The organism is Bisgaardia hudsonensis, assembly GCF_004345785.1.
Lineage (GTDB): Bacteria > Pseudomonadota > Gammaproteobacteria > Enterobacterales > Pasteurellaceae > Bisgaardia > Bisgaardia hudsonensis.
Map to the genome: position 1 here is coordinate 173,015 of NZ_SLXI01000003.1, position 57,671 is coordinate 230,685.

Below are 57,671 nucleotides of genomic sequence, written 5' to 3' on the forward strand. Positions count from 1 at the left end.
TAAAATCAGTAAATGTTTTTTCATAAAAATACTCAAAATTAAAGTGCGGTATAATTTTACCGCACTTTTTCATTTTATATTAATGTCTAAAATGACGCATTTTTGTTAATACCATTACCATATTGTGTTCATCAGCAGCATCAATCACTTCTTGATCACGCATTGAACCACCTGGATGAATAACACATTCAATACCAACGCTTGCTGCGGCATCAATACCATCACGGAATGGGAAAAACGCATCAGATGCCATCACACAACCTTCTACTTTTAATCCTTCATCTTGTGCTTTAATGCCCGCTATCTTCGCTGAATAAACACGGCTCATTTGTCCTGCTCCGATACCAATAGTTTGATTATCTTTTGCATAAACAATCGCATTTGATTTTACAAATTTCGCTACTTTCCAGCAGAATAATAGATCTTGTAATTCTTTTTCTGTCGGTTTGCGTTTGCTGACCACTTCAAGATCTTCTAAACCAACCATACCTAAATCACATTCTTGAACTAATAACCCACCATTAACTCGTTTGAAGTCTAAGCGTTGTTGCGGTTTATCCCATTCTCCACAAACAAGCACTCGTACATTTTTCTTCGCTTTTAATAGTTCTTGTGCTTCTTCTGCAATGCTTGGTGCGATAATCACTTCGACAAACTGACGATCAATAATTGCTTGTGCCGTTTCTGCATTTAATTGGTGATTAAAGGCAATGATCCCCCCAAATGCTGAAGTAGGATCAGTTTGATAAGCACGGTTATAGGCTTCTAAAATATCTTTACCAATCGCTACGCCACAAGGATTTGCGTGTTTTACAATAACACAAGCAGGTTCATCAAAACTTTTCACGCATTCTAAAGCTGCATCCGTATCAGCGATATTATTATAAGAAAGTGCTTTTCCTTGTAATTGTTTTGCAGTAGAAACAGAGGCTTCTTTAATATTTTTTTCTACATAAAATGCTGCATTTTGATGGCTATTTTCACCGTAACGCATTTGTTGTTTACGAATAAAATTAAGATTTAATGTACGAGGGAATTGACCACATTTAGCCTGTTTATCTTCCTCTTCTGCGGTAAAATAAGGTTTAACTAACTGACCAAAATAATTTGCAATCATACTGTCATATTGTGCAGTATGTTCAAAAGCTTTAATCGCTAAATCAAAACGAGTTTCTAGAGTTAAGCTATTTTGATGTTGATCCATTTCAGCCAAAATCATATCAAAATCAGCATTATTTACCACAATAGCGACATCTTTATGATTTTTCGCCGCAGAACGCACCATTGTCGGTCCACCAATATCAATATTTTCAACGGCATCTTCTAAAGTACAATCCACTTTTGCTACAGTTTGTGCAAATGGATAGAGATTGACAACGACCATATCAATAGGCTCAATAGTATGCTGTTGCATAATCTCATCATCTGTACCACGACGACCTAAAATACCACCGTGAACTTTAGGATGAAGTGTTTTTACACGACCGTCCATCATTTCAGGAAAGCCTGTATAATCGGATACTTCTGTTACAGGTAAGCCACTGTCTGCTAATAATTTTGCAGTACCTCCAGTAGAAAGTAATTTTACACCACGACTGACTAAACCTTGTGCAAATTCTACAATACCTGCTTTATCAGAAACACTTAATAATGCCTGACGAATAGGACGATTTGATTGCATTAATAATTCCTTAATCTTAATTGATAAAAAATAGACGAATGAAAGTTGCGACATTATAACGCAAACGGTTGCTTTTATACACTATAAATCAATTCTCCACATTATAGATGTGGAGAATTTAAACAAGACTTATAAATTTACTTTTTCTTTTAGCCAATTTAAAAATTCATCTGCTGGCATAAAACCATTGATACGAGAATGGGGAATTTCATTGCCTTGTTGATCAAAAAAGATTATTGTCGGCAAACCAATCACCCCTAGCTTTTCGGTTAACTCTTTATTTTTATCACTATTTTTCGTCATATCTACTTGTAAAAGTAGTATTGATTTAAAAGCCTCTGATACCTTAGTATCAGCAAAGGTATATTTCTCAAACTCTTTACAAGCTACGCACCAGTCAGCATATAAATCTAACATTGCCACAGATTTAGGATTAGCCATTAATTTTTCCTGTAATTCGGCATAGCTGGAAACGAGCTGAAAATGAGATGATAAAACTGAAGAATTTTGTACCGCACTTTCTGATGAAATCGACCGATCACTGTGCCAAACTAAATCTTGCAATGGCTTCACAATAATTAATGCGATAACTAATAACCCTATTTTCAGTAATAAACCCCATTTTTCTGAGTTAATTTGGTAAGCAAACCACAAACAGAAAGTAACACCAAGTAAAGACCACAAAGCATTTTCCCAAATTTCAGGTATTAAGCGAGAAACTAAGAAAATAGGTAATGCTAGCATAACAAAGCCAAAAGTAACTTTAACCTTTTCCATCCACATACCTGATTTAGGTAAAACTTTATTTCCAAAAACAGTAATTAAAATCAAAGGAATACCCATTCCTAACGCTAGAAGGTATAAAGTTACCGCCCCTATAAATAAATCGCCTGTTTGTGCCACATAAAGTAATGCCCCTGAAAGTGGTGCTGAAGTACAAGGTGATGCCACTAAACCAGCGACCATTCCCATAACAAAAACCCCAAAAAAAGCACCGCTCTTTTGCTTGCTACTTAGAGCGGTCAGTTTAGTTTGCAATCCGCTCGGAAGCTGCAAGGTAAATAACCCAAACATCGAAAGCGCTAATAAAACAAAAACAATGGATAAACTAATTAATACAGGTGGGCTTTGTAAAGCGACTTGAAATGGTAAGCCAATCGCCGCTACAACTAGACCTAAAAGAGTATAAGTTAACGCCATACCTTGTACATAAGTAAAACTTAATAACAATGCTTTTAAAGTGCTAGGTCGTTGATTACCGCCAATAACCAATGCGGACAATAAAGGAAGCATAGGTAATACACAAGGAGTGAAAGCCAATCCAAGCCCTAATAAGAAAAACCAAAAAACAGCAAATTTACTTTTAAATAATAACTGACTGAGCTGATTTTGATTGTTGCTATTATCAAGTGCGGTTGTTTTTTCATCTGTTTTTATATTCGTCATAATTTCAGTTAAAGGAATCTCTTGAACAACAGGCGGATAGCAAAAACCTTCTGTACAACCTTGATAACTCACCATTAATTTCGCATTTTCATTTGCTTTAACTAAAGGAATATTTAATATTAACGCTTGACGATAGACCTCTGTTTCACCAAAAAACTCATCTTGATGTAGCTCAGCTTTCGGAAATGAAACTGTTGCTAACTGTGCATTTTCAGTATCTATTTTTATTTCTTTCTTATAAAGATAATAATTATCAGCTATTCGCCAATGTAAATTGACATATTGATCTTCTTGAATAGCAGAGAATTGAAAAGCATCCTCCGCTTTTAAAAACCGAGATGTTTTATCAAATAATCCCGCATTAACAAAAAGGCTATTTAAAATAACCACTAACAATAAAATAATTTTTTTCATATTCTCACTAATTACTTTTTTAAAATTAAACTAATATTTAAATTCTAACACAACCATCATTTCAATCATCTATAAATTATAATTAAAAACTCTATTGATAATGATTATCGTTTGTAGTATTGTATGCGTTCTTTTAAATCTAATAACTAAATAAGAAAAGGAAGAATATGAAAAAAGGTATCCATCCAGAAAATTATCGTACAGTTTTATTCTATGACAGTAATGCTAAACAAGGATTTTTAATTAAATCTTGTGCTAGAACAACGAATACAATGAAATGGACTGACGGCAAAGAATATCCTGTTTTTATGTGTGATACTTCATCTGCATCACATCCTTTCTATACAGGTAAAACTAAACAAATTGCTAACGAAGGGCGTGCCAGTGATTTCAACAATCGCTATGGTAACTTTGGTAGTTTAAAACTAAAATAAGGATTATTTTATGCAAGTATTGTCATCATTAAAAAGTGCAAAAACACGCCACCCAAGTTGTAAAGTTGTTAGAAGGCACGGCGTTGTTTATGTGATTTGTAAAGAAAACCCTCGTTTTAAAGCAAGACAAGGTGGAAAGAAAAAAAGATAATCAATAATTTGATTTGTACTAATTCACTATTGAATAAAATTTTCTGATAAAAAGTGCGGTTCTTTTATCCTTTGTTTTAATATCATTTAAGTTACCGCACTTATTTAACAAACAACTTTATTTACAAACTATTATGTTATATTGGTCTTACTGTCGATAATTCTAATTGTGCGTTAAATTCTTTTTGTAGTAATTTCAAGTTCTCATCAGATTGTAAATCTTTTTGTGCTTGCTCCATAAAAGATTGATATACACGTTTTCTATATTCATTCGGAGTAAGTCCCTTATCAATGATATTTTCTTCAATTATCAACTTAATATCTTGATCATAAAAATCAGAAAGTGCCTTTTGTAAATGAGAAGAATATCGCTGTTTTAAATGAGAATACTCTCTCCGTAAACCTAATCTTATACTACCATCAATCTGCTCAATAAAAATACAGTTACTAGCAAGTTCCTTAGTCAATCCGATAATATCAAGGTTTTCAATGAGCTTAGTCCATTCATCTTGTGTTATAACTAGATCTGTAATTCTATTTTCTAACTCTGGACTTGTATCTTCTAAGACTTTTTTCCTAATATCAGATGAGCTAATAATTTTCTCTTCTGTTCTACCCAAATCTGAATATTCCCAATGATAATCATCTGTTATAGCCAGTTCATTTAAATCTTCCCCTACGTCTTTATCAGATAAATCATCTTGTAAAGTGGATTGGAGCTTATTTAGCTTTTCCTCCACTAGATTATGATGAGTAGGGAGTAACTGATTTTTTTCTACAAATGAAAAACTATTTGTAACTTCTAGCTTAGGTTGCTCAGTGTTTTTTTTTTGAATAGCCACTACATCTAACTGTTCTAATGCTTCCAAAGCACTAAATGCTGGTGAGCTATTCAATAAACTTTTCTCTTGAGTAGATACAGAATCGTTTACAGAAAGATTTTTTGTTAACTGAGAATGAATCCCCTCTTCTTTTGGTTTATCAAAAGAATGATGTTGGTTAGTTTCAGAAGAAGATAATGCTAATGTATTACTCGGTGAAACCAATACTTCAGATTCATTTTTTGAACTTAAAGAAACCTCATCAATATTCGTGCCAATAGCTTTAGGATGAAATGCTAACGCACGTAGCAAAATCATTTCAACACCAATCCGAGGATTAGGAGAAAAAGTTAATTCTTTTTTACCGGTAATAATAACTTGATACAAAAATTGAATATCTTCAGGAGAAATCTGCTTTGCTAAAATTGTCAATGCGGAATCTATAATCTCTGAACTCGTAGGTAGTAACTGTAACATCGCTATTTTATGTAATGTTTCAGCGATTTCATCCAATAACTCGTACCAGCCCCCACTTTTTTCTGCTACAGATTGAATATTTCTGATCAAGCCCTCACCATCGCCTAATTGTATTGCATACAAAATATCAATGGCTTGAGAGTCATCTAATAATCCGAGCATATCCTGAACAATAGGGAAAGTTACATTACCATTACTTATCGCAATAGCTTGATCAGTTAAACTTAAACTATCGCGTATACTTCCTTGTGCTGCTTTTGCTAATTTTTCAATAGCCACTTCTTCAAAAGGTATTTCTTCTGCATTTAATACATTCATTAAATGTGATTTTATTTGCGTTGATTCTAAAGCTTTTAAGTGAAATTGCATACAACGAGAAAGAATAGTAATAGGTAACTTATGCGGATCTGTTGTTGCTAGCAAAAATTTTACATATTCTGGTGGTTCTTCTAAGGTCTTCAATAATGCATTAAATGAATGGCGTGAAAGCATATGAACTTCATCAATAAGATAAACTTTATAACGACCTTGAACTGGCTTATATTGGACGTTATCAAGCAATTCTCTTGTATCTTCAACTTTAGTTCTTGAAGCGGCGTCAATTTCGATCAAATCAATAAATCGCCCCTCTTCAATAGCTTTACAATGTTCACAATGCCCACAAGGTTCTGCTGTTACGCCATTGATACAATTAAGCCCTTTAGCAAACAAACGAGCAATAGATGTTTTTCCAACCCCACGAGTGCCAGAAAACAAATAGGAATGATGTAATCTATTTTCTCTTAAACTGTTAGAAAGTGCAGTTAAAACATGACGTTGTCCAACAACATCATTGAAAGTTTTAGGTCGCCATTTTCTTGCTAAGACTTGATAACTCATTCCCTATTCCTAATATTTTTAGTTAATGACCTTCAAAACTCACTAAAGAGAATACATCTACGCCTAGTGCTTTTAGTCGTTCTTCACCACCTAGTTCAGGTAAATTAATAACAAATGCACAAGCTTTAACATTTCCCTCTAAGCATTTTACTAACTTGATTGTAGCTTCTACGGTACCACCAGTTGCCAATAAATCATCAACAATTAATACATTATCATTTTTATCGATCGAATCTGTATGTATCTCCAAAGTATCTTCACCATATTCCAATTGGTAAGATTGACAAACTGTCTCTCTAGGTAATTTTCCAGGCTTTCGAACAAGCTCAAAAGGTAATCCCAAAGCTAATGCAACAGGTGCACCAAAAATAAATCCACGGCTCTCTGTACCCAAAACTTTGGTAATCCCTTTATCTTTATATTCTTTCACAATCAACTCGACTACCGTCTTAAATGCCTCTGGTACTTCAAGCAAACTCGTAATATCACGAAAAATAATCCCTTCTTTAGGATAATTGGGAATGGATTTAATTGATGATTTAATAAGATCTAATTGAGTATTCATTTTACTACCTAATAATATAATTTTTTATTCAAAATGCGGTTGATTTTAACATAATTTTACTTTTCTAACGATAAATATCTTCGCCATTTTTTCGAGTTCGTAAAAATTGTAGAATCCACGCATATTGCTCTGGATATGGCGTAACAAAACGCTCAATTTCTTCATTCATCGCTCTAGCAGATTCTGTCGGATCTTCTGGTAAAACTAATGGTGGGTGTATTTCTACCTCGTATTTTCCTTTTTCTGCGTTATAGCGTGGAAACATTGGAATAACAATTGCTTTCGATAAACGAGCTAATTTATTCAAACCTGGTAATGTAGCCTTATAAGTCGCAAAAAAATCAGTATAAACGCTAAGTTTCTCTCCATAATCCTCATCAGGTAAATAAAACCCTACATTACCACTCTTAACGCTAGTTAAAAATGGCTTAATACCATTTTGACGGGCGTGAATTTTTCCACCAAAACGACTTCGGGTACGATACCAAAGCCAATCTACCAATGGATTGCGATGTGGATTGTATATAGAGGTCATTGGCATACCATAAGAATGCAAAATAATACCCGATGGATCGATTGACCAAGAATGAGGCATCATTAAAATAATATTTTTTTTCTCACTTCTTGCTCGCTGAATATGTTCAAATCCGATCAACTCACCTCGCTTTTGTAAATGTGAAACTGAACGTAATGCCATTTCACCTATTCCCAACATTACTTGTGCAACTGTAATAAACATATCGTCAATAACTTTTTCTCGCTTTTCACTTGACCATTCAGGAAAGCAATAAGATAAATTAACTCGCGCTCGATGGCGTTGTTTTTTAGCTTTATGTCCCACAATAATCCCTAATCTAGCAGCAAGCTTATCTCGCCAACGATAAGGAATAAAAGCAAGTAATAAAAGTGTTATAATGCCTAACCATACCAACCAATATTTAGGTAACAAATATGACCAAGACCAATGAGGCTCGTAACCAACTCGTGCTGTCAAGCGTATATTTTTATTTGTATCTGTCATGAACTATCCCTAATTTACTTTTCAAATTATCCAAACCAACCTTGATCATAAATCATTTTAATCGTCATCATAAAAGACATCATCACAACCATTGGACGTATCAATGTTTGCCCTTTGCTCAATACCACTTTTGCCCCCAAACTTGCCCCTAATATTTGCCCTAACATCATTGCAACTCCAACAGACCAAATAATTTGACCTCCGATGATAAAAAAAATCAGTGAAGCAATATTAGAAGTAAAATTTAGAATTTTTGCGTGAGCCGTCGCTTTTATAAGGTTAAATCCAAGCAAAGTAATCAATACTACACTAAGAATAGAGCCCGTTCCTGGTCCAAAAAAACCATCATAAAACCCGATAGGGAAACTAGCAACAAAAGCAAAAACACCATAAGACACTCTTTTATTACGATCAATATTTCCCAGTTTAGGTGTTAATAAAAAATACATACCAATAATGAAAACCAAAAAAGGAAGTACTTTTCTAATAAAATTAACATCAATGATCTGTATTAAAATTGTACCTAATCCAGCGCCAATAAACGTCATTAGTATCAATAACCAAATTTCTTTTACGTTAATGACCTTCTGACGTAAAAAATACAAGCTAGCAGAAAATGAGCCTCCACAAGCTTGTAATTTATTTGTACCTAAAGCAAGTGCAGGCGGTAAACCAACCATTAATAATGCTGGAATAGTGATTAATCCTCCACCACCTGCAATAGCATCAATAAATCCAGCAACAAAGGCTACAATAAATAAAAAAATAAAAATTTGGTAAGTGAGTTCCATAAACTAATCAAGCCATTCACTTCTATTTGGTGCAGATAAAACTTGCTGACATAATATCGGCGCTTCTGGGATTACTTTTTTCTTAGGCTTTGTTGATGATGGCTTTGCTGGTTCAAACCATGAATAAAGCTCTCGACCACAGCCTTCTCCAACAGGAATTGGTGATTGATTCTGACAATAGCTCGCACCTTTAGGACAAGTTAAACGCACATGAAAATGTGAATCATGTCCAAACCAAGGACGAAGTTTTCTTAACCAACTTCGATCACCTCTTACTGTTTCACATAATTTTACTTTGATAGCGGGATTAACAAAAATTCTTGCCACTCGATAATCTTGAGCAGCTAAATGTAATAAGGTTTCATGATCTCTTGTCCAAAGACTATCAATTACTTTACGGGCTTTTCGATCAACGACTAATAATCCCATACCAGCAGGATCTTGTGCATCTCTAGTAGATAATCGTCCCATTCTTAACCAAATATCCGCATCTAACCCCATTTGATGACTCGCATGACCAGTTAAAAAACGCCCACCACCAGGCATTGCAATATCACCAACTAACATATCTGGCATTGCTCTTGATTTAATTTTTTTACCCAAATCTTGCAAGTAACTAATCATTTCAGGATGTCCATAATAACGATTTTTACTGGTTCGAATAACTTGATACCCATCACCATTAAAAGGTAGCGCTTTTGCTCCAATAATACAGCCATTACTATATGTACCAATAGGTGTCGGTTCACCAGAAATCGGACGCTTTATTTTTTGCCACTCCTGTGGAGAAGCATTCACAGACAAAGATATAAAAAGGCTAAAAAAATACACCGCACTTATTATAATTCGCAAACTTTTTTTCATTCTATATTTTTCCACCTTTTGGTAAAACAATGTATTACTTACATTGCGCTTTAAAACGTAACAAATGATCTAACAATACAATAGCAACCATTGCCTCTGCTATTGGTACTGCTCGAATACCAACACAAGGATCATGACGTCCTTTTGTTACAACTTCAACTTGTTCGTTGTCTAAATTAACAGTTTTACCTGTGACTAAAATACTAGAAGTCGGCTTTAAAGCGATAGTTGCAATAATAGGTTGCCCTGAACTAATACCACCTAAAATCCCCCCAGCATGATTAGAACAAAAACCATTTGGTGTCATTTCATCACGATGTTCGCTTCCTTTTTGTGTAACAACATCAAAACCATCTCCGATTTCAACTGCTTTTACAGCATTAATTCCCATTAAGGCATGAGCAATATCAGCATCTAATCGATCAAATACTGGTTCACCTAGCCCCACTGGGACATTCTCTGCAATAACCGTTAGTCTAGCGCCAATTGAATTCCCTTCTTTCTTCAATTCTCTAATTAAAGTATCAAATTTTTCTACCGCACTTTTATCTGGACAAAAGAAAGGATTACTATTTACTTGTTGCCAATCTATTTTATCAATATTAGCTACTGTCTTAGAATCTATTTTTATATCGCCAATTTGTGATAAATAACCACGTACATTTATCCCAAAATATGTCCACAAATATTTTTTAGCAATTGCACCAGCTGCAACACGCATTGCTGTCTCACGAGCGGAGGAACGCCCACCACCACGATAATCACGAATACCATATTTATTTTGATAGGTAAAATCTGCATGACCTGGTCTAAAGCGATCTTTTATATTACCGTAATCTTGGGAACGCTGATCGGCATTATTAATGATCATACCGATACTTGTACCTGTTGTTTTACCCTCAAATACACCAGACAAGATTTGTACTTTATCCTCTTCTCGTCTTGGCGTAGTATAACGAGAAGTACCTGGCTTACGGCGATCTAAATCAGGTTGAATATCCTCTTCAGATAACGCCATTCCTGGAGGAACGCCATCAACAATACACCCCAAAGCAACACCATGCGACTCACCAAATGTCGTAACCCTAAATAATTGACCTATCGAATTTCCAGCCATAATATTTTTCAATCCTATTAATTTAATTTTTCTGTTAACACTTTGACTTCTTCATTTGTATTTAGATTTTTAATAAACACATCTAATTGATTAAAGGCAATCTCAATATTATTTTCTGCAAATAATTCATCAATTCGGCGATTTAAAAAATCAATTGCTGGATGACGATTCTCTATCTTATCTACATAAAATCTTACTTCATGATCCAATGTACTCGCACCAAATGCTAGAAAATAGGTAACTGGTTCTGGATCTTTCAATGCTAATTGACATTCACTAACTGATTGTAATAAAAGTTTTTTAACTAGATTGAGATCCGAACCATAAGCAACCCCAATATTTACAATTACTCTTATAATTGAGTCCGTTAAAGCCCAGTTAGTAATACGTTCCGTTACAAAATTTTTATTAGGCACAATTACTTCTTTTTTATCAAAATCAACAATAGTTGTTGAACGAATTCGTATTCTAGAAACAGTTCCTGAAATATCACCAATAGTAACAATATCCCCAATTCGTATAGGTCGTTCAAACAAAATAATTAAACCCGATACAAAATTAGCGAAAATTTCTTGTAAACCAAATCCTAATCCGACAGAAAGTGCGGCAAATAACCACTGTAATTTAGACCAAGAAACACCTAATGTAGAGAATGCGATACCAGCCCCAATAGCAATAATAAAATAGATTGATAACGTGGTTATCGTATAAGGCGTCCCTTGAGAGAATTTAACTCTTGAAAAAATAAGAACTTCTAATAAACCAGTTATATTCTTACTTAAAATATAGGTTGCGATCAAGATAAAGATTGCTAGTAGTAAATTCCATAAAGTAATTGTTTCAATCGTTGTACCAGACTCTGTAACAGTTGTTTGAGTCCATAAAGTGACACTCTCTAAATGATAAGCAACCGTAATTAAATCTGACCATACCCAATAAAATAATGCGATTAAGGTAATAAACAAACTAATATCTACTAAATGTAAAACTTGTTCTCTCACCTTAGATACATCAAATGTTTCCTCTTTAATCGCAAATTCATCTGTTGTCTCTTTACTTTCAGCCAATTTTTTTAGTTTTTCACGCTTTTCTAATAATCTACGATGAGATAATCGTTTAGAAGATACAACAAATCCTCGATACACTGTTTTTTCAAGAATAAGCCAAAACATAAAAATAAAATAAGATGAAATAAAATGAGACATTAAATTCAAAGTTGTATAATAATACCCAAACCCAATTAAAATAATTAGGAATAAAGGTGCAACAAAGAAAGTCATTCTCACCAAAGGAAAAAGAAACCTTTTTGAATTAGACTCAGAAGATAAATTATTTTGATATACACCAATTGCATAGTTCATTTTAGGCGCAATAATAAACAATGAAATAGCTAGAATAGAAATAGTTATAGCCTGCCCTATCACATCATTGGTAATACCACCATCTAAATGAGTGAATATAGAGGCATTAATCCAAAGACCTGAAAGCCACACAGATTTTCCCATAATATTAGAGAACAATGTCACACTATTTTTGGGCATATTAAAATGCCTCATAGCTAATCCATTTGGTCTCAACATTGCAATCATAAATGCAAAAAATAGCCAATACCCAGTCATTTCTATCGACCATAGAACACTCTCATAAGAGTCAGATACAACGGAAGTAACTAATATCAATACTGATAGGAACCCTAATGTGGAGGGTAAACATAAAATTAAGGTTAGTAATATTGCTTCAGGAGTATAACTCTGGCGATCTTCTATCATTGAATTTAGTTTGCCATTAATATAGGCTAATCTTCCCTTTATTTTAGATTTCTTCCATAAAATCAAGGCGATAACAAGTAGTAAAAAACAAACTAAGATACTATCAAAGATAATATTATCTTTCCAATTACCAAAACTTAGTTGTTCATAAATACTTTGTAATTGAGTATTTACTGCTGGTATAAATCTTATAAACCAATCTAGATCAAGAGGCGTATTACTTTTTACCCAAAAACTCTGTTGTTGTAACTTTTCTTGTAACGAATCACTAATTGAGGTGACTTGTTTTTGGTTTAATTCTATATTTATCGCTAAATTTAATTGCTTATTTAAATTGGTAATAACATCAGAAATTAAGGTATAACGCTTTTGGAGAATTTGAAATAATTGAGATTTCTCCTCCACTGTGAAAGTTACTGATTCTTTTTTTTCTAATTCTTTAATATAAAGATCACTATCATAGAGATTATCTCTCAACTCTGTTAGATCAAAAATTTTCACTCGTAGTTCAGCAATTCTTTTTGATAACCCCTTAATCATCTCACTTTGCGGCAATGACTGTTTTTGTTTAGTAATTACTCGAGATAAAACCAACGATCCCTGTAATGCGCTAATTTGATCATTTATATTACGTTCTGTCTGCTGTAAATTTTCTAATACTGATTTAATCCGTAAATTATCTTTAGACAAATCATTTAAATGATTTGTTTCCTCAATTAATGTTTGACTAAATTGAATGTTACGTTTTTGTTGAGAAACAACAATTGGGTTCATATTTTTACCTTCTTGTTGCGACATTTCAAATTCTTTAACTTGTTGTTTTGTTTCCTCTAAATTCTTCTGATTAATGATTGTTTGTAATTCATTCTGATCTTTTTGAAGATGTTGTTGTAAAAAGTTTTTTTCTTCCAACTGACTTTTATAAAGTAATGTTAATTCATTATTACCTTTTAATAAGGTTTGATTATATTTTTCTTTTAAATCGATTAATAATAATTCAGATTCTAATTTATTTTTTTCAATATCAGATAAATTAGACGTTGATAAAAGCTGATTAATCTCCTGTATTCGAGATAGATTAGCCGTTAAATCTTTTTGTGTTTTTTCAGGTACTGCTCGTTGCTCAACTAAAGATGTATTAATCTCAGATAAACTATCTTGAACTTGCTGTAAATTTTTCTGTGTTTTTGTTAGTTGTAAAGTTAATTGTTCAATAGAAAGCTGCTCCCATACTTTATGGTTATCTATTTCAAAATCTTTTTTTAATTTTTCTAAATTTTCTTTCACTAACAACAGAGAATTCGGTGCCTCTTTAACTTTTTGTTCTAGTTTTTTATTTGCATCTTTTTGCTGTTCTACTTTCTCTAAAATTTCAACTGTTCTTTCTAGATCTTGTACTAACGTTTTATTGACATCGTCAGTTTGATCTAATGATTTTGCTTCGACTAATTGTTTCTGTGCAGATAATAAAGTCAATACTTCAGCCTGAGCGACAAAAGAAAATAGAAAGATGCCACAAATAATTATTAATTTATTTAAAATTTTATTTTTTTTCATTTAACATTCCCAAGTAATAACGCTAATTCTTTTTGTAATAATACTCTTGAAATTTTTATTTGATTCGAATTCTGGTATTTCACTCTATCTAAATCAACATACTGTATTGGTCGTTTAAATTTTTCTAATTTATCCATTAACCAATATTGTAAATCATCAATACACTTTTGATTAAAACCATTTTTCAACTTTATCATAGCAACAGGACGATTCCCAAATTCTTTATCAGAAATAGGAAAAACAAATACTTGCTCAATATCAGGATATTTTAAAATTACTTGCTCAATTTCTTCAGGATAAATATTTTCACCACCAGAAATGAACATATTATCCATTCTTCCTAAAATAACCAACTCACCATTTCGCCATATTCCTCTATCTTTGGTCGCCAACCAACCTTCTTTATTTAATAGAGAAACGACTTTTCCTGCCTTCCAATAACCTAATGCTAAACCAGCTCCTCGCAACCAAATCTCATTATTTACAAATTTAATTTGTCTTCCTATTAATAAATTACCAACACCACTTAAATGATCACTTTTTTTAGCGGAAATAGTTGAAGCCATTTCAGTCATACCATAGCCAGAATAGCTACAAACACCTAAAGCTAATAATTTTGCTGTTAATTCAGTGGGAATATATGTCCCCCCTAACAAAATATGTTTTGTATTAAACTCAGTAATATTATGTTTTGTTATATAATCTAACAAGCGCTGTAATTGTGTAGGAACTAAAGAACAATGTGTTACTTGTAGAATAGAGGAATAAAAATCATCTTTTGGAAGATGTAATTCTCCAGCAACACTTAACCAACGCCAAATAATTCCCTGACCAGAAACGTGATATAGCGGTAATGATAATAACCAACTATCATTAGAGGTAAAATTAACTAATTTACATACTCCCAAAGCATTATCAAGATGACATTGCATACTGTGTACAATCGCTTTTGGATTACCTGTTGTTCCTGAAGTTAAGGTCATTGTTGCAGGACGATCAGATTTGATATGAAAAGTAATTAAAGGCAATCCTTTATCCAACAGGTAACTATCAATACTCAATTTTAACGGAATTAAATGATGAATATCTATTAATAGATCTTGAGAATAATAAAACTGAATATCATTTTCTCTGCATAATGCTTGCATTTTTTCTATTGGAAAAGCAGGATTAATTCCGATCACTCTTGCACCTAATTGAATACTCGCAAGATACAAAAGAACAACTTCCATAGAATTTTTTGAATAAAATGCAATACCAGAATTCTCGATAACACCTTGATTATGCAAATAATATGCGACATTATCAACTAACTTAGAAAATACTTTCCAAGTAAAAACTTCGCCTTGCTGATTACGCAAGGCGACTTTATCCTGAGATTGAGCAGAAACTGCATGTTTATGCCAAAGAAACATATTAGTTAGTAGTAAAAAAAGGGCGAACTTCCTCAATTAATTCTTGAGGTAACTGCATAGATTGCATCGCATTTTCTAACATCAACATTTTTCTTGCACTATTAGTATTAGTAATAACCCAATAAGGTGTATCTGGTATTTGCTTAGGTTTAGTATGACTACCCGATACCAATAATGATCCTTCATCTCGAGAAAAATAGAGTCTTGTTCTACCCTGTAATGATTCCGTTGCAACCGCAAAACTTTCAGGATTAGTGCGGTATAAAATACGTAAAATATCTAAGAATCTAACGACCGCCTTAGTTTCTTGTAAAAAACTATCTGAAGCTAGAAGCTGCCGAACTTTGTCTACAAGTTGATTAATCACTTCTACTGATTGTTTTTTAATTGAAGGTTGCACTAATGAATTACCAATACTTTCGGTTGATTCATCAATAACTTCTTGTACCTCAACCCGATTCTTTATCTCAAGCTCATTTTTCTCAGATGTTCTATCAAAAGCTAATTTATCTTGAGTATCAAAGGAATATTTATCAGAATATTCAGGAATTCGCTTATGATTCAAACTTGAAAAGTCTAGCAAACGACGCAAAATATCGGAGGCACTTTCACCAATAGATTGCGTTTGACTTGCAATATATTGGTAAAGTTCTTCATCTATCTCTATTATTTTCATATTTTACTCCTTGCTCTATCTGACTTTTTATTACATTATAGCGACTTATTTATAAATTCTCTATTCTAAAATTATGTCTAATAATAAATTACTTAACTTTCATTTTATACCATTAAAACAAGCAGAACAAAAGCCAACATTAGTTTTTATTCACGGACTATTTGGCGATATGAATAATTTAGGTGTCATCGCTCGTGCATTTTCAGATAACTATTCTATTCTAATGATTGATCTCAGAAATCACGGGAAAAGCTTTCACGCTGAAACTATGGATTATACCTTAATGGCTGAAGATCTTATTAAGGTAATAAAACATCTTAATTTAAAAAAAGTTATATTAATAGGTCATTCTATGGGGGGAAAAACAGCAATGATGGCGAGTGCCTTGTATCCCCAAATAATAGAAAAACTGGTAGTAATTGATATTGCGCCTGTTGTTTATAGTAATAATGGTCATGATTCAATTTTTAATGGGCTTTTTGCTGTAAAAAATGCACAACCAGAAAATCGCCAACAAGCAAAGCAAACCTTAGCAAACTATATATCACAAGAAGCAGTACAACAATTTATGCTAAAATCCTTTGATTCCACATCAAATGATAAATTCCGTTTTAATTTAACCGCACTTAAAAATAACTATCCTAATATCATGGGGTGGACAGAGCTCCTATTTGATAAACCAACCTTATTCATTAAAGGGGGAAATTCAAATTATATTTTACCTCAATATAGGAATATTATTTTGAAACAATTTCCGCAAGCAACCGCTTTTACAATAAATGGTACAGGACATTGGATTCACGCTGAAAAGCCCCAGCTTGTCATTAAAACGATACAAAAATTTATCGCATAAACAACTATTCAATAAATCTTATATTATGGGGAGTTACCTCTAAAATCGAAGCTGTAGGTCCCCAATCGCCCAAAACAATACGCGTTAAATTACCAGAAAGGTTATGAATATTTTGGCGATGAGTATGCCCATGTATAATTTGTAACACATTAAATTTATTAAATATTTCTAAAACAAACGCTTCATTGACATCCATTATCTGATCTGATTTGTGTGTTTTATCTTGCTTACTTTTAGAACGAATTTTATCTGCAATTTTTAATCGTATTTTTAAAGGTAAGCGTAGAAATAACCACTGACGCCATTTTTGATGAACTTTTTTACGATATTGTTGGTAAGCAATATCATCAGTACACAAGGTATCGCCGTGACAAATCAAGGTTCTTTTTCCATACAAATTAATGCAATGGTAAGTTGGTAATAACTGTAAATTACAGGACTTTGCAAAAGATTTTCCAATTAAAAAATCACGATTACCACAAATAAAATAACAATCTACTCCCGTCCTTGTTAATTGTAAAATTTCTTGTTTTACTAAATTAACTAGTGATGAATCTTCATCATCACCAATCCAAAAGTCAAATAAATCACCTAAAATATATAATTTTTCAGCATTAGGTGCTTTTTGTCGCATAAAATCAACAAAAAGTGCGGTTAAATTTGGATGACTTTCACTTAAATGTAAATCTGCAATAAAATAAATTTTACTCATAGTATTTCCAAACAAAATTTTCATTTAGATTATCATTTTTTTAGGCAATTTCTACACATATTTTTTGATTTTGTTATACTGATAAAAATTTTATTAAGGTGAAAAATTATGTTGAAGATATTTCGAATTATTGTGATTACACTTTGCTGTATTCTTATCTGTACATTAGGAACAATATACTCACTTATAAACTTAAAAAATCCAAATAATGTTGCTATTGTTGCTCGTTGGTTTGGGCGTTTATATCCCTTATTTGGATTAAAAGTAGAACATCGTTTCCTTGAAACCTTAGATACATCAAAACCTTACATCTATATTGCTAATCATCAAAATAACTATGATATGGTAACAATTTCCTATATGGTAAGACCTAGAACGGTTAGCGTTGGGAAAAAAAATCTACTATGGATTCCATTTTTCGGTATTTTATATTGGGCATCAGGTAATATTCTTTTAGATAGAGATAACCGCTCTAAAGCACATAGCACAATGAAACAACTCTCAGAAAGAATAAATAAAGATGAGATATCTGTCTGGATGTTTCCAGAAGGAACTCGTAGTCGTGGACGCGGTTTATTACCTTTTAAAACAGGCGCATTCCACGCCGCAATTGAAGCGGGTATTTCCATTGTACCTGTTGTTTGCTCGACAACACATAATCAAGTAAATCTTAATCGTAAAAATAATGGTAAAGTCATTTGTGAGATACTTCCACCAATAGATATTCAAGGGTACACAAAAGAAAATGTCCGAGATCTTGCAGAACATTGTCGAAACATAATGCAACAACATATTGCAAAACTTGATGCAGAAATAGCACAAGAAAAATTAGAATAGGTATTCATCAATGTTGGATATTTCTCGTCGTCAACTCATTAAAACAGCAGGTGTTACTACTATACTATCAATGATACCAACACCATTGATAGCAAACAGTAGAATACCACTTAAAATACCACCGCTGATTGATTTACATAGAGGAAAACCCGCTTATCTCAATATTGATGTGGCTCAAGCAATATTGTCAGAAAACACGCCTGTAGAAGTCTGGGGAATTAATGGAAATTATTTAGGACCGACCTTCAAAATTCGCCAAGATGATTTTGCCAAAATAACCTATAAAAATAATTTAAATCAAAATGTTTCAATTAATATTCAAGGTTTGCAAACCAGTGGCGAGCTAATTGGCGGAATGACTAGAGTATTAAAAACTAATGAAACTTGGTCACCAATTATACAAATCAACCAACCTGCATCTACTTGTTGGTATCATTCTTGTAGCTTAGGAAATTCGGCTTATCAAACTTATCGCGGTATAGCAGGTATGTATATTATTGAAGACAAAGAAAGCCGCCATTCGCAATTGCCTCAGAAATACGGTATCAATGATATTCCCCTAATATTGCAAGATTTACAGTTAAACACAAATGGTGTGCAACTATTTCAGCAAAATCGACCGCACTTTTATGGTAATCGTTTATTTGTAAATGGAAAAGAAAATCCTTATATTGTAGTGGAGAAAGAATTAATCCGATTACGTCTTGTAAATGCCTCTCTATCTCGAGTATATGATTTACATTTTGATGATGATAGAGAATTTAAAATAATAGCTCAAGATCAAGGTTTTTTACCTCAAGCAAAAATAGCCACTCAGATAACGCTCTCCCCTAGTGAGCGAGTAGAAATATTAGTGGATATGTCAAACTCAGAAAAAGCAACATTAATAACGGGAAAAAAACAGAACTTTTTTAATCGTATTACTCAAGTCTTTCAATCTAGTGATAACTTTATTGACAATACAGTCCTCGAAATTCAAACCAAAGGACTAGCCTCTGCATTCAATAATAAAAAACACTTTCAATTTAATACCGATTCAGCAACGATTTATGAACATAAAGGAATAAAAGAACGTAGTTTACATATAGATACAAAAACAGGGTTGATTAATGGAAAACTTTTCAACCCAAGACGAGTCGATATAACTGCAAAATTAGGTTCAACAGAAAAATGGACAATAACTAGCTCATCGCCAATAGGATTTAAAATTCAAGGGGCTAAATTTATTATAGAAACAATAAATGATCAACCGCTCCCAGATAATGAAAAATGTTGGAAAGATTCGCTATGGATTGATCAAAAAATAACGATTCTTATTAAATTTGAAAATCGTTCATCTAATAACTATCCCTTTACCTTTGGTTCATCAGATTTAATGCTAGCAGACAAAGGCTGCTTAGGGGTACTCGTCGTCCAATAAAAAAGCACTATTGTACTTCACGTTAATATATCGTGATCCGTATAGTGCTCTTAATAATTATATATAACGAAAATATATTCTCTATAATATGTATATAACGATATTATTTATTATTTTCATCACAGGTATCAATATTATTACATTTACCATAAAGATATAAACTATGTGTTTTTAACTTAATACCACGTTCAGCACTAATCTCTTTTTGACGTTTTTCTATAACCTCATCATTAAATTCAAAAACTTTGCCACAGTCAACGCAAATAATATGATCATGATGTTCTTCTGGAGCAAGTTCAAAAACAGATTTATTACCCTCAAAATTATGACGAATCAAAATATTAGCTTCATCAAATTGGTTCAAGACTCTATACACTGTCGCTAAACCAATTTCTTCGCCTTTTTCTAATAACATTTTATAAATGTCTTCTGCTGAAAAATGAGTAACCTCTTCTTTGTTTTGATTTTGTTGCATCAATGAGAGAATCGTTAAGCGAGGCTCAGTAATTTTTAACCCTGCTTTTTTAAGAAGTTTAATATTTTCTTCAGACATAATCGTTCCTTTATTTTTAGAATTATACTAATTCAGCCAAACACATTTCATCATAGACTTGCTTAACCCACTGCTCTACTCGCTGTGAAGTTAATTCTGGTTGACGATCTTCATCAATACAAAGTCCAACAAAAGTATCATCATCAACTAACGCTTGTGATACTTCAAAATTATAACCTTCTGTTGACCAATGACCCACGATAATCGCGCCCTTAGGTTCGACTATATTTCTCACGGTCCCCATAGCATCACAAAAATATTCAGCGTAGTCTTCTTGATCACCACAACCAAAAATAGCAACTAATTTATCAGTAAAATCAATCTCTTCTAATGTAGGGAAGAAATCATCCCAGTCACATTGTGCTTCTCCGTAATACCATGTCGGAATCCCAAACATTAAAAAATCATAACTTTCAATATCTTCTTTTGTACTTTTTGCAATATCTCTAATATCAACTAATTCAGAACCTAATTGCTGCTGAATCATTTTAGCGACATTTTCGGTATTGCCTGTATCACTACCATAGAATAAACCTACAAGAGCCATTTATTTATTTCCTTGAATCTTAAAATAATTTTCTAAAATCGTCACAATAATTTCTGAACGACTAATCAGCTGTTGTGATGCTAAATCTTCTAATTTTCGAACTAGATCCGTATGTAACTTCAGCTCAACTCGCTTTAACCCAATTGATTTATCACGACGCAACTGATTTCGCTTATTAACTCGAATTTGTTGTTCTCTCGTTAAAGGATTTGTTTTAGGTCGTCCAATTTTAGATCCTGTTGCAAACAGATCTAACGTAATACAATCATCATCTTGCTTTGCCATTTTTTCTAAACTACTAAAATCGTATTATATAGCTAATTGAGAATGAGAAGCTACAACTACCTTGAAATATATCACAATTAATGAGTAAATAAAACTTTATTTATTAATAGGTTTGATAGCTATTTCCTTTAAAAGGAACAAAAAATTTTATAATCGTACAGCATATCAAAATAAATACTTAAATGAGATTACCACAAATAAGTAATTTAAAATATTTCAAAAACAAAAAAGCCGTAAGTAATAATAACTATACTTACGACTCTATTAAATTGGCGGAGGAAGTGAGATTCGAACTCACGGAGGGCGTAAACCCTCGCCGGTTTTCAAGACCGGTGCCTTCAACCACTCGACCATTCCTCCGTATTTGACGGTTGCGAATGATAAAGAGTTTATGATTTGAAGTCAAGCAAGAAAAATATTTTTTTCTTGTTTCATCATAAAATAGTCATTTTCCGATCATCTATCAACCAGCTATCTAAAATCCATTTTCGATCGTTCTTATTTAATATAAATCATTATTCACAGATAAACTAATCGACATACATTTCATTTACCATATTTGCAAATAACTATTGACTTTTTACTCTTGTACTAGTTTAATAGTTCAAGTTTAAAAATTTAAAACTAAGGAATTTTATGTATCAACCATTTGCTAATGTAAAAAAGACAATAATTGAATATTATCAGGATCCTACCGCACTTTTTGCGACCTTATGTGCTGATAAAAAAAATTCATTACTACTCGAATCAGCAGAGATAAATAGTAAAAATAGTTTAAAAAGTTTATTACTTATAGATGCAGCTATTCGTATTACTTGTCATAAAACACAGATTACCTTTCATTCGCTTAGCGAAAATGGAAAAGCAGTATTACCATTAATTAGGCAAAAATTACAACCTGTTACGAAGCTATTATCTATTACAAACGATGAACTTAAAGTAGAGTTTTTTAACATAGATTTAAATGCAGATGAAGATACTCAGCTAGTCGCACCAAGTATTTTCGATGGATTACGTTGTATCGTTTCGCTTTATGAAAATAGTACTCCTCCTATTTTTTTAGGTGGATTATTTTCCTATGATTTAATTACTCAATTTATTCCAATGGATAATATTATCTTAGAAAACGATGAGATAGCTTGCCCTGATTATGTTTTTTATTTGGCTGAAAATTTATTAGTTCTTGATCACCAATTAAAACAAAGTTACTTACAAACTTTTTGTTTTACCGCTAAAGAGCAAGATAATCTAGAGCAAAGTGCGCTAATAATTTGCAAAAAACTAAAAAATATAAAAAATGAATTAAAAACTCAAAAAACACCTACCAATATAGATGTTAATCTCAGCGATGATACCTTCAAATCAATAGTAAGTGATTTAAAAAAACATTTAGAAGTAGGAGATGTTTTTCAAATAGTTCCTTCACGACGTTTTTCTATTAATTGCCCTAATCCATTAGCAAGTTATCGCCAGCTAAAACTAACTAATCCTAGCCCCTATATGTTTTATATGAATGATGAAGATTTCGTTCTTTTTGGTGCATCTCCAGAAAGTGCGTTGAAATATTCACAAGAAAATCGACAATTAGAGGTCTACCCAATTGCAGGTTCTAGGCCTAGAGGGTTTAATAATAAAAATGAGATTGATCTCGAATTAGATTCTCGCCTTGAACTCGAACTACGTCTTGATCAAAAAGAAATTTCAGAGCACTTAATGTTAGTTGATTTAGCTCGTAACGATGTAGCTAGAGTAAGTGAGACTGGTAGCCGTAGAGTTGAAAAACTAATGCAAATAGATCGTTACTCACACATTATGCACTTAGTTTCTCAAGTTGTGGGTAAGCTACGCCCACAATTAGATGCTATACACGCTTATCAAGCCTGTATGAATATGGGAACGCTCACTGGTGCGCCTAAAGTTAAAGCAACACAACTGATTTATCAAATAGAAAAACAAAAACGCCACAGTTACGGTGGTGCCATTGGCTATTTAACCTCCAGTGGAGATTTAGATACTTGTATCGTGATTCGTTCTGCCTTTGTACAAAACAATATAGCACAAATCCAAGCAGGTTGCGGAGTAGTGTTAGATTCAGATCCTCAAAAAGAAACAGAAGAAACCTCACATAAAGCTCGAGCAGTAATTAATGCTATTCTTCAAACAAACCAAACGAATATTATTTAAAAAGGACCCATTATGGCAAATATTGTATTTTTAGATAACTTTGATTCATTTACCTACAATCTTGTGGATCAATTTCGCTTATTGGGACATCACGTAACGATTTATCGTAACGATGCCGATATACAAATATTATCGGATATTATTCTTTCCCAGCCGAATACCATACTTGTACTTTCTCCTGGTCCAGGAAAACCAAGTGAAGCAGGTATTTTGCTACCATTAATTCACCAAGTAAAAGAGAAAGTTGCCATTATTGGCATTTGCTTAGGACATCAAGCCATCATAGAAGCCTTTGGAGGTAAAGTTATCCAGTCTGGTGAAATACGACATGGGAAAGTTTCTCTTATTGAACATGATAATCAAGCGATGTTTACAGGACTAGATAATCCAATGCCTGTAGCTCGTTACCACTCTCTGATGGGTAGTCAATTATCTGAAGATTTACTCGTTAATGCTAAATGTCAAGATATCATCATGGCAGTTCGTCATCGTACTTTACCCATTTGTGGTTTTCAATTTCACCCTGAAAGTATTCTAACTATTCAGGGGCAAAAATTATTAGAAAATACAATTAATTGGCTATACACAAAAATATCAACATCAAATGATATATAAAATATAAAAATAAAATAGGAATAAGGAAATAATCAATATGGATAACATTTTAGCCGAACTTTTTGAAAAAAAAGCCTTGACACAAATACAGTCAGAACAATTATTTAATCAAATTATTCAAGGTAATTTACCAAATGAATTACTTGCAGCTATTTTAATTGCCTTAAAAACTAAAGGTGAAAATGCCAATGAAATGAGTGGAGCGGTTAATGCAACGCTCCTCAATACTAAACCGTTTCCTAGACCAAATTATGCTTTTGCTGATATTGTAGGAACAGGCGGAGATGGTGCAAATACTATTAATATATCAACCATCTCTGCTATTGTAGCAGCAAGTTGTGGTTTTCCTGTCGCTAAACATGGTAACCGTAGTGTATCAAGTAAAACTGGAGCCAGCGATATTTTAACCGCATTAGAGGTTAAAGTTGATGTTTCTCCAAAAAAAGCACGACAAATGTTAGATGAAACCAATTTTTGCTTTTTATGGGCACAACAATATCATTTAGGATTTAAATGGGTAGCACCAGTTCGTCAACTATTAAAAACGAGAACTATCTTTAATATTTTAGGACCATTATGTAATCCAGCTCGCCCTGATTATCATTTACTTGGTGTTTATCATCCTGATTTAATAACACTTTATGCCAAATCAGCGATTAATTTAGGACATAAACACAGTATTGTTGTTCATGGTTCTGGTCTAGATGAGGTGGCTATTCATGGAAAAACGGATATTGCAGAAATTAAAAATGGAAATATTGAATATTACCAACTCACACCCAGCGATTTTGGTTTTAAAACTAAGCCACTAGAAAGTTTACAAGGCGGCTTACCAAAAGAAAATGCCAAAATAATTACCGCTCTTTTGCAAGGTAAAGGCAAAGAAGAGCATATGCAAGCAGTCGCAATGAATACAGCATTATTAATGAAATTATTTGGTGAAGAAGATCTTAAAAAAAATGCACAAACAATTATGCAAACTATCGCATCAGGTAAGCCTTTTGATACATTAATGCAATTAACACAATATACTGATTAACAAAATATAATAGAGAAATTGATTATGACGCAACAACCAACAATTTTACAAAAAATTGTACAAGATAAAAAACAATGGATTATACAAAAACAAGCGGAATTTCCTCTTACTCAATTTAAACATAAAGTAATAAAATCTGACCGCACTTTCTATGATGAATTAAGCAAAGGTAATCATCAATCGCTAGCGTTTATTCTTGAGTGTAAAAAATCTTCTCCATCAAAAGGGTTAATTCGTGAAAATTTTAATCTCTCAGAAATTGCAAATAGTTATAAATCTTATGCAAGCGTAATTTCAGTATTAACAGACGAAAAATATTTTCAAGGAAATTTTGCTTATATTAATGAAGTAAGAAAGCAAACTTCTCAGCCTATACTCTGTAAAGATTTTATTATCAGCGAATATCAAGTCTATCTTGCTCGTTATTTTCAAGCTGATGCTATATTATTGATGTTATCGGTTATTGATGATAAAACATATCAACACCTAGCTAATCTTGCTCATCAACTTAATATGGGTGTGCTAACAGAAGCCTCTACATCAGAAGAAGTAAAACGAGCAATTAAACTTAATGCTAAGGTTATTGGTATTAATAATCGTGACTTACATACATTAACTATTGATCTCAATCGTACGATACAGCTTGCTAATAATATTCCTAACGATCGAATTATTATTAGTGAATCTGGTATCTATACTCATAATCAAATTATGGCATTAAAGCCCTATGTAAATGGCTTTTTAATTGGTAGTAGCTTAATGGCAAATCAAGATTTAGAAAATGCTATTCGTGCAATTATTTTTGGTGAAAACAAAGTCTGCGGACTAACACGTGGTGAAGATATAAAAATGAGTTACCAATGTGGTGCTCTATACGGTGGACTTATTTTTGCTGAAAAATCGCTAAGAAAAGTATCTCTTGCTCAAGCTAAAAACTTAATTAAGCAAGCCCCTTTGCGTTTTGTCGGTATTTTTCAAAATCAACCTGTTGATTTTATTGTAAATATAGCCAATGAATTATCCCTATTTGCAATACAGTTACATGGAATGGAAAACTCAGAATTTATTACCGCACTTCGTCAAGCACTACCACAAAATTGTCAAATTTGGAAAGCTATTTCCGTTGATATAAATCATAAAACATCCATAGAGATTGAAGAACAATCAATAATTGATCGCTATGTTTTGGATAGTCAATTAGGTAATCAACAAGGTGGAACAGGAAAAAAATTTGATTGGTCAATAATTCCAATAGAAATGAAAAACAAAATTATGCTGGCAGGTGGTATTAATAATAGCAATATTCAAGAAGCACTCAGACAGCACTGCTTAGGTATAGATATTAATTCTGGCGTAGAGCAAACAGCTGGGATTAAAGATCCACAAAAGTTACTTACTATTTTCAAACAAATTAACACATTTTAATAAGATAGGATAGAAAATGACAAAAACAATACTCGACCCATATTTTGGTGAATTTGGTGGTATGTATGTACCCGAATTACTTATTCCCGTATTACAAGAACTTGAAAAAGCATTTGTTGATGCACAGCAAGATCCAACTTTCCAAAGAGAATTTCAAAATTTACTCAAAAATTATGCAGGAAGACCCACAGCACTGACCCTTTGTCGTAATTTAACGAAGGGGACAAAAACAAAACTTTACTTAAAGCGTGAAGATTTACTACATGGTGGAGCGCATAAAACCAATCAAGTATTGGGGCAAATTTTATTAGCAAAACGTATGGGGAAAACTCGAATTATTGCCGAAACAGGGGCTGGACAACATGGCGTAGCAACAGCTCTGGCCTGTGCAATGTTAAATATGCCTTGCTGTATTTATATGGGGGCAAAAGATGTCAAACGTCAATCGCCGAATGTCTTCCGTATGCGTTTAATGGGTGCAGAAGTCATTCCAGTAGAAAAAGGATCTTGTTCTTTAAAAGATGCTTGTAGTGAAGCAATGAGAGATTGGGCTGCCAGCTATGAAAACACACATTATTTGCTTGGTACTGCAGCTGGTCCCCATCCTTTCCCTACGATTGTGCGAGAGTTTCAAAAAATGATTGGAGAAGAAACTAAACAACAGATTTTAGCAATGGAAAATCGTTTACCTGATACTATAATTGCTGCTGTTGGTGGTGGCTCTAATGCCATTGGTATGTTCAATGATTTTATTAATGAACCAAGTGTGAAACTTATTGGTATTGAGCCTGCTGGAAAAGGAATTGATACTGGAGAACACGGTGCACCACTAAAACATGGAAAAATTGGGGTATATTTTGGAATGAAATCACCACTAATGCAAACCGACGATGGACAAATTAAAGAATCTTACAGTATTTCAGCTGGCTTAGATTTTCCTTCCGTAGGTCCTCAACATGCCTATTTACAAAGTATTGGTCGAGTAAGCTATGAAAGCATAACCGATGATGAGGCTCTACAAGCGTTCTGTGCTTTAGCCAGAAATGAAGGAATTATTCCCGCACTAGAAAGCGCTCATGCGCTTGCACACGCCATAAAGATCATTCATCAACAGCCAGAAAAAGAACAAATTATCATTGTTAATTTATCTGGTAGAGGAGATAAAGATATCTTTACAGTTGATCATATTTTACAAGAAAAAGGAGAGTTATAATGAATCGCTTTGAAAAAAAATTTACTGAACTAGATCAAGCTAATCAAGGCGCATTTGTACCTTTTGTTACTCTCTGTGACCCTGATTTTGATCGTTCTTTTGAGATTATCTGCACACTTATTGATAATGGTGCAGATGCACTCGAGCTTGGTTTTCCATTTTCTGATCCGCTACTTGATGGAGAGGTTATACAAGCAGCCAATCAACGTGCGTTATCAGCAGATTGTAGTAGCAAAGAAAGTTTTGCATTATTAAAAAAAGTGCGGTCAATTTATCCTAATATTCCTATCAGTCTCTTGTTATGTACCAATTTGGTTTATGCTCAAACCCTAGAAACATTTTATAAAAATTGTGAAGAAGTAGGCATTGATGCAGTACTAATTGCTGATTTACCTTTATTTGCAGCTACACCTTATAGAGAAATGGCAAAAAAATATCATATTCAACCAGTTTTTATTTGCCCACCAAACGCCTCATCAGAAACAATTCAAGAAATCGCAAAATATAGTGAAGGCTATGTTTATCTTGTTTCTCGTGCAGGTGTAACTAGTGCAGAAAATCAAACATACTCAACAAATTTAACTCGATTAATCAATCAGTTAAAACAATATAACAGCCCCCCTATCTTGCAAGGTTTTGGTATTGCTACAACAGAACAAGTCAAAAAATCACTAACAACTGGTGTATCTGGCGTTATATCAGGCTCCGCAACAGTAAAAATTATTGAAAAAAATTTGCAAGATCATTCACAATGTCTCATAGAATTAGCAAAATTTACAAAAGAAATGAAATCAGCAACTTTTAGATCAAGAGAAATAAAATAATTCACTCATAGTGAGTTTGAAATAATCTTCTAATCGCTGAAGTAATTCTTAAATTTTACTTACTTCAGCGATTATATTAAAGCTAACAATGATCTGAATCTAATACAAGTAAGACAAAAATGACTCATTTTATATAAATAATTTTAATATAATCATCAAGTAATATCACTTATTCTTATAACAAAAAATTATCCAAATTTTATTTCACATAAATTTGATATAGTTCAATAAATACTTATTTTATTTCCTACCCAAAAACGCTTTTTTCTCTATACTGAAACTGGTAGCACTACCTTTATTTTATTGTTTTTAATAAGAAAAATTATCATTTTCATCTCATTGTTGGGGGTATCTCGTGAAACGGGTCAAACATATTCTAAAAAGTACTTTCACCATTGCAACTTTTGCAATATTTTACTCAAACTCATCTCTTGCAGGAGAAGCCAAAGAATTTGAAGGAGCAAAACCAGATTTAAAAATTGAATCAAACAATGCAAATTTTGCTGAAAAATATCCACTTCAATATCAATCTTGGAAAGCAACCTCCGAATCAGACGAAATTGTGTATGCATTAGAAGAAGATCCTCGTTTGGTTATCCTCTGGGGTGGCTATGGTTTTTCAAAAGAATATAACAAACCACGTGGACACTTCTATGCAGTAACAGATGTCAGAAATATTTTACGAACAGGTGCACCAAAAGATGAAAAAACAGGTCCTATGCCAATGGCATGCTGGACTTGTAAAGGCCCTGATGTTCCTCGCTTAATTGCTGAAAAAGGCGAATTAGGATACTTTGATCATAAGTGGGCAAAATATGGTTCAGAGGTAGTTAATTCTATTGGTTGTGCCGACTGTCATGATACGACTTCACAAGATTTTAAAGATGGTAAACCTGCACTACGTGTTGCGCGTCCTCATGTGCTTCGTGCTTTAGATGCAATTGATTGGAAATTTGAAAACTTAGACAAACATGGTAAACGTGTTGCCGTTTGTGCCAACTGCCATGTGGAATACTACTTTGCAGGAAAAGAGAATGCGGTAACTTTCCCTTGGGATAAAGGTGTTGATGTCGATAGTATCGAAAAATATTACGATGAAATTAAATTTACCGACTGGACACATAAACTATCAAAAGCCCCTATGTTGAAAGCACAACATCCTGATTTTGAAACATGGTCATTGGGTACTCATGGTAAAAATGGCGTTACTTGTATTGACTGCCATATGCCAAAAGTAGAAACAAAAGACGGTAAAGTCTATACGGATCACAAAATCGGTAATCCATTTGATAACTTCGAGCATACATGTAAAACCTGCCACGAACAAAGCAAGGAAACATTACAAAAACGTGTCAAAGAGCATAAGGCACAAATTAAAGATGTAATGCTTCGTTTAGAAGATCAACTTGTTAAAGCTCATTTTGAAGCAAAAGCAGCTTGGGAAGCGGGTGCTACAGAAGAAGAAATGAAAGATGCATTACAAGCGATTCGTCATGCTCAATGGCGTTGGGATTACTCTGCTGCAACACATGGTGGTCATATGCACGCACCAGATACTATGCTTCATGTAATTGCAACAGGTTTAGATCGTGCAGCTGATGCTCGTACTAAACTAGCCGTAGTATTAACAAAACATGGCGTTGAAACACCAATTCAATTCCCTGATATATCAACTAAAGAAAAAGCACAAAAAATAGTAGGTCTTGATATTGATAAAGAAAATGCAGAAAAAGCAGAATTCTTACGTACAGTAGTACCTCAATGGATCGATGAAGCGAAGCAAAAAGGTCTATTACCTGCAGATGCTAAACAATAATTCATAAGCCGAGGTTATTATGAAACATATTATATCAAGAGTAGGACAGACACTCGCCCTACAAGCATTTGCTTTAATTGGGCTATTAGTAATAACTACAAATGTATTGGCAGAAATGCCAATACAACCTAAATCAATGTGGAATGAAACAGTAGATGATGCAACTATTACAAAAGATGCTCGTCGTGATCCCAATACCTATTGTGTAAGCTGTCATGGACATCTTTCAAAATTTGAGCATAAAGGTAAACATTTTGAGAAAGATACCGTTAGCCCAAACAATGGAAAAGCACTCACTTGTGTGAGTTGTCATGGTAATATCTCTGAAAACCATCGTAAAGGTGTTAAAGATGTGATGCGCTTTAATGCATACGGAAAAGCAAAAAGAGCTGATCTTGAGCGTTCGCCACAAGAGCAAAATCAAGTTTGCTTTGCTTGTCATAATCCAGACAAACTAAGAGAAGCTTTTTGGCCACATGACACTCACGCTAATAAAATGGCTTGTGTAAATTGTCATAAAATTCATCCAGAAAATGAGCCTATGAGAAATACTGATTCAAAACAAAGAGTTAAACTCTGCGTTGATTGTCATAGTCGCATACATGAAAATAGAAACCAAAAATCGCTGAAATCAGCTAAGGAAAATCAATGAGTTGCTCCCGTCGAAACTTTGTTTCAGGTGCAGGAGCATTAGCAATAGTGGCAGGAACCACAGGACTTGCCGCTAACTCTTTGTCTTTAGCAGCTGAAAATGAAAAAAAAGCTATTCGTTATGCGATGGTGCATAATGAACAAGCTTGTATTGGATGTACCGCTTGTATGGAAGCTTGTCGTGAAACTAATCAAGTACCAGAAGGTGTTTCTCGTCTTGAAATTATTCGTAGCGAGCCTTACGGAAATTTCCCAAATGTGAAATATGAATTTTTCCGCCAATCTTGTCAACATTGTACAAATGCACCTTGTGTAAGTGTTTGTCCAACTGGTGCATCTTTTATTGATAAATCCACAGGTATTGTTGATGTCAATCCTGATTTATGTGTTGGGTGTCAATATTGTATTGCAGTTTGTCCTTATCGTGTTCGTTTTATTCACCCTGAAAAGAAAACTGCTGATAAATGCAACTTCTGTCGTGATACTAATCTTGCAAAAGGGAAACAACCAGCTTGTGTGGAAATCTGTCCAACTAAGGCATTAACCTTTGGAGACTTAAATGATCCAAATAGTGATGTTTCACGTTTGATCCAAGAAAAGCCTGTGTATCGTACTAAAGTTGAATTAGGCACACAGCCCAATCTTTATCATATCCCATTTCAACAGGGAGAGCCTAGACGATGAACGAGCATATTCCATTTCAAACGCCTAATCTAGTATGGGATTCAAGTATTGCAATCTACCTATTTTTATTGGGTATTTCTGCTGGAGCAACATTATTAGCCGTTCTTTATAAACGTAATTATACTCTTGAAGATCCAAGCCAAAGCTGGATTATTCGAGGAGCTGCAATTTTAGCACCCTCTACAATCATTATTGGCTTAGTTTTGCTTATTTTCCATTTAGCTCGACCTTGGACATTTTGGTACTTAATGTTTAATTACCAATTTAATTCTGTCATGTCGATGGGAGTATTATTATTCCAAGTATTTATGGCTGTGCTTTTTATATGGTTAAGTATTATATTTAAAGCAATAATTAGCTCACTTATCCAGCAATTTATACCTAAATTAATGTTTATTATAAACTTAATTAATATTGCAGAAAAAGCAACCGCACTTATTGAGTTGTTATTACTGTTACTATCTATCGCTCTTGGTGCTTATACAGGATTCTTATTATCCGCACTGATTAGTTATCCAATGCTGAATAATCCGGTGCTACCTGTATTATTTTTAGTATCAGGTACATCATCAGGTATTGCTGCATTATTAATTGTTACTTTGGTAGTTGGTAAAATTTCAACAACCTCACAGGAAGTACATTTTTTACATAAATTTGAAACACCAACAGTACTAATTGAGCTATTTTTACTCTTTGCTTTTTTTGTTGGATTATATTTTGGTGGAGGACAAAAAACAGTTGCAGCAACCAATGCTCTTTCTGGTTTTTGGGGAAATGTATTTTGGATTGGAGTCATAATAATTGGTATAATTTTCCCATTAGTAATGAACCAATTAGCATCAAATAAATTGAAACATAACAAAGGCTTTATAATTTTACTTGCTACAGCAGGATTAATTGGTGTACTTTGTTTACGTTACTTTATTTTATATGCGGGACAACTAACTCTGGCTTAATATTTGTGTTAAATTAAGTGACTAGATTTGATAAATTAATTATTAGATCTAGTCTCTTATATTTTTATATAAATTAATTTAGCTAATTAAAATAAATTTAAATTATTTCAAAATAATAAACTATTCTACTGTTACTAAATATAAAATTTAGAATACAATAATTTTGGCAACTTTTATGGATAAATTATGCTCCCCGAATTAGGTTATATTTCGTTAATATTATTAGTAGGAATTGCGGCATTACAGGTTGCCTTATCACTTTTTGGAGAAATACGTAAACAAATAAAATGGCTAACCTTAAATCCTATTCTAAGTACATTTCAAACCTTATTAGCTTTTATTGCTTTTAGCTGTTTAGCTTACTCATTTATCATTGATGATTTTAGTGTCAGCTATGTAGCCGCTCACTCCAATAGTCAATTACCTTCATTCTTCAAATTTGCAGCAACTTGGGGAGGACATGAAGGTTCAATGCTTTTTTGGCTAATGGCACTTTCTCTTTGGATTAGTATTTTTTGCTTATTTTCAACCAAAATAGATCGCTTATTTACCTACCGCACTCTCGCTTTTCTTGCTGTCATCGTATTTTGCTTTTCACTGTTTATTTTATGGGTATCAAATCCATTTGAACGCGGATTTCCACCACCCCCAGAGGGGCGTGATTTAAATCCAATGTTACAAGATATTGGATTAATTTTTCATCCACCACTACTTTATCTTGGCTATGTTGGCTTTGCTCTCAGTTTTGCGATGATATGTGCGATGTTACTTGGAGGAGTATTTGATTTTGCTATTGCTCATTGGTTACGATCTTGGACGGTTATTGCCTGGGGATTTTTAACCGCTGGAATAATTCTTGGTGCTTGGTGGGCTTATTATGAATTAGGATGGGGAGGCTGGTGGTTTTGGGATCCCGTCGAAAATGCGTCATTAATGCCGTGGTTACTTGGCACTGCATTAATTCACAGTTTAATTGTAAGTGAACAACGTGGTATTTTCAGTTATTGGACTATCCTACTAGCAATTTTTACTTTTGCATTAAGTCTATTAGGGACTTTTATTGTTCGCTCTGGCGTATTAACCTCAGTACACGCATTCGCTGTTGATGCAGATCGAGGCATCGCACTTTTATTGTTATTTTTTACACTAACTTTTATCGCTCTCGCACTTTTTGCCTTACGAGTCAATTTGTGGCAAGGTAATGTTCGATTTAAATTTCTCTCAAAAGAAATAGCATTTTTAAGTATTAATAGCTTATTTGTCATTGCAACCTGTGTTGTCATTCTTGGCACATTTTATCCCTTAGTGTTTAGCCTTATGGGGTGGGGAACCATTTCTGTTGGCGCACCTTATTTCAATACTGTTTTTACTCCTTTAACATTATTATTACTCAGTATAATGGGAATCGCTACGATATTGCGTTGGAAATCATTACCAATCAAACCATTAGTATTTCGGTTATTTCTGCTACCCATAGCCCTATTAGGCAGTATTTTACTCACATTATCAGTTTTAAATAGCAGTACTGCTCACCAATTACAATGGTTACCTACGTTATTTATCAGCCTTGCAATATGGATTATTTTAACCCACTTGCCCTATCGTAAAATGATGTGGCAAATTCGCTCCTTGGCGATGCGTTTAGCACATATTGGTTTTGCAATTAGCGTTATTGGTGTAGCAATGAATAGTTATTATAGTGATGAAATAGGAGTACGATTAAAACCAAATCAGAATGCAACTTTAGCAGGTTTCCAATTCCATTATACTCAACATAACTACCGACTAGGACAAAACTATACCGCAGAGCAAGCACAATTTAAACTTTATGATAAAACCAATCATCAGCTTGCAACCTTGTATCCAGAAAGACGTTATTATGATATTCGTACAATGACAATGGCAGAAGTTGGCTTAGCACATCATTGGCTTGACGATATCTACATTGTAATGGGTGATAAATTTGCACAACAAGAATATGCATTTCGTTTACATTATAAACCCTATATTAGTGCTTTATGGTTAGGCGGACTAATGATGATCATTGCAGCATTCTTAGCACTTATAGGACATAGATTAAAAAGAGAGTAAAAATAAATGAAAAAAATTTGGCTATTTACACCACTTGCTCTATTACTACTCGTTGTATTTTTTCTAGTATCACTACTGAGAAATCCCAATTTACTGTCTGCAAGTGAAAATTGGCAAGGAAAACCATTTCCTGAATTTAACTTACCACATTTACTCGAACATCAAACTCAATTAAATAAAGCAAGTCTCCCTAAAGAACCTTTTATTCTAAATGTATGGGCAAGCTGGTGTGGTTGGTGTATTAAAGAATTTCCTATATTTATTGATATGAAAAATAAGGGTATTCCTATTGTTGGACTGACTTACGCTAATCGTCCAGAAGATGCTAAAACAGCATTAAAACGTTGGGGGAATCCTTTTGTAATGGTAATTGATGACTTTCAACAATCATTTTTAAGCCAAACACTAAACATTAATGCTGCACCAACCACCTATTTGATTGATAAACAAGGTATCATTCGTTATCAACAAAAGGGATATAATCCAAATTTTGAGGCTGATTTTATGCCTCGCCTTCTTGAACTAAGGCAAGAGGATTAATCAAAATGAAATCTTATTTTTTATTATTTTTCCTATTTTTTACCTTGCTAGCACAGGCAGAAATGGTTGATACCTTTCAATTTAATAATGATACGGATCGAGTCAGAGCGATTGCATTAGCTCGTACTTTACGTTGCCCTCAGTGCCAAAATCAAAATTTAGTAGAGTCCAATGCCACGCAAGCCTATACACTTAGGTTAGAGGTTTATGAAATGGTCAACCAAGGAAAAAGTGACGAAGAAATCATTCACTCAATGGTACAACGTTTTGGTCACTTTATTTATTATAAACCACCATTAAATCAAAAAACTTGGGTTTTATGGGGAGTACCTATCATACTTTTCTTAATTATTTTAGGCGGTATTTTTTGGCAAGTGCTAAGGAACAAAAACAATAATGCGTAAACAACTTAATTCACTCTATTATCAACAAGCTCAACGATCAGTAACAACATTTACAGAACAAGATAAAGCACAATATTTAGCTGAATTAGCAGATCGTCAAGTCTTTGAAGAAAAAATATTACAAGAACAATCTGCTTTGTATAAATCACAAAATCAAAAAAAGGTAATATTTACTGTCGCTGCAATAAGTATCCTTTTTATTCTTATAGTTAGTCTAATTTTTTATTGGCAGACTGGTCGCTATCAACAAGTACAACAAGCTGAGCAAGCTTTTTTAGCATTCCAACAAACTCGTTCTCAAGAAACGAAGGAACAGCGAAACGATCACTATATTATCAATTTACAAAATCGACTTAGAAAAGATCCGAATAATGGGGAAATATGGTTTGAATTAGGGCAAGCTTACTCACTAAATAATGATTTTGAATCAGCTTTAATTGCCTTTAATAACTCAACGACGGTACTTGGTAAAAAACCAGCTATCTTAGGTGCGATGGCAACAGCAGATTATTATCAGCATAAACAACGTTTATCCTCTCAAGCACAAGAGTGGATTAATGAAGCATTAAAAATAGATCCAAATGAGAGCGCTAGTTTACTACTTCTAGCCTCAGAGGCGTTTTTACACAATGATTTCCAATCAGCAATATTACATTGGAAAAACGTACTAGAAAATGACAATCCTGCAATTAATCGTCGAGAGATTATTCAGAGTATCCAACTTGCAGAACAAATGGCAAAAGGCAAAACTAAATAAGTTTACAGTGAAAGCTCGCTTTGTGACCATTTGGCTTGTTAAGTTTATATTATTCTAAATCTATAATATTAATGTCTAAATAGATACCATTAATATCTATTTAATATCTCAACATTAGCTCAACTTATAGATAAAAACTCATAACTTTGTAAAAAATAACAATAATGCTCTCATAAATAGAATAAGACTATTCCAACTACTAAGGTATTTCAACTGGATTGACCAGATCAACACTGAACAGGAAAAATAATAATATATTGATTTTACAATAAAATAATTTTTATTATAAATATATAAAATATCCAACAAAATTTTTATAACTAAAATTTGTTTTTGAGAATTTTAAAAATTTATTATATTTCCACCGCAAAACTAATTAGAACAATCCAACTTGGTAAATCTGATAGGTAATGCTCACCTAATTAGTTTTTGTATCTTTATTAGAGAGGAAAACATGAAATACATACGTAATTATTTTATACTATTTTTTATCATATTGGTATCCATTAGTTGCTCTAGTACATCTGATAATACCCCAAAAAAACAACCAAAAATATCACCAACACCACCTAAACTAGGCTTAGTAGGTAGTACGGGAGCGACAGTAACCCTTCCTTTATTAGGGAGTTCAGATGGTAACCTACAAACTGATGATCCGTCAAATTATATCACTATAATGGGGCAAAATGGTGCCGTTATTACGGTTTGGGCATTAGCTAAACGTAATTGGCTATGGGGATATGCACCTATTGATTCGATGTCTTTTGGAAATATTCGTAACTGGAAAATTGAACGCAGTTTTCGTAGAGAGCATTTCCGTTTTATTAACCAACAACTAGGTACTTGTATTCACGCATATGGTAATGGCATTATTCACGATAATTGTGATCCTAAAAATCTTGATCAAGATTTCTTACTATTACCTACAAGTAATGGAGCGGTGTTCATAAAAAGTGTGTCTCAAGGTCGCTGTATTACCTATAACCCAGTAAGTACAACTGATTATACGACTATCACGCTAGATACTTGCAGTGATAAAAATATAACACCTTTAAAAGATCAAACCTGGTATTTAACACCACCTTTATTACCAGCGAATCCACAAACACTTTAGGAGCAATAAATGAATTTAATAAAATTAACGTTGCTTTTTCTATCCGTATTTTTAAGTGGTACTGCACTAGCAACATTAGATCAATATAAAATAGCAACTTGGAACTTACAGGGATCTTCTGCTGCAAATGAAAGTAAATGGAATATTAATGTCAGACAACTACTTACAGGTGCTGGAGCCGCAGATATTCTAATGGTTCAAGAAGCTGGGACTCTTCCCACTACAGCAATAAGAACGGGACGAGTAGTACAACCTGTTGGTATTGGTACACCTATTGAAGAGTACACTTGGAATTTAGGTACAAGAAGTCGCCCAAATAACTTTTATATTTATTATTCAAGGTTAGATGTTGGTGCTAATAGAGTTAATTTGGCTATTGTTTCAAGAAGAATGGCTGATGATGTATTTGTTGTACATTCCACAACTTCTGTTTTACAAGCAAGACCTGCGATTGGTATTCGTATCGGAGATGATGCCTTCTTTAGTGCACACGCTCTTGCGACAGGTGGTGCTGATGCGGTGACATTAGTTAATAATGTCTATCACTTTTTTGCTGATGAAACAACACGACGCCATATGAATTGGATACTAGTAGGAGATTTCAATCGCTCTCCTTCAAATTTACAATCAGCACTACGCTCAGAACCAGGGTTAGATAACGCAACGTTAATCGTTGCCCCGACAGAACCAACCCATCGTTCAGGCGGAATCTTAGATTATGCGATTTTACATAATGCGGACCAAATGCCACAACGTTCTAATGTTAGTGCAAGTATTATGTTTAATCGAGTACGATCACAAATAGCCTCCGATCATTTTCCAGTTAGTTTTGTAAAAGATCGTTAGGAGAGTAATATGTTAAAAAAATACCTTTATTTATTATTCAGCTTATTAATAAGCACAAATATTTTCGCAGAGGAAAATAATAGTGAAACATTGGATAATCTAGATTATCCACCACCCGTAGTAAGTTTACGCAGTCTATATACTGGTGAACCAATGACAAATGAACATTATGGTCGTCGTAGTGAATTAAATTTACATTGGAACTTAGTTGATATCACAATCAATAATCAACATTTTGTACAATTTAAAGCCTATGATACAGAACAATGTTTTACAGGTGGGACAGTAACAACCTGTGGTGACTTAGCTAGAACAGCTTGGATCCTTGTTCCAACTGATACGGGGGCATTCATTTTACAATCCCCATTTGATGGAAGCTGTCTTGCCAGTTTTGGGTTTGGTGATGTGCAATCAATCCAATGTTTGCGTCCATCACAACGTAGCCAACCAGTACCCTTACAATTTCTTTGGGCTATTGTACCGCCCTTTGGTGCAAGCAAGCTACTTGCACAATAAAATAGCCACAAAGCAGTAACTATAAGCAATGAGAGTTTTCTGATTTACAAAATAGATTAAGAAAACTCTCTATTTATTTTAAGTATAAAACCATCGAATTAATTATTGATGACGTTCTTTCAATTTACCAATAACATCAGCCCAAGAAAGATCCGCATCTTGTAATAAAACAGTCAAGTGATAAGCCAAGTCAGCTGCTTCACAAATCGTTTCATTACGGTTTTTTACAGTTGCCGCCAGTGCAGTTTCCACCCCCTCCTCTCCAACTTTTTGAGCAATACGTTTTGTCCCTTCTGCATAAAGCTGTGCGGTGTAAGAACTTTTTGGATCTGCCCCTTTTCGAGCTGAAATTAACTGTTCTAATTTACTAAAAAACACCCAATTCGGTTGATTAGATAATGAGCTAAAACAACTATCTGTCCCAGTATGGCAAGTGGCACCAATAGGATTGACTAAAATTAATAAAGTATCTTGATCACAATCCAAAGTCATATCCACAACATTTAGAAAATTGCCCGAGGTTTCTCCTTTCGTCCATAATCGTTGTTTGGTACGAGAAAAAAAAGTCACTTTTTTCTCATTAATTGTTTTTTGTAATGCCTCTTGATTCATATACCCCAACATTAAGACTTCACAAGTATTTACGTTCTGCACAATAACAGGCAATAAATTATCGACCTTTTCCCAATTAATTTTTTCTATATCTAACATATTCCGACCTTATTTAATCTTTATTAATAATTTTTAATAAAACTATATTCTAATTTCAATACCCTTTGCTTTTAAGTAAGCCTTTAATTCCATAATATGAATAATCTGTTTATGAAACACACTTGCAGCTAATGCTCCATCAACATTTGCCTCAATAAAAGCCTCTTTAAAATGTTCCATTGTTCCAGCTCCACCTGAAGCAATCAAGGGAACCTGACATAATTCTCTTGCTTGCTTTAACTGTACTAAATCATAACCTTGACGAACCCCATCTTGATTCATCATATTTAAAACAATTTCCCCAGCACCTCGTTGTTGCACTTCTTTTAGCCAATCCATTAATTGCCAACAAGTTTGACGAGTACGTTTTTCATCGCCAGTGTATTGATTTACCCAATATTTGCCACTTTCTTGATCAAACCAACTATCAATACCAATCACAATCGCTTGTTTACCAAAACGATCCGCTAATTGATTAATCAAATTAGGATCAGCAAGTGCGGGCGAATTAATAGAAATTTTATCCGCACCAAAAGCAAAAATTTGTTCGGCATCTTCAATCGTTTTAATTCCACCTGCGACACAAAAGGGAATATCAATCACTTTTGCCACTTGCTCAACCCAGCGTTTATCAACGGTTCGCCCATCACTTGATGCAGTAATATCATAAAAAACTAATTCATCTGCCCCTTCTTTTGCGTAACGTTGTGCTAAAGGGACAATATCACCAATAATTTTATGATGACGAAACTGAACACCTTTTACAACTCGTCCATTACGCACATCTAAACAAGGAATTATTCGCTTTGCTAACATTTTTCTCTCCTTGTATATTTTCTAAAATTAAGAGTTGATGATAAATATAATGGATGAGCTGGCTCTCCATTTTTATTTACTTTTAAACAATATAAATCTGGAATTAAATTATAAATATGTTGAGATCTATCCAAATATTGTCCATCATTGCCCCAGCATGCTACAACCTTATCAACTTTATCTAATACTGAATTAATATACTTATCATTATCGTGTCCAATAGGATCATTCATTTGATACAGAACTGATTTGTCAGTACTGCGATAAGCAAATAAATTAACCATATAAACCCCACCAAATCCTGCCTGTTTAGCAAAATTTATACAACGTGTAATGGTATTATCATCGATAGTTTCATCTGCTGTTGAAGGATTTAATCCTATAAACATAACGTTAGGTTTATCTATATCCCAAATTCGCCATAAAAGATAACGGTAATTTCCACATTCTGAGAATATTGCACCTTTTTCTATGCATTCCAACACTTAATCGCCTCCTCTAGACTAAATTTCCCTTCCAATAAAGCTCGCCCAACAATCACGCCAGCAACCCCTGTTCCTTTTAATTCTTTAATATCTTGTAATGAACCAATACCTCCAGAAGATTGAAATGCTATCTCTGGAAATTGAGCACAAATTTCTTGATACAATGCCACGTTCGATCCTTGCAACGTGCCATCTCGAGAGATATCAGTGCAAAGTACCTGTTGCAAACCAAAAGTGCGGTAATTTTTTATCAAGTTTTCTAAAGTTATTGGGCTAGTTTCTTGCCAGCCTTTAATCGCAACAAATTTTTTTCCCTTTTCAATTTTTACATCAAGGGCTAATACAAATTTTTCAGCACCATATTTTTCAAACCAACCTTGCACCATTTTACTTTCAGTTACCGCCGTAGAACCAATCACTACACGATTTGCACCAATAGCCAATAAGTCCGCCACATCTTTTTCCGTACGAATACCGCCCCCCACTTGAATGTTCACTTGAGTGGCCGTTATTATTTTATCAATAAGTGCGGTCTGTTTTTTGACTGGATCTTTTGCTCCCGTTAAATCCACCAAATGTAATTGTTTTGCACCTTGTTGAATATAACTGGCGAATTGTTGAATTGGATCATCTGAATAAGTAGTTTGTTGAGCATAATCGCCTTGATGTAAACGCACTACTTTTCCCTCAATTAAATCTAATGCAGGAATAATCATTGATTTTGTCATTAGCTATCTTTCCTTATTTAATATTTTCCACAAAATTTTTCAATAACAATGCACCATTTTTCCCTGAACGCTCTGGGTGAAACTGAACCCCATAAAAATGATGACGTTGTAATGCGGCAGAAAAATCCTCTCCATAATTTGATGTTGCAATAGTATGCTCATTTAGCAACACAGCATAACTATGAACAAAATAAAAATGGCTATCCTGTTCTATCCCCCAAAATAACGGATTATCTGGTTGATAATGTACCTGATTCCAGCCCATATGTGGCAAAGGTAAATGATTGTCAGCAAGTAACTCCGTTTTTCCTGTCATCATACCTAAAGTATTCACCTTACCCTCAGCTGAATATTCCGTCATTAATTGCATTCCTAAACAAATCCCCAATATAGGTTGAGTTACCTGCTTAATCACGTCAATTAAATCCAATTCAGCTAAATTATTCATTGCAACCTTTGCCGTTCCAACACCGGGTAAAATCAATTTATCCGCAGACTGTATGCGTTGAATATCTGCTGTAATTTCTGTTCGATAACCTAAACGTTCAAAGGCAAATTTAACGGAAGATAAATTAGCACAGCGAGTATTGATTATGGTAATAGTCTTCATTTTTTCACTTTATTCCCTATTATTAATCAATTTATAAAATACCTTTACTGCTCGGTAGCACATTACTTTCAATACGAATAGCTTGTCTTAAAGTACGCCCAAATACTTTAAATAAGCTTTCAATTTTATGATGATCATTATCGCCAGTTGTTTTCAAATGTAGGGTTGCCATTAACGTATAAGCAATAGACTGGAAAAAATGCTCAGTCATTTCTGTACTGAAATCTCCCACCTTATCGCGTTTGAATTTAGCTTTAAATTTAAAATAAGGACGTCCTGATAAATCTAATACACATTCTGCCTTGCATTCGTCCATTGGTAGTACAAAACCAAAACGAGCGATCCCTCGCTTATCGCCAATGGCTTGCTTTAAAGCGGTACCCAGCGCAAGTGCGGTATCTTCCACAGTATGATGTTCATCAATCCACAAATCACCTTTACAGCTCACATTCATACGAAAACCACCATGTGTAGCAATTTGATCCAACATATGATCAAAAAATCCAACCCCTGTTTTAATCTCATTAACCCCTGTTTCATCTAGCCAAACTTGTACTTTAATATCCGTTTCTTTGGTTTTACGGCTAACTTCAGCGTAACGAGGTTGATTACTATCAATATTGGTAACTGGCTCTCCAAGTAGTTTTTCTGCAATTAAATCCCAATTTAATTTTTCTGGGTGATATTGTAAGGCTCGAATACCAAGATTTTCCGCTAGTTGCACATCAGTTTCACGATCACCAATAACAAAGCTAGTCTTCAGATCAAATAATTGCTTATCAATATATTTTTTTAACAACTTAGTTTTTGGCTTACGGCAATCGCAATGATCTTCTGGTTTATGTGGGCAAATTAGCACTTCATCAAATTCAATACCTTGTGATTGAAACAATGCCATCATTGCATTATGAGGTTTATCAAAATGCTCTTGTGGAAAAGACGCCGTTCCCAATCCATCTTGATTACTTACCATAACAAAACGATATTGCTGTTTTAATTTGAGTAATGCTGGGATAACATTTGCTTCAAATTTTAATTTTTCCAAACTATCAATTTGAAAATCTGTTTTAGGCTCATCAATCAATGTACCATCACGATCAATAAATAATATTGCTTGTGTCATATTCTTTCTCTCTTGTTAATCTTGTGAAATCTGTTGAATCGCTGTAATCAAACGACAATTTTCATCAGCCGTACCAATAGTAATGCGAATACAATGTTGTAATCCTAATGCGTTATGTTGATTCCTTAAAATAATCCCTTGCTGCCATAATTGGTTAAATACTTTTTCACCATTTTGAAATTTAACCAATACATAATTAGCTTCACTTTCAAAAATTTTTTCCACAATAGGAATTTGTAGTAATTGTTCAATCAACCATTGGCGATTATTAAGCGTATCAGCCACTTGCATTCGCATTTGAGATAAACCAGCTTTTTGCAAGGCTTGACTAGCAATATCAGCAACAGGAATGGGCAAAGGATAAGGTGCAATTACCTTTTGTAAAATACTAATTAACTCTGGATTGGCAAGCGTAAAACCACAACGTAATCCCGCTAAAGCAAAGGCTTTAGACAGGGTACGGATAATAGCTAAGTGTGGATAATTGGCTAATTCGTTGACCATTGTGGCTTGTGGGCAAAATTCAATATAGGCTTCATCAACGACTACAATCGCTCGCCCTGCGGTCATTTGTAAAAGTGTTAATAAATCCGACCGCTCTATTAAAGTACCCGTAGGGTTATTTGGGCTACACACAAATATAATCTTGACCTTATCGAGATTTTTTTCAATTTCAGCAAGATCAAGTTGGAAATCTGCCGTTAATGGCACTATTTTTGTAGTAATCCCACAGGTTTCTGCACTCACCCCGTACATTCCATAAGTAGGTGGGCAATAAAGTAGCTGATCATTTGCTTCACAAAATGCTCGAATAAGCAACTCAATGCTTTCATCGCCACCACGACTCACCAATATATTTTCAGGCTTAACATTTGCATAACTAGCATAAGCATTAATCACATTTTCAGGCTGTGGCTCTGGATAACGATTAAACGTGCGGTCAGTTAAATTAAAGTTTGCTGAAATAGGATATTCATTAGCATTTAACCAAATATCCCCCTTTCCACCTAATCGTCTTGCAGATTGATAGGGAGTAAGTGCTTGTATATTTTTTCGAGATAATAACGAAATTGACATATTATGCTCCTATTATTTAGCTATTGGTTGAATGGCTTGTTTAGTCATTTTGGCTAAACGAATACTAACCGCTTGTTTATGAGCGTCAAGTTGCTCCGCCGTTGCCATTCGCTCTACAGTTTTCGCAAGATCCATAAACCCTTGTGGCGTGAGTTCTTGTACTGTCATTCGCTTACTAAAATCAGCCAATCCTAAACTAGAATACGTTTTACTATAACTGTACGTAGGCAAAACGTGATTAGTTCCACTAGCATAATCCCCCATACTTTCTGGCGAGTAATCCCCTAAGAAAATAGACCCAGCATTGTCTAACAATGGCAACAAATCACGTGCATTTTCAACTTGTACCACTAAATGTTCTGGTGCATATTGATTACTAATTTCAATACATTGTTGTAAATTTTCTGCAATAAAAATACGACTATGGGAAAGTGCTTGGCGAGCGGTTTCTGCTCTAGCTAATTGAGCCAGCTGCTTTTCAACAGATTGCAGCACTTGCTTAACCAAGTTTTCGCTGGTTGTAACTAAAATCACTTGACTATCCGCACCATGTTCCGCTTGAGAGAGTAAATCACTAGCAACAAAATCTGCATCAGCAAATTCATCAGCAAGTACCAATACTTCTGAAGGTCCAGCTGGCATATCAATAGTTGCACCATTTGCCAGTTGACTCACTTGACGTTTTGCTTCAGTAACAAAAGCATTACCGGGACCAAATATTTTATCCACTTTATCAATAGTTTCGGTTCCCAATGCCATTGCCGCGATAGCTTGAGCCCCTCCTACGCAATAAATTGTTTCAATACCACATAAATTAGCGGTATAAAGAATTTCATTCGCAATAGGTGGTGGTGTACATAGCACAATTTTTTTACAACCTGCAATCTTCGCTGGAACAGCAAGCATTAATACCGTTGAAAATAAAGGTGCAGAACCACCGGGTATATATAGTCCAACTTGATTGATTGGACGAGTTAATACCTCGCACCGCACACCTTGTTGTGTTTCAACATCTATTATCGGTAATTTTTGAGCTTCGTGAAAAACCTGAATATTGCGTTTTGCATTTTGAATCGCCAGTTTTAAATCTTCAGGTACAAGCTCACAAGCATTAGCAATCTGTTGTGGCGTTACCTCAAGGCTATCTAGCATTATCTTGTCAAATCTTTCGGTTAATTCAAATAAAGCCTGATCCCCTTGTAAACGCACAAAATCAATAATATTTTGTACCGCACTTTTAAGCTCATCGGAAGTGGATATTGTAGGACGAGCCAATGCTTGTTGCTTTTCCACTTCTGTTAAATTATTCCAAATTAAAGTCTGCATATTTATTCCTATTCTATCTATTTTTTAATGACCATTTTCTAAGGGTTATTCCATCATCTTTTCAATAGGTAACACCAAAATTGAGCTTGCCCCCACGGCTTTTAGTTTTTCCATCGTTTCCCAAAACAGATTTTCTTGACTAACCACGTGCATAGCCACTTTGCTATTATCTTCTGCTAAAGGTAAAATCGTAGGATGTTCTACACCAGGTAAGAGTGCGGTAATTTCCGTAAGTTTATTTTTAGGGGCGTGTAACATAATATATTTAGATTCATTGGCTTGCTGTATCCCTTGAATGCGGGTTAATAGTCGCTCTACCAGAGCTTGTTTTTCTACATCTAATTCACTTGAGCGTTGAATTAAACAGGCTTTAGAGCGATAAATCACTTCGACTTCTTTTAAACCATTAGCTTCAAGGGTTGCCCCCGATGACACTAAATCACAAATAGCATTTGCCAAACCAGCAGTCGGTGCAACTTCAACGGATCCCGTTAATAAACAGTTTTTAAAAGCGATCTCTTGTTGTTGCATAAAACGTCTTAATAAATTCGGATAAGACGTCGCAATACGTGCATTTTGTAAATCTTGAATATGGTTATAAATAAAATCTTTTGGAACCGCTAAAGATAATCGACAGCCTCCAAAATCTAAACGTTTAAGCAGTTTATAACTAATATTATCGCCAGCTTGCAAACGTCCGAGTTCTTCCTCTTCTAGTACATTTTCACCGATAATGCCTAAATCCACCACGCCATCAAACACCAAACCGGGAATATCATCATCACGCACTCTTAAAATTTCAATCGGCATATTTTCAGAATAAGCAATTAAACGCTGTTCATTCCAATTAATTTTCACACCACATTGTTTCAATAATGCTTGTGATTCACGACTTAAACGACCTGATTTTTGCATCGCAATACGCAGTCTATTGTTCGCTGTCTTGTTTGTTACCTTGCTTTCCATATAGTAGTCCTTAATAAATTTTAGATATAAAAAAAATCTCTCGGAAGGTATTCTTCCGAGAGATTTTGTGTCTTTTTTATCTTTGCGTTTATAACGACTTACTTTAAAGCACTACTCGGAAGAAAAATCTTCCAAGCAACACCAAACGCCTGAAAGATTAATCAGGGTGATGGTGATGATGACGAGTAGTGCAATTGAAATTCATATTTGTTTTCTCCAAAACTAAGTGTTTTCCAATCTATAATAAAAATTTTTATTTGGCAAGTATTTTTTATACAACATTTTTTGATATAACAGAATTTAACGCTCTAGCAATAAAATCAAACTCTAATTCGTCATACTCAGGTTTTATTTCAATAAATTCAATTCCCACTTTACGGCAAACTTCTCTTTTAATCGCATCTCGTTCAATAAAATTATTATCAAAATGTCCATTTCCTTGATATTCAATAACCACTACAGGCAATCCGATATTATTAATAATTAAAAAATCGACTCTCTTACTATTAATTAATTTAAATGCTTCTGAATCTTTAGATTTAAGAAATTCGCCCATAGAAACTTGAGAAAATAATCTTAATCCTTTATTGTAATATTGCTCATTTAACAACTTAATCAATCGTATATAGAGTTTATATTCACATTTATTCATTAATGGTGCTTTTTGAAAATCAGCATTCATAATCTTTGTTAGGCTATCTTTTGGTGTTAAAAAACGATTATTTTGATACTTTTTTTATATTGGGAATATCTTCTTATTTTAGAAAAAATATTTAAAAAAGTAGCGAGTACCACAAAGATGGCTAAAATAATAAAATAATTTTTATCGAGATTAGGTATATTCCAATTCATTAAATTCTCCAATCTAAATTAATAATAATTCAGCTAACATTTTCTCACTTTAACAAATAATAATACTGGGCGATGTTGTAAATCTTTAAATTCATTGTGCAATTCTGCTTGTTCTGCAAGCATTGGCTCTACTACTTTTTCTATTTTAAATCCTGTTGCAATTAAATCATTAAAAATCGTTGCAATCGTACGATGATAAGTTTTAAAAGGTTGTTTAAACCAGCTACGATCTCGTTCTCCTTCTTCTCGATAATAATTTAAACGATAAGCAATCTGTTGTTTATGTTCATTTTTCTGCCAACGATCACCCTGTTTATAACAAGTAACAATAGGGTGTTCTTGGGAAAAAATCATCTCACCATCGGGTTTTAATTTATGATAAATTTTCCTCAACAACTTAGGAAAATCTTCAATATAATGAAATGCAAAGGAACTGGTTATCACATCAAATTCATCTGCTAACTCATCAATATGTTCCATTGCTAAATGATGTAAAGCAAAGTGCGGTTGTTTTTCATTATGTTTTGTTAAATTAATCTTTGCTTGTTGTAACATTGACTGGGATAAATCAATACCTACCACAAATTTTGCTTTCCGTTGTAAATAAAGTTGTAAATGCTCCCCTGTTCCACAGCCCATATCTAACAAAGTCTTCTCAGTTAAATCAGGCAATAAAGATAACATTGTCGGTTTTTCGACAACTTCATTTAAACTCAATGGATTGTTTCTTAGCTTTTGATACAGTTCAAAAAAGCCATCGTTATCATAAACAGATTTTTTCATAAAATATCACTATCGTGGTGAAATAATTAAAATACAACATACCATAAAATATATTATAAAATGATCGAAATAACCAAAAAAAGAAAGGTGCGAAAATCGCACCTTAGATTACTTTCTTTGTATTTTACATTATCCCGTAAATTCAGGTAATAATCCAAATTGACCCGCAATTTGTGCAAAGATATTAATTAACCCGAAGAACATAATGAAGTAAATCATAAAACGTCCGCCATATACTTTATAATTTTGATTTGGAAATTTCTTACGATTTGCTCGCACTAATAAAGCTGGCACAATCGCCGTCCAAATAGTCGCCGCCAAACCAGCGTAACCAATAGCCACCACAAACCCATAAGGAAATTGTAAACTTAATACTAATGGCGGTAAAAAGGTAATTAAAGTGGTTTTCATACGACCCAATGGGCTATCATCAAAATTAAATAAATCAGCAAGATAATCAAATAATCCTAAGGTTACCCCTAAAAATGAACTTGCAATTGCCATATAGCTAAAGAATCTTAATATTACGCCCACATAATCTGCTTCAATATTTCTAGCTAATGCTTTCAATAATGCGGAAATATCCCCACCTTTTTCAATAACAGGTGCAAACTCGGCTCTCGGTAAATTACCTTGAACCGCAAACTGCCATAATAAGTAAATTACTAATGCTAAAGTTGTGCCTAAAAAGATTGATTTCATTACTTTTTTCGCATCACGATTGTAATATTTTACTAAACTCGGTACATTCTCGTGAAACCCAAAAGACACCAAACAAACAGGAAGTGCGGTCAAAATATAAGGTAAATATTGTTGCTCCCCCTCTGCTACATTATTAAGTAATACATCAGTTGTGGCTGATCCCATTAAACCTGCCGTAGAAACAAAAAAGGCAATAATCATTCCAACAATCAATATCGTGCTAAATCTATCTACAGCTTTTGTGGATACCCATACAGAACTGGCTAATACAACACAAAAGAGTAAAGATCCTGTACTACGTCCAACATCAACGGTATTGCCTGATAAACTCACTAATTGATTAACAAAATCCTGTGTTAATCCTCCACCAGATGTAATGTAAGCATAAGTCAAAATATATAAAACAAATGCCACAGACAACCCATTGGCAATATTCCAACCTTTACCTAACAGATCTTTAACAATAGTGTCAAAGCTTGCCCCTGAAGGATAATTTAAATTCGCCTCTAAAATCATCAATCCTGATGTGGTCATACAAAACCAAGTATAAACTAGTACAAAAATTGATCCAATAAACCAAACGCCTGCCGTTGAAGTGGGATTCACTAACATACCCGCACCGACTGTCGCGCCAGCGATAATCATCGTGCCACCTAATAAAGATGGTAATTTATTTTTTTGCATACAGCTCTCCTTAAATATTTTGCACTATTATAGTAGTACAAAATAAAAAATCAATCTATTTTCTTATTTTTTTCCGTCATTTTTAATCGTCAATTTATTGGTTATATCGACAAACAAGCCCAAATAACGCTATAATTGAACAGAATTATTTATCATAAACAAAAAGGAATACTAAAATGGGTTTAAAAAATGTACCAGCCGGTAAAGCATTACCAGATGATATTTATGTAGTTATTGAAATTCCAGCAAATTCTGATCCAATAAAATATGAAGTGGATAAAGAATCTGGTGCATTATTTGTGGATCGTTTTATGGCAACTGCGATGTTCTATCCAGCAAACTATGGTTATGTTAATAACACATTGTCATTAGATGGCGATCCTGTTGATGTATTAGTGCCAACACCTTATCCATTACAACCAGGTTCAGTTATTCGTTGTCGTCCTGTGGGCGTATTAAAAATGACTGACGAATCAGGTCAAGACGCTAAGGTCGTTGCGGTGCCACATACTAAATTAAGCAAAGAATATGATCATATTCAAGATGTAAATGATTTACCTGCTTTATTAAAAGCACAAATCCAACATTTCTTTGAAAGTTATAAAGCCTTAGAAGCAGGAAAATGGGTGAAAGTTGATGGCTGGGAAGGGGTTGAATCGGCTCGCCAAGAAATTTTAGATTCATTTGAGCGTGCTAAAAAATAACTATTTTTTCTTAAATGCCGTTCTTACTAGAGCGGCTTTTTTCTATTTATGGCGTATTTTCCCCTTAATCCGCCATAAGTTTACCTACCTAATTTAACCTAAGGAATTAATAATGCAAAGAATCCTAAAACAACTCTCTGTTATCTCTAGCATTGCAATACTATTAACTGCTTGTGCCGGTACCGCTGAAATTAATCAACAAGCCGCCTCAAGCTATGCAAAAACAGTTAATGAAGTGAAAACCAAAGGTATGGTTGATAACCAATCACAAACCGCAAAACGTATTTATTCTGTCTTTAACAAACTCCGTCCTTATGCAGATCAAGAAAACCAAACTGGACAAAAATTTGATTGGCAAATTACGGTTATCAAATCAAAAGAACTCAATGCTTGGGCAATGCCAGGAGGCAAAATGGCATTTTACACTGGATTAGTCGATAACCTAAAACTTAATGATAACGAAATTGCTACGGTAATGGGACACGAAATGGCACACGCACTGAAAGAGCACGGAAAGAAAAAAGTTAATTTAGGTATGTTTACCAATGTTGTGGCACAAGTTGCTCAAGTAACCTTAGCAACCCAAATCGGCAGTGAAGCCAGTGGCTTAGTTGTTGGTCTTGCTTCTGACTGGGGGATTAATAAACCTTATTCTCGTAGCAACGAAACCGAAGCTGATGAAGTTGGCTTATTCTTAATGGCAAAAGCTGGCTACAATCCAGCAGCCGCACCAGGATTATGGGATAAAATGGCACAAAAAACTGGAGGTTCAGGTGGGGTATTAGCAGCACTTTCCTCGACTCACCCTAATGACAAAGCAAGAAAAGCCAATCTACAACGCTTATTACCAGAGGCGATAGCTATTTATAAAAATAAAAAATAATAACTTCATAAATAAAAAAATCTGGTAAAAGAACCAGATTTTTTTATTACAAAGAAGAAGAATAAGAAACTTAAGCAACCAATTCAACAATTAAACTGCGAGTGCTTTCCTTGACTTCGATTAATCGTACTTTAATCACATCAGCTAATTGATATTGCTTTTCGCCATTAATATACAAGGCAATTTCATCAGAATTAACTTGCATTTCTTCTTTATTAGGATGAACCATTGATGATGGTAAAAATGCTTGTGCTCCATTTTCTAATAATTGCACTCTAAAGCCACCACGCATAATATCTTGAATTTCGGCATCAAAAACTGGTTTTTCAGCCACTTTATCTGCAAAATAACGACAATAAAGCCAATCAGCAATATCTCGTTCAACTAAGCGATTTTGACGGCGAGCCTCTTGCAAACGCTGTAAAATCTCATCTTCTGGTTTTTTATAAGATTGAGTAGTTAAACTTGCTTTAATTAAACGATGATTGACCATATCCGAATATTTACGAATAGGCGATGTCCAAGTCGCATAACCGTCTAATCCGAGACCAAAGTGCGGTGCTAAGTCTGATTTAAATTCTGCAAAGGTTAAAAAACGGCGTAAACGTAATTCTAAATAATCCCCCTCAATAGGCTCTATATCGTGACGCATTTGGCAATATCCTGCCAATGTCGCTAGATTATTGGTCGAATAACGTTCTGATAATTCTGCTTGATTTGCTTCTGTTGCCACTTTATCTAACAAAAACTTATGGGCATTTTCTAAGAATTTAGGGTCAAAGCCTAAATGTGTATTAAAAATACCGCACTTTGCTACCCTGTCTAAATATTGTGCCGCACAAATATTTGCAATGATCATAGACTCTTCCACGATCTGATTGGCAATTCGGCGATATTCCGCTTTGATTTCTTGAACATGTCCATTTTCCGATACAATAAAAGAACAATCAGGCTTTTCTTTAAAAGATAAATGATGTGTTTGTCGCCAAGTAATTCGAGCTAGGGTAAATTGATGTAGCCAGTCAATTTGTTGTTTAATTACTGGGTTTTCTGGCTGCCAAGCATTATCTTTTTGCTCTAAATAATCTGACACCTTGTTATAAGCCAATTTCGCTTTGGAAATAACATAAGCGGACACAAATTGAGGATCTTTTGTGATTTTACCTTGTAGATCAGTTTCAATATAGCAAACCAGTGCTGCACGTTGATCATTTTCTGTCAGTGAACAAAGATCATCAGATAATTCCCTTGGTAGCATTGGAATATTAAAACCTGGTAGGTAATTTGTAAAACAACGTTGTTTCGCATCTCTTTCAATTTGTGAATTTTCATCAATATAAGCCGTTGGATCAGCAATTGCTACCACTAATTTCCAGCCAATTTGTTGCCCATTTTCTTCGACTTGCTCAATATACAATGCATCGTCCATATCCTTTGTAGTTTCACTGTCGATAGTTACAAAATTAAGAGCGGTCAAATCTTCTCTTGGTTGAGTATCTAGCATTTCATAACTTTCTGCACCTTGTACTGGATAGCGAGATTGTTGATGTTTTGCTAAGGTTACCCACCAAGGTGCAAATTCATCTTCTGCCTCACAAATATACTCGGTTACTTGAGCAAATAACAATCGATCATCTCTTAATGGATGTGTTTTTAATTGTGCGACCACCCAATCCCCTGATTTTAATTCTTTTTCAACATTTTTTGCTTTATTTGCATTGATTGGCTGATTAATTTGCGGGTGCTCCACCAATAATTGTAATTTGTTATTATAGAAATGAACACGAGCAATAAATCGACTCAGCATTGGCTCAATAAGTTCCGTTGGTTCAGCTTGTTCTTTATCACCGTTAGTTTCGATAGTGGCTTTAATCTTATCGCCGTGCATAACCTTTTTCATCGCTTGTGGGGGAAGAAAATAGGATTTTTTATCGCATTCTAAAAAACCATAAGACTTATCCGTACCTTTTACGATACCTTCAACTTTAGGTTTACTGTCATGAATTTGTTTTTTTAATTGGGAAAGTAGGGGGTTATTTTGAAACATATTATCACTTATTGAAATGGTGGCTTTTATACCACAAATTTAAAATTAGGAAAGGTACGCCTAAACGTACCTTTTTAGAATTTATTATCTTACTCTGACTCTAACTCACTCATTGCCACGATATTAAAACCACCGTCAACATGTACGACTTCACCAGAAATACCTGAGGCTAAATTAGAACATAAAAATGCAGCAGTATTACCCACATCTTCGATGGTGACAGTACGGCGAATTGGTGTATTTGCCTCACAAGCAGCAAGCATTTTCTTAAAGTTTTTGATACCCGCTGCAGCTAAAGTACGAATTGGTCCTGCGGAAATTGCATTAACACGTACACCATCTTTACCCATTGCATACGCCATAAAACGAGTATTCGCTTCTAATGAGGCTTTTGCTACACCCATTGTATTGTAGTTAGGAATTGCTCGCTCTGCCCCCAAATACGTTAACGTTACTAAAGCTGAACCTTCATTTAACATTGGACGAGCAGCTTTCGCCATTGCGACGAAGCTGTATGAACTAATATCGTGAGCAATACGGAAACCATCACGATTTACCGCATTAACATAATCGCCATCGAGTTGATCCGCTGGTGCATAAGCAATAGAATGAACAAAACCATCAAATTTATCCCAATGTTTTGCTAACTCTTGGAAACAAGCCTCAATACTCGCATCTTCGCCAACATCGCAAGGAATCACGATTGAAGAATCAAATTCTGCTGCATATTGTTCCACACGCCCTTTCAATTTATCATTTTGATAAGTAAAAGCTAATTCTGCTCCTTCACGATGCATTGCTTTCGCAATACCATAAGCGATTGAACGATTACTTGCTACGCCCGCAATTAGAATACGTTTATTTGTTAAAAATCCCATTTGAAATACCTATATTTGTTTGCCCTTTATCTTAAAAGGGAATTGAAAAACTGTTGTTAGTATAAGCGAAAATCTTACTGAATACAAAGCAGACCTTATGCTGGATTATCAATATCTTTAAATATCACTTCAAAGCCATATTCTTTCGCTAGCCACTCACCCAATGCTTTTATTCCATAACGCTCTGTTGCGTGATGTCCTGCTGCAAAAAAATGTAATCCTTGTTCCCTTGCTGAATGAATAGTTTGCTCAGACACTTCACCAGTAATAAAAGCATCAAGTCCTTTTTGTGCGGCAAGATCAATATAGCCTTGTCCACCACCCGTACAAATACCAATTGTACGAATTAAGTGCGATGCATTTTCACCACAAAATAATGGTTTACGGTTTAATGCTTTTTCTATTCGTTGTGCAAATTCTTCACCAGTAACTGGATTGATAAGCGAGCCATATACAGGAATACTTGTGGTACTATTTTCTAATGGCTGTAAATTTTCAATCCCCAATAATTGAGCTAATTTTGCATTATTCCCTAATTCAGTATGTATATCTAAAGGTAAATGGTAGCCATAAAGGTTAATATCATTCACTAATAGGGTTTTAATTCGTTTACCTTTCATACCTCGAATACAAGGATTCTCACTTTTCCAAAAATAGCCATGATGTACTAAAATAGCATCAGCATTTTCAGAAACTGCATAGTCGATCAATGCTTGGCTTGCGGTAACCCCTGTAATAATTTTTTTGATTTCAGTTTTACCCTCTACTTGTAATCCATTAGGAGCGTAATCTGTGATTGCTTGGCTATTTAGTTTTTGATTAATAATTTGTTCAAGTTGTAGGTTATTCATTTTCTTCTTCTATTTAATAAAAATATTATCTTATTATATTTGATTAAAATAAAAACACGAGAACTTAACTAAATTCTCGTGTTTTATAAGGGATAATATATCTAAAATACTTATTTTAAACCAACCGCTAAACGTAGTGCTTCTGCTTTATCCGTTTTTTCCCAAGGGAATTGTTCACGTCCAAAATGTCCATAAGCGGCTGTTTCACGATAGATTGGTTGAATAAGATCTAACATTTTAATCAAACCATAAGGACGTAAATCAAAAAATTCACGTACTAATTTAATTAGCAAATCTTCATTGACTTTCGCCGTACCAAAAGTTTCAAGCATAATTGAAGTAGGTTCGGCAACACCAATAGCGTAAGAAAGTTGAATTTCACAACGATCTGCCAGTCCCGCTGCAACAATATTTTTAGCAACATAACGAGCGGCATAAGCTGCGGAACGGTCAACTTTTGATGGATCTTTTCCTGAAAAGGCACCACCACCATGACGAGCTACACCACCATAAGTATCAACAATAATTTTACGTCCTGTTAAACCACAATCCCCCATTGGTCCACCAATCACGAAACGACCAGTAGGATTAATAAAATACTTAGTATCTTTAGATAACCATTCACTCGGCAGAATTGGCTTAATAATTTCTTCCATTACCGCTTCGTGAAGATCTTTTTGACTAATAGTATCTGCATGTTGTGTTGATAAAACAACGGCATCCACACCAATAACTTTATTATTTTCATATTTTAATGTTACTTGGCTTTTTGCATCAGGACGTAACCAATCAAGCGTACCATTTTTACGAACTTCAGCTTGACGTTCAACTAAGCGATGTGCATAGGTAATCGTTGCAGGCATAAGTACATCAGTTTCATTGGTTGCATAACCAAACATAATCCCTTGATCGCCAGCCCCTTGCTCTAAAGGATTCTCACGATCCACACCTTGATTAATATCAGAAGACTGTTTACCAATAGCATTTAGCACCGCACAAGAATGTCCGTCAAACCCCATATCTGATGAAGTATAACCAATATCACAGATCACTTGGCGAGCAAGATTTTCAATATCTACCCAAGCTGAAGTAGTAATTTCTCCACCGACTAATGCCATACCCGTTTTTACGTAGGTTTCACAAGCAACTCGAGCCTTAGGATCTTGTGCTAAAATCGCATCTAATACCGCATCAGAAATTTGGTCTGCAATTTTATCTGGATGTCCTTCAGAAACGGATTCAGAAGTAAATAAATATGATGACATAACGTTCCTTAAAATAATAATTCAATATAACCATCTAGACGTCTATAATACGCTTTTTATATAAAAAGGCAAGAAAAATACAAACTTAGTTTAAAAAATTTTTCAAAAATAAAATAACCCTCGCATCCAATAATACGAGGGTTAGATGATATTAAATGATAGCAGTTTAACGTAATTTAAAACTAATCGGCACAGAAATAGAAGTACCTAATCCAGCAGGACGTGGCCCAATACTTCTAGCACTTTTAACTGCGGTTAAAGCCGCCTCATCAAGATCACTTGCCCCTGATGATTTAACAACATTAACATTAGTTAAGGTACCATCAGCAGCAATGCTAAAAGAAACCATAACTACGCCTTGCTTTCTCATCATTCTTGCTCGCTGAGGATAGCGTTTATGACGTTCTATTTCTCTTCTTAATGCACTACGGTAGGCATCTAACTCACTTGCACTTGCCCCACTTCCCGCTAAATTGGGGTTATTAGTTGTGGCAATACCTGTGCTTGTCGCTTGAGAATTAACCTTATCCTTAGAATCAATATCACGATCACCTTTTATCACATCTTTAGGTGGCGTTTTTTTCTTTGGTTTTGGTTTTGGCTTTGGTTTCTCTTTTGGCTGTTTTTTCTCTGGCTCTTTCGGTTTTTCTATTTTCTCTGGCTCTGGCTTAACCGTTGGATCAGCTACTTCTTCTTTCGGTTCTTCTTGTTTAATTTCAGGTTCAGGCTCCGGTTCTGGCTCAACCCTTACCATCGCTTGTAACATTTCCATAGAAATATTGGTATCCACAAGATCTGCACTATAACCATTCGCACTCTCTGGCTTATTCATTATCAACATCACTATAACAAAGGCTAATAAACCATGAATAAATAAAGATCCTAAAAAGCCAAATAAAGAATGATGTTTACTCATTTATTTGCCTTTCTCTTTCATCGTTACAATAGCGACATTTTTAATTTCATTTTTTGCAATAATATCAGTTAAAGTCACGAAATCTTGGAACATTGATTTTGCATCAACTTTTAATGTTACTTTCTGCTCCTTAGACCAAGTCGCTATCTCATTTTCTAACTCTTCCATAGTGATTGGCTTATCATTAAAGAATATTTCACCTGTTTCTGTTACTGTTAGTAACTTAGCAAGATCGTCAGATTTAAAAGCAACAGTAGAGCTAGCTTTTGGTACATTAACTTGAATTTTTCCTTGAGAAATAAAGG

58 protein-coding genes, 1 tRNA gene, 1 pseudogene and 1 other annotated feature (2 of these 61 running past the window's edge) are annotated in these 57,671 nt (G+C 34.1%); of the genes and pseudogenes, 24 read left to right on the forward strand and 36 right to left on the reverse strand.

From position 1 onward, the window contains the following. The 3 genes from EV697_RS05560 to EV697_RS05570 form a co-directional block, all read right to left on the reverse strand. Positions 1–24: the beginning of a phosphoethanolamine transferase gene (locus tag EV697_RS05560; RefSeq protein WP_132023511.1), read on the reverse strand. 1,554 nt of this gene lie to the left of the window's left edge; the window shows 24 of its 1,578 coding nt (coding positions 1–24); its start codon is at positions 22–24; its stop codon lies beyond the left edge, outside the window. Positions 25–79: 55 nt separating this feature from the next. After that, positions 80–1,681: a bifunctional phosphoribosylaminoimidazolecarboxamide formyltransferase/IMP cyclohydrolase gene (gene purH, locus EV697_RS05565; RefSeq protein ID WP_132023513.1), complete on the reverse strand. Its 1,602-nt coding sequence runs from the start codon at positions 1,679–1,681 to the stop codon at positions 80–82. A 129-nt stretch (positions 1,682–1,810) separates the two neighbouring features. Continuing rightward, on the reverse strand, positions 1,811–3,541 hold the full coding sequence (locus EV697_RS05570; protein WP_165906474.1) for a protein-disulfide reductase DsbD: 1,731 nt from the start codon (positions 3,539–3,541) through the stop codon (positions 1,811–1,813). Between the two features lie 167 nt (positions 3,542–3,708). Between EV697_RS05570 and EV697_RS05575 the strand changes: the two genes are divergently transcribed. Both EV697_RS05575 and ykgO read left to right on the forward strand, forming a co-directional pair. Then, entirely contained in the window at positions 3,709–3,975 is a 267-nt protein-coding gene (locus tag EV697_RS05575; protein ID WP_132023517.1) for a type B 50S ribosomal protein L31, read from the forward strand. A gap of 10 nt (positions 3,976–3,985) precedes the next feature. Next, positions 3,986–4,126 carry a type B 50S ribosomal protein L36 gene (ykgO, locus tag EV697_RS05580; protein ID WP_132023519.1) on the forward strand — a complete coding sequence of 47 codons (141 nt, stop codon included), beginning with the start codon at positions 3,986–3,988 and terminating at the stop codon, positions 4,124–4,126. 136 nt (positions 4,127–4,262) lie between these two features. On the opposite strand, the gene dnaX is transcribed toward ykgO, so the two are convergent. The 10 genes and pseudogenes from dnaX to EV697_RS10080 all read right to left on the reverse strand — a co-directional run. Beyond that, complete coding sequence (gene dnaX / locus EV697_RS05585) at positions 4,263–6,302, reverse strand: DNA polymerase III subunit gamma/tau (protein WP_132023521.1); 2,040 nt, start codon at positions 6,300–6,302, stop codon at positions 4,263–4,265. A gap of 22 nt (positions 6,303–6,324) precedes the next feature. Beyond that, positions 6,325–6,867, reverse strand: coding sequence for an adenine phosphoribosyltransferase (gene apt / locus EV697_RS05590; protein WP_132023523.1), 543 nt, complete (start codon positions 6,865–6,867; stop codon positions 6,325–6,327). Between the two features lie 64 nt (positions 6,868–6,931). Next, a complete protein-coding gene (lpxM, locus tag EV697_RS05595) occupies positions 6,932–7,888 on the reverse strand; it encodes a lauroyl-Kdo(2)-lipid IV(A) myristoyltransferase (RefSeq protein WP_132023525.1) in 957 nt (318 codons plus the stop codon). A 26-nt stretch (positions 7,889–7,914) separates the two neighbouring features. Beyond that, on the reverse strand, positions 7,915–8,679 hold the full coding sequence (locus EV697_RS05600) for a TSUP family transporter (protein WP_132023527.1): 765 nt from the start codon (positions 8,677–8,679) through the stop codon (positions 7,915–7,917). A gap of 3 nt (positions 8,680–8,682) precedes the next feature. After that, the gene (gene mepA, locus EV697_RS05605) at positions 8,683–9,543 is read right to left on the reverse strand and encodes a penicillin-insensitive murein endopeptidase (RefSeq protein ID WP_165906475.1); all 861 of its coding nucleotides are present in this window, start codon (positions 9,541–9,543) and stop codon (positions 8,683–8,685) included. A gap of 34 nt (positions 9,544–9,577) precedes the next feature. After that, on the reverse strand, positions 9,578–10,660 hold the full coding sequence (gene aroC, locus EV697_RS05610; RefSeq protein WP_132023529.1) for a chorismate synthase: 1,083 nt from the start codon (positions 10,658–10,660) through the stop codon (positions 9,578–9,580). Positions 10,661–10,677: 17 nt separating this feature from the next. Further along, complete coding sequence (gene mscK, locus EV697_RS05615; RefSeq protein ID WP_132023532.1) at positions 10,678–13,986, reverse strand: mechanosensitive channel MscK; 3,309 nt, start codon at positions 13,984–13,986, stop codon at positions 10,678–10,680. Continuing rightward, the gene (gene menE, locus EV697_RS05620) at positions 13,983–15,401 is read right to left on the reverse strand and encodes an o-succinylbenzoate--CoA ligase (RefSeq protein ID WP_132023534.1); all 1,419 of its coding nucleotides are present in this window, start codon (positions 15,399–15,401) and stop codon (positions 13,983–13,985) included. Before menE ends, mscK begins: the two co-directional genes overlap by 4 nt. A gap of 1 nt (position 15,402) precedes the next feature. Then, complete coding sequence (locus EV697_RS05625) at positions 15,403–16,017, reverse strand: replication initiation regulator SeqA (RefSeq protein WP_418883960.1); 615 nt, start codon at positions 16,015–16,017, stop codon at positions 15,403–15,405. A gap of 3 nt (positions 16,018–16,020) precedes the next feature. Further along, positions 16,021–16,077, reverse strand: a pseudogene (locus EV697_RS10080) (hypothetical protein); the annotation flags it as partial. 73 nt (positions 16,078–16,150) lie between these two features. On the opposite strand from EV697_RS10080, the gene EV697_RS05630 reads away from it, so the two are divergent. Beyond that, positions 16,151–16,930 carry an alpha/beta fold hydrolase gene (locus EV697_RS05630; protein WP_132023538.1) on the forward strand — a complete coding sequence of 260 codons (780 nt, stop codon included), beginning with the start codon at positions 16,151–16,153 and terminating at the stop codon, positions 16,928–16,930. 4 nt (positions 16,931–16,934) lie between these two features. Here EV697_RS05630 and lpxH read toward each other — a convergent pair whose 3' ends face one another. After that, positions 16,935–17,642: a UDP-2,3-diacylglucosamine diphosphatase gene (gene lpxH / locus EV697_RS05635; protein WP_132023540.1), complete on the reverse strand. Its 708-nt coding sequence runs from the start codon at positions 17,640–17,642 to the stop codon at positions 16,935–16,937. 108 nt (positions 17,643–17,750) lie between these two features. On the opposite strand from lpxH, the gene EV697_RS05640 reads away from it, so the two are divergent. Then, positions 17,751–18,479 carry a 1-acylglycerol-3-phosphate O-acyltransferase gene (locus EV697_RS05640; RefSeq protein ID WP_132023542.1) on the forward strand — a complete coding sequence of 243 codons (729 nt, stop codon included), beginning with the start codon at positions 17,751–17,753 and terminating at the stop codon, positions 18,477–18,479. 10 nt (positions 18,480–18,489) lie between these two features. Further along, positions 18,490–19,899 (forward strand): multicopper oxidase domain-containing protein, encoded by a 1,410-nt coding sequence (locus tag EV697_RS05645; protein WP_132023544.1) that lies wholly within the window; start codon positions 18,490–18,492, stop codon positions 19,897–19,899. Between the two features lie 103 nt (positions 19,900–20,002). Here the strand turns inward: EV697_RS05645 and fur are convergent, their stop codons facing one another. The 4 genes from fur to EV697_RS05665 form a co-directional block, all read right to left on the reverse strand. Continuing rightward, complete coding sequence (gene fur, locus EV697_RS05650; RefSeq protein ID WP_132023546.1) at positions 20,003–20,452, reverse strand: ferric iron uptake transcriptional regulator; 450 nt, start codon at positions 20,450–20,452, stop codon at positions 20,003–20,005. Between the two features lie 22 nt (positions 20,453–20,474). Next, entirely contained in the window at positions 20,475–20,999 is a 525-nt protein-coding gene (fldA, locus tag EV697_RS05655; protein WP_132023548.1) for a flavodoxin FldA, read from the reverse strand. Then, positions 21,000–21,284, reverse strand: a complete 285-nt coding sequence (gene ybfE / locus EV697_RS05660) for a LexA regulated protein (RefSeq protein WP_132023550.1) — start codon at positions 21,282–21,284, stop codon at positions 21,000–21,002. It abuts the gene before it with no gap. A 270-nt stretch (positions 21,285–21,554) separates the two neighbouring features. After that, positions 21,555–21,644 (reverse strand) — tRNA-Ser (locus EV697_RS05665). Positions 21,645–21,920: 276 nt separating this feature from the next. Here EV697_RS05665 and EV697_RS05670 point away from each other — a divergent pair. From EV697_RS05670 to EV697_RS05750, 17 genes are all read left to right on the forward strand, one after another. Then, the gene (locus tag EV697_RS05670) at positions 21,921–23,468 is read left to right on the forward strand and encodes an anthranilate synthase component 1 (protein WP_132023552.1); all 1,548 of its coding nucleotides are present in this window, start codon (positions 21,921–21,923) and stop codon (positions 23,466–23,468) included. 12 nt (positions 23,469–23,480) lie between these two features. Further along, complete coding sequence (locus tag EV697_RS05675; RefSeq protein ID WP_132023554.1) at positions 23,481–24,083, forward strand: aminodeoxychorismate/anthranilate synthase component II; 603 nt, start codon at positions 23,481–23,483, stop codon at positions 24,081–24,083. Positions 24,084–24,120: 37 nt separating this feature from the next. Further along, positions 24,121–25,122, forward strand: a complete 1,002-nt coding sequence (gene trpD / locus EV697_RS05680) for an anthranilate phosphoribosyltransferase (RefSeq protein ID WP_132023556.1) — start codon at positions 24,121–24,123, stop codon at positions 25,120–25,122. Positions 25,123–25,146: 24 nt separating this feature from the next. Beyond that, positions 25,147–26,547, forward strand: coding sequence for a bifunctional indole-3-glycerol-phosphate synthase TrpC/phosphoribosylanthranilate isomerase TrpF (gene trpCF / locus EV697_RS05685; protein ID WP_132023558.1), 1,401 nt, complete (start codon positions 25,147–25,149; stop codon positions 26,545–26,547). Positions 26,548–26,563: 16 nt separating this feature from the next. After that, positions 26,564–27,760, forward strand: a complete 1,197-nt coding sequence (gene trpB / locus EV697_RS05690) for a tryptophan synthase subunit beta (RefSeq protein ID WP_132023560.1) — start codon at positions 26,564–26,566, stop codon at positions 27,758–27,760. Next, a complete protein-coding gene (trpA, locus tag EV697_RS05695) occupies positions 27,760–28,584 on the forward strand; it encodes a tryptophan synthase subunit alpha (protein WP_132023562.1) in 825 nt (274 codons plus the stop codon). The genes trpB and trpA overlap by 1 nt, the downstream gene beginning before the upstream one ends. A gap of 355 nt (positions 28,585–28,939) precedes the next feature. Next, positions 28,940–30,400: an ammonia-forming nitrite reductase cytochrome c552 subunit gene (gene nrfA / locus EV697_RS05700; RefSeq protein WP_132023564.1), complete on the forward strand. Its 1,461-nt coding sequence runs from the start codon at positions 28,940–28,942 to the stop codon at positions 30,398–30,400. A 19-nt stretch (positions 30,401–30,419) separates the two neighbouring features. After that, positions 30,420–31,052: a cytochrome c nitrite reductase pentaheme subunit gene (gene nrfB, locus EV697_RS05705; RefSeq protein WP_132023566.1), complete on the forward strand. Its 633-nt coding sequence runs from the start codon at positions 30,420–30,422 to the stop codon at positions 31,050–31,052. Next, positions 31,049–31,735: a cytochrome c nitrite reductase Fe-S protein gene (gene nrfC, locus EV697_RS05710; RefSeq protein WP_132023568.1), complete on the forward strand. Its 687-nt coding sequence runs from the start codon at positions 31,049–31,051 to the stop codon at positions 31,733–31,735. Before nrfB ends, nrfC begins: the two co-directional genes overlap by 4 nt. After that, a complete protein-coding gene (gene nrfD / locus EV697_RS05715; RefSeq protein ID WP_132023570.1) occupies positions 31,732–32,691 on the forward strand; it encodes a cytochrome c nitrite reductase subunit NrfD in 960 nt (319 codons plus the stop codon). The genes nrfC and nrfD overlap by 4 nt, the downstream gene beginning before the upstream one ends. A 186-nt stretch (positions 32,692–32,877) precedes the next feature. Then, positions 32,878–34,782 (forward strand): heme lyase CcmF/NrfE family subunit, encoded by a 1,905-nt coding sequence (locus EV697_RS05720; protein ID WP_132023572.1) that lies wholly within the window; start codon positions 32,878–32,880, stop codon positions 34,780–34,782. A gap of 6 nt (positions 34,783–34,788) precedes the next feature. Next, complete coding sequence (locus tag EV697_RS05725) at positions 34,789–35,322, forward strand: redoxin family protein (protein ID WP_132023574.1); 534 nt, start codon at positions 34,789–34,791, stop codon at positions 35,320–35,322. 5 nt (positions 35,323–35,327) lie between these two features. Beyond that, complete coding sequence (gene nrfF, locus EV697_RS05730; protein WP_132023576.1) at positions 35,328–35,726, forward strand: heme lyase NrfEFG subunit NrfF; 399 nt, start codon at positions 35,328–35,330, stop codon at positions 35,724–35,726. Then, positions 35,719–36,483 (forward strand): TPR domain-containing protein, encoded by a 765-nt coding sequence (locus EV697_RS05735; protein ID WP_132023578.1) that lies wholly within the window; start codon positions 35,719–35,721, stop codon positions 36,481–36,483. The genes nrfF and EV697_RS05735 overlap by 8 nt, the downstream gene beginning before the upstream one ends. A gap of 454 nt (positions 36,484–36,937) precedes the next feature. Beyond that, positions 36,938–37,597 carry a cytolethal distending toxin subunit A/C gene (locus EV697_RS05740; protein WP_132023580.1) on the forward strand — a complete coding sequence of 220 codons (660 nt, stop codon included), beginning with the start codon at positions 36,938–36,940 and terminating at the stop codon, positions 37,595–37,597. Between the two features lie 9 nt (positions 37,598–37,606). Beyond that, a complete protein-coding gene (locus EV697_RS05745) occupies positions 37,607–38,443 on the forward strand; it encodes a cytolethal distending toxin subunit B family protein (protein WP_132023582.1) in 837 nt (278 codons plus the stop codon). Between the two features lie 9 nt (positions 38,444–38,452). Continuing rightward, the gene (locus tag EV697_RS05750; protein WP_132023584.1) at positions 38,453–38,959 is read left to right on the forward strand and encodes an RICIN domain-containing protein; all 507 of its coding nucleotides are present in this window, start codon (positions 38,453–38,455) and stop codon (positions 38,957–38,959) included. 102 nt (positions 38,960–39,061) lie between these two features. On the opposite strand, the gene hisIE is transcribed toward EV697_RS05750, so the two are convergent. From hisIE to mtr, 12 genes are all read right to left on the reverse strand, one after another. Further along, a complete protein-coding gene (hisIE, locus tag EV697_RS05755) occupies positions 39,062–39,670 on the reverse strand; it encodes a bifunctional phosphoribosyl-AMP cyclohydrolase/phosphoribosyl-ATP diphosphatase HisIE (RefSeq protein WP_132023586.1) in 609 nt (202 codons plus the stop codon). A gap of 42 nt (positions 39,671–39,712) precedes the next feature. Beyond that, entirely contained in the window at positions 39,713–40,486 is a 774-nt protein-coding gene (hisF, locus tag EV697_RS05760) for an imidazole glycerol phosphate synthase subunit HisF (protein ID WP_132023588.1), read from the reverse strand. Further along, positions 40,480–40,971: a DUF1643 domain-containing protein gene (locus EV697_RS05765; protein WP_207904095.1), complete on the reverse strand. Its 492-nt coding sequence runs from the start codon at positions 40,969–40,971 to the stop codon at positions 40,480–40,482. The genes hisF and EV697_RS05765 overlap by 7 nt, the downstream gene beginning before the upstream one ends. Further along, positions 40,956–41,699 carry a 1-(5-phosphoribosyl)-5-[(5-phosphoribosylamino)methylideneamino]imidazole-4-carboxamide isomerase gene (gene hisA, locus EV697_RS05770; RefSeq protein ID WP_132023590.1) on the reverse strand — a complete coding sequence of 248 codons (744 nt, stop codon included), beginning with the start codon at positions 41,697–41,699 and terminating at the stop codon, positions 40,956–40,958. The genes EV697_RS05765 and hisA overlap by 16 nt, the downstream gene beginning before the upstream one ends. Before the next feature lie 13 nt (positions 41,700–41,712). Continuing rightward, positions 41,713–42,309 (reverse strand): imidazole glycerol phosphate synthase subunit HisH, encoded by a 597-nt coding sequence (gene hisH / locus EV697_RS05775; RefSeq protein WP_132023592.1) that lies wholly within the window; start codon positions 42,307–42,309, stop codon positions 41,713–41,715. A 31-nt stretch (positions 42,310–42,340) separates the two neighbouring features. Beyond that, complete coding sequence (gene hisB / locus EV697_RS05780; RefSeq protein ID WP_132023594.1) at positions 42,341–43,432, reverse strand: bifunctional histidinol-phosphatase/imidazoleglycerol-phosphate dehydratase HisB; 1,092 nt, start codon at positions 43,430–43,432, stop codon at positions 42,341–42,343. 15 nt (positions 43,433–43,447) lie between these two features. Beyond that, on the reverse strand, positions 43,448–44,509 hold the full coding sequence (gene hisC, locus EV697_RS05785; protein ID WP_132023596.1) for a histidinol-phosphate transaminase: 1,062 nt from the start codon (positions 44,507–44,509) through the stop codon (positions 43,448–43,450). A gap of 12 nt (positions 44,510–44,521) precedes the next feature. Next, positions 44,522–45,835 carry a histidinol dehydrogenase gene (gene hisD / locus EV697_RS05790; protein ID WP_132023598.1) on the reverse strand — a complete coding sequence of 438 codons (1,314 nt, stop codon included), beginning with the start codon at positions 45,833–45,835 and terminating at the stop codon, positions 44,522–44,524. Between the two features lie 45 nt (positions 45,836–45,880). Beyond that, a complete protein-coding gene (gene hisG / locus EV697_RS05795; RefSeq protein WP_132023600.1) occupies positions 45,881–46,801 on the reverse strand; it encodes an ATP phosphoribosyltransferase in 921 nt (306 codons plus the stop codon). 28 nt (positions 46,802–46,829) lie between these two features. Next, positions 46,830–46,983 (reverse strand) — a sequence feature (His leader region). Between the two features lie 89 nt (positions 46,984–47,072). Continuing rightward, entirely contained in the window at positions 47,073–47,483 is a 411-nt protein-coding gene (locus tag EV697_RS05800; protein WP_132023602.1) for a DUF2726 domain-containing protein, read from the reverse strand. A gap of 203 nt (positions 47,484–47,686) precedes the next feature. After that, entirely contained in the window at positions 47,687–48,436 is a 750-nt protein-coding gene (locus EV697_RS05805) for a class I SAM-dependent DNA methyltransferase (protein ID WP_132023604.1), read from the reverse strand. A 129-nt stretch (positions 48,437–48,565) separates the two neighbouring features. Beyond that, positions 48,566–49,822 (reverse strand): tryptophan permease, encoded by a 1,257-nt coding sequence (mtr, locus tag EV697_RS05810; RefSeq protein WP_132023606.1) that lies wholly within the window; start codon positions 49,820–49,822, stop codon positions 48,566–48,568. Positions 49,823–49,998: 176 nt separating this feature from the next. Between mtr and ppa the strand changes: the two genes are divergently transcribed. Both ppa and EV697_RS05820 read left to right on the forward strand, forming a co-directional pair. Continuing rightward, on the forward strand, positions 49,999–50,526 hold the full coding sequence (gene ppa / locus EV697_RS05815) for an inorganic diphosphatase (RefSeq protein WP_132023608.1): 528 nt from the start codon (positions 49,999–50,001) through the stop codon (positions 50,524–50,526). A gap of 112 nt (positions 50,527–50,638) precedes the next feature. Then, entirely contained in the window at positions 50,639–51,409 is a 771-nt protein-coding gene (locus tag EV697_RS05820) for a M48 family metallopeptidase (protein WP_132023610.1), read from the forward strand. A gap of 70 nt (positions 51,410–51,479) precedes the next feature. Here the strand turns inward: EV697_RS05820 and rnb are convergent, their stop codons facing one another. The 6 genes from rnb to exbD form a co-directional block, all read right to left on the reverse strand. Continuing rightward, positions 51,480–53,456, reverse strand: a complete 1,977-nt coding sequence (rnb, locus tag EV697_RS05825) for an exoribonuclease II (protein ID WP_132023612.1) — start codon at positions 53,454–53,456, stop codon at positions 51,480–51,482. A gap of 89 nt (positions 53,457–53,545) precedes the next feature. Continuing rightward, positions 53,546–54,334 carry an enoyl-ACP reductase FabI gene (gene fabI, locus EV697_RS05830; protein WP_132023614.1) on the reverse strand — a complete coding sequence of 263 codons (789 nt, stop codon included), beginning with the start codon at positions 54,332–54,334 and terminating at the stop codon, positions 53,546–53,548. 95 nt (positions 54,335–54,429) lie between these two features. Further along, the gene (locus EV697_RS05835; protein WP_132023616.1) at positions 54,430–55,185 is read right to left on the reverse strand and encodes a Nif3-like dinuclear metal center hexameric protein; all 756 of its coding nucleotides are present in this window, start codon (positions 55,183–55,185) and stop codon (positions 54,430–54,432) included. Positions 55,186–55,295: 110 nt separating this feature from the next. After that, positions 55,296–56,450 (reverse strand): methionine adenosyltransferase, encoded by a 1,155-nt coding sequence (metK, locus tag EV697_RS05840; RefSeq protein ID WP_132023618.1) that lies wholly within the window; start codon positions 56,448–56,450, stop codon positions 55,296–55,298. 166 nt (positions 56,451–56,616) lie between these two features. After that, entirely contained in the window at positions 56,617–57,366 is a 750-nt protein-coding gene (locus tag EV697_RS05845) for an energy transducer TonB (protein WP_132023620.1), read from the reverse strand. Further along, on the reverse strand, positions 57,367–57,671 hold the 3' portion of the coding sequence (gene exbD / locus EV697_RS05850) for a TonB system transport protein ExbD (protein WP_132023622.1). Its footprint extends 82 nt past the window's final position; only the last 305 of its 387 coding nucleotides appear in the window; its start codon lies beyond the right edge, outside the window; the stop codon is at positions 57,367–57,369.

Bases quoted from the DNA above. Each gene is read 5' to 3' on its own strand.
- ppa (WP_132023608.1), top strand. From the start codon at position 49,999: ATGGGTTTAAAAAATGTACCAGCCGGTAAAGCATTACCAGATGATATT.
- trpB (WP_132023560.1), top strand. From the start codon at position 26,564: ATGACAAAAACAATACTCGACCCATATTTTGGTGAATTTGGTGGTATG.
- hisA (WP_132023590.1), bottom strand. From the start codon at position 41,699: ATGACAAAATCAATGATTATTCCTGCATTAGATTTAATTGAGGGAAAA.
- EV697_RS05675 (WP_132023554.1), top strand. From the start codon at position 23,481: ATGGCAAATATTGTATTTTTAGATAACTTTGATTCATTTACCTACAAT.
- EV697_RS05835 (WP_132023616.1), bottom strand. From the start codon at position 55,185: ATGAATAACCTACAACTTGAACAAATTATTAATCAAAAACTAAATAGC.
- EV697_RS05670 (WP_132023552.1), top strand. From the start codon at position 21,921: ATGTATCAACCATTTGCTAATGTAAAAAAGACAATAATTGAATATTAT.
- trpCF (WP_132023558.1), top strand. From the start codon at position 25,147: ATGACGCAACAACCAACAATTTTACAAAAAATTGTACAAGATAAAAAA.
- hisH (WP_132023592.1), bottom strand. From the start codon at position 42,309: ATGAAGACTATTACCATAATCAATACTCGCTGTGCTAATTTATCTTCC.
- hisC (WP_132023596.1), bottom strand. From the start codon at position 44,509: ATGTCAATTTCGTTATTATCTCGAAAAAATATACAAGCACTTACTCCC.
- EV697_RS05745 (WP_132023582.1), top strand. From the start codon at position 37,607: ATGAATTTAATAAAATTAACGTTGCTTTTTCTATCCGTATTTTTAAGT.
- mtr (WP_132023606.1), bottom strand. From the start codon at position 49,822: ATGCAAAAAAATAAATTACCATCTTTATTAGGTGGCACGATGATTATC.
- trpA (WP_132023562.1), top strand. From the start codon at position 27,760: ATGAATCGCTTTGAAAAAAAATTTACTGAACTAGATCAAGCTAATCAA.
- nrfF (WP_132023576.1), top strand. From the start codon at position 35,328: ATGAAATCTTATTTTTTATTATTTTTCCTATTTTTTACCTTGCTAGCA.
- dnaX (WP_132023521.1), bottom strand. From the start codon at position 6,302: ATGAGTTATCAAGTCTTAGCAAGAAAATGGCGACCTAAAACTTTCAAT.
- EV697_RS05600 (WP_132023527.1), bottom strand. From the start codon at position 8,679: ATGGAACTCACTTACCAAATTTTTATTTTTTTATTTATTGTAGCCTTT.
- hisB (WP_132023594.1), bottom strand. From the start codon at position 43,432: ATGACACAAGCAATATTATTTATTGATCGTGATGGTACATTGATTGAT.
- nrfB (WP_132023566.1), top strand. From the start codon at position 30,420: ATGAAACATATTATATCAAGAGTAGGACAGACACTCGCCCTACAAGCA.
- EV697_RS05570 (WP_165906474.1), bottom strand. From the start codon at position 3,541: ATGAAAAAAATTATTTTATTGTTAGTGGTTATTTTAAATAGCCTTTTT.
- EV697_RS05845 (WP_132023620.1), bottom strand. From the start codon at position 57,366: ATGAGTAAACATCATTCTTTATTTGGCTTTTTAGGATCTTTATTTATT.
- nrfC (WP_132023568.1), top strand. From the start codon at position 31,049: ATGAGTTGCTCCCGTCGAAACTTTGTTTCAGGTGCAGGAGCATTAGCA.
- EV697_RS05805 (WP_132023604.1), bottom strand. From the start codon at position 48,436: ATGAAAAAATCTGTTTATGATAACGATGGCTTTTTTGAACTGTATCAA.
- hisD (WP_132023598.1), bottom strand. From the start codon at position 45,835: ATGCAGACTTTAATTTGGAATAATTTAACAGAAGTGGAAAAGCAACAA.
- ybfE (WP_132023550.1), bottom strand. From the start codon at position 21,284: ATGGCAAAGCAAGATGATGATTGTATTACGTTAGATCTGTTTGCAACA.
- trpD (WP_132023556.1), top strand. From the start codon at position 24,121: ATGGATAACATTTTAGCCGAACTTTTTGAAAAAAAAGCCTTGACACAA.
- hisG (WP_132023600.1), bottom strand. From the start codon at position 46,801: ATGGAAAGCAAGGTAACAAACAAGACAGCGAACAATAGACTGCGTATT.
- EV697_RS05800 (WP_132023602.1), bottom strand. From the start codon at position 47,483: ATGAATGCTGATTTTCAAAAAGCACCATTAATGAATAAATGTGAATAT.
- fabI (WP_132023614.1), bottom strand. From the start codon at position 54,334: ATGGGATTTTTAACAAATAAACGTATTCTAATTGCGGGCGTAGCAAGT.
- lpxM (WP_132023525.1), bottom strand. From the start codon at position 7,888: ATGACAGATACAAATAAAAATATACGCTTGACAGCACGAGTTGGTTAC.
- ykgO (WP_132023519.1), top strand. From the start codon at position 3,986: ATGCAAGTATTGTCATCATTAAAAAGTGCAAAAACACGCCACCCAAGT.
- EV697_RS05630 (WP_132023538.1), top strand. From the start codon at position 16,151: ATGTCTAATAATAAATTACTTAACTTTCATTTTATACCATTAAAACAA.
- EV697_RS05575 (WP_132023517.1), top strand. From the start codon at position 3,709: ATGAAAAAAGGTATCCATCCAGAAAATTATCGTACAGTTTTATTCTAT.
- rnb (WP_132023612.1), bottom strand. From the start codon at position 53,456: ATGTTTCAAAATAACCCCCTACTTTCCCAATTAAAAAAACAAATTCAT.
- EV697_RS05645 (WP_132023544.1), top strand. From the start codon at position 18,490: ATGTTGGATATTTCTCGTCGTCAACTCATTAAAACAGCAGGTGTTACT.
- metK (WP_132023618.1), bottom strand. From the start codon at position 56,450: ATGTCATCATATTTATTTACTTCTGAATCCGTTTCTGAAGGACATCCA.
- EV697_RS05820 (WP_132023610.1), top strand. From the start codon at position 50,639: ATGCAAAGAATCCTAAAACAACTCTCTGTTATCTCTAGCATTGCAATA.
- EV697_RS05720 (WP_132023572.1), top strand. From the start codon at position 32,878: ATGCTCCCCGAATTAGGTTATATTTCGTTAATATTATTAGTAGGAATT.
- EV697_RS05740 (WP_132023580.1), top strand. From the start codon at position 36,938: ATGAAATACATACGTAATTATTTTATACTATTTTTTATCATATTGGTA.
- hisIE (WP_132023586.1), bottom strand. From the start codon at position 39,670: ATGTTAGATATAGAAAAAATTAATTGGGAAAAGGTCGATAATTTATTG.
- mscK (WP_132023532.1), bottom strand. From the start codon at position 13,986: ATGAAAAAAAATAAAATTTTAAATAAATTAATAATTATTTGTGGCATC.
- fur (WP_132023546.1), bottom strand. From the start codon at position 20,452: ATGTCTGAAGAAAATATTAAACTTCTTAAAAAAGCAGGGTTAAAAATT.
- lpxH (WP_132023540.1), bottom strand. From the start codon at position 17,642: ATGAGTAAAATTTATTTTATTGCAGATTTACATTTAAGTGAAAGTCAT.
- mepA (WP_165906475.1), bottom strand. From the start codon at position 9,543: ATGAAAAAAAGTTTGCGAATTATAATAAGTGCGGTGTATTTTTTTAGC.
- purH (WP_132023513.1), bottom strand. From the start codon at position 1,681: ATGCAATCAAATCGTCCTATTCGTCAGGCATTATTAAGTGTTTCTGAT.
- apt (WP_132023523.1), bottom strand. From the start codon at position 6,867: ATGAATACTCAATTAGATCTTATTAAATCATCAATTAAATCCATTCCC.
- EV697_RS05640 (WP_132023542.1), top strand. From the start codon at position 17,751: ATGTTGAAGATATTTCGAATTATTGTGATTACACTTTGCTGTATTCTT.
- fldA (WP_132023548.1), bottom strand. From the start codon at position 20,999: ATGGCTCTTGTAGGTTTATTCTATGGTAGTGATACAGGCAATACCGAA.
- nrfD (WP_132023570.1), top strand. From the start codon at position 31,732: ATGAACGAGCATATTCCATTTCAAACGCCTAATCTAGTATGGGATTCA.
- hisF (WP_132023588.1), bottom strand. From the start codon at position 40,486: ATGTTAGCAAAGCGAATAATTCCTTGTTTAGATGTGCGTAATGGACGA.
- EV697_RS05735 (WP_132023578.1), top strand. From the start codon at position 35,719: ATGCGTAAACAACTTAATTCACTCTATTATCAACAAGCTCAACGATCA.
- EV697_RS05725 (WP_132023574.1), top strand. From the start codon at position 34,789: ATGAAAAAAATTTGGCTATTTACACCACTTGCTCTATTACTACTCGTT.
- aroC (WP_132023529.1), bottom strand. From the start codon at position 10,660: ATGGCTGGAAATTCGATAGGTCAATTATTTAGGGTTACGACATTTGGT.
- EV697_RS05750 (WP_132023584.1), top strand. From the start codon at position 38,453: ATGTTAAAAAAATACCTTTATTTATTATTCAGCTTATTAATAAGCACA.
- menE (WP_132023534.1), bottom strand. From the start codon at position 15,401: ATGTTTCTTTGGCATAAACATGCAGTTTCTGCTCAATCTCAGGATAAA.